This is a genomic window from Dyadobacter sp. CY327, from assembly GCF_021390415.1.
Lineage (GTDB): Bacteria > Bacteroidota > Bacteroidia > Cytophagales > Spirosomataceae > Dyadobacter > Dyadobacter chenhuakuii.
The window spans coordinates 863,986-920,640 of sequence record NZ_JAJUXJ010000007.1 but is presented as its reverse complement, the minus strand read 5'-3'; the positions used below and the strand labels follow the sequence as shown (position 1 = coordinate 920,640).

The following is a 56,655-nucleotide window of genomic DNA, read 5'->3' as shown; positions in this document are numbered from 1 at the left end:
CAGCGAAATCGGGACAAGCGGCTGTTAATGATATACTTATCGGTGAAGTGTGGCTTTTGTCCGGGCAATCGAATATAGAATGGCCTGTGTCTGCTGCAAAGGATTTTGAGATTGAAAAACAGAACGCCGATTTCCCGCAAATCCGTCATTTCCGGGTCGAACACAACGTAACATTGCAACCTGAAACCGATCTGACTTCCGGTGAATGGAAAATCTCATCTTCTGAAACCGTCGGTGGATTTTCGGCGATCGGATTTTTCTTTGCGAGGGAAATATATCAAAAACTCAACATTCCTATTGGTCTGCTGCATTCTTCCTGGGGCGGCTCGCAAGTGGAGGGCTGGATCAGTAAGGAAGGCATGCTCGGCGAAGATGAGCTGAAAACTTACGCGCAGAATCTGCCCAAAACATGGCAGGAAGCAGACCTGATGATGGATGCCAAGCTCAGAAAAACGCTTTTCAAAAGTGATTCATTTACGCCGAGTGCAGCAGATGAGCAAAAATACACCAGCGGAAATGCAGACTTTTCAATCTGGATGAAAACGGCCGATCCGGTGGGACAATGGGACTGGAAAGGCGTGATGGGTTATCGTGGAAAGGCCTACATGGGCAAAGAAGTAACGATGACCGCTGATATGATTGGGAAAGAAACCACATTATCCCTGGCGGAGAACGACAGTCCGAACAAGATCTATATCAATGGAAAATTGGTGGGTCAAACCCAATCCAAAGGTGTACGCAAAATCAATGTCCCTGCCAATACATGGAAAGAAGGCAAAAATCAGCTCGTTATTGCCCATGGAAGCATGGTGGGAACGCCCTGGTTCGGGCCGGGTATGATGGGCAAAGCGACGGATATTTTTGTCGAAGACGGGACGAACAAGATACCGCTAGCCAAAGATTGGTTTTTAATGCCTTCTTTCGCTGAAAAACACGAGTATGCGCATTTGATGAACAATGTCGGCACGAGCATCTACAATGCAATGATCGTCCCGCTGATCCCTTTTGCCATCCGCGGCTCGCTTTGGTATCAGGGCGAGGCAAACACAATGCGCGCTTACCAATATCGTAAATCGTTCCCTTTGCTGATCAACGACTGGCGTAAACTTTGGAATGATGATTTTTCATTTTACTGGGTGCAGCTTTCAAGCTTTGGAAAGGATGAAGACAGCAATAAGGGAAGTTACTGGGCCGAATTGCGCGAGGCACAAAATATGACATTAAGCCTGCCAAAAACAGGAATGGCCGTGAGTACCGACGTTGGAAATCCAAACGACATTCACCCTACTAATAAGCAGGATGTCGCACACAGGCTTGCAACACAAGCATTGAAAAACGATTATGGACAAAACATCCCCTACGCTTCCCCGCTTTACGACAAAGTACAATTCTCTGATGGTAAAGCAGTTGTAACATTCAAGCATGCGGAAAACGGGCTGATGGTTAAAGACCGGTATGGTTATCTCAAAGGATTCGAAATCGCTGGAGACGACAAGGTTTTCTATTATGCCAAAGCGGAGATCAAAGGAAATACAGTGGAAATTTCCCATCCAAAAGTCCCCCGGCCGGCTTCTGTGAGATATGCCTGGTCGGACGCCCCCGAAGAAGCAAACTTATTCAGCACCGATGGATTTCCAGCCAGCAGTTTCCGGACAGATGACTGGACGGGCCGCTCGGTAAATGGCAAATTTCAATAGTCAGCACCTCATTAAGCCCTTATATGTTAAAGCCACTTTCAATTTGCATCGCTGCGTCGGCACTGTTCCTGGTTGCCACGCAGCAGCAAAAATTTGAAACAAAACCCGCGCAAAGCACCGAATGGCCCGAATACCTGGGCGGCCCGGACCGTAACCATTACTCGCCGCTCACGCAGATCAACCGCCAGAATGTTTCAAAATTGAAAGTAGCCTGGACTTACGCCATGCCCGATTCGGGACAAACGCAGGTGAATCCGATCATTGTCGACGGCGTTTTATACGGGGTTACCAACATGGTCCAGGCGTTTGCTCTGGACGCAGCTACCGGGAAGCAGATCTGGATTTTTGGGGATAAATCAAAAAATGGCTCCAACACAAGCCGCGGGCTTACTTATTGGAGCGACGGTGAGGACAAGCGCATAATGCACGCCATGGGCCCGTTCCTGTACGCGCTGGATGCGAAAACGGGAAAGCCGGTCGAAAGTTTTGGCGACAAAGGAAAAATAGACCTGCGCGCAGGCTTACCCGACATTGCAAAAGACAAATACATGGTTTCCAACACCCCTGGGACTATTTTTGAAGACCTGATCGTCATGCCGGTCCGTCTTTCCGAGGATTCGGATGCAGCACCTGGCGACTTGCGAGCATTCAATGTGCGGACGGGCAAGCTTGTGTGGACGTTTCACACGATCCCTTACCCGGGAGAATTCGGCTACGAAACATTCCCGCCGGATGCTTACAAAAATACATTCACAGGAGCCGCCAACAACTGGGCCGGAACGGCCATTGACCGGGATCGCGGGATATTGTATGTGCCCACCGGTTCAGCGGGATACGATTTTTATGGTGGTAAAAGAAAAGGTGCAAACCTGTTCGCAAACTGCCTTATCGCACTCGACGCAAGGACCGGGAAGCGCTTATGGCACTACCAGACCATGCACCACGATATTTGGGACCGCGACCTGCCTGCGCCTCCTAACCTGATCACCGTCACAAAGAAAGGCCCGGACGGACAACCCATGAAAATCGACGCCGTCGCACAGGTCAGCAAGCAAGGATATGTTTTCATTTTTGACCGTGTGACAGGAAAACCATTGTTTCCGATACGCGAAGTAACCGCACCCAAAGACGCATTACCGGGCGAATTCCCATGGCCGACCCAGCCCGTTCCTACCAAACCAGCCTCCTATGCAAGGCAAGCTTACACATTGACAGAGAAGGACATAAGCCCCTACGCGCCGGATCGGGATTCTTTGGTTATCAAATTTAAAAGTTATAAAAAAGCATTGTTTGCCGCACCCAGCAAGGAAGGGACCATCATTCTCCCAGGCTTTGACGGCGGCGCGGAATGGGGCGGTGCGGCAGCTGATCCCGAAGATGGCATCATGTATGTCAACAGCAACGAAATGGCCTGGATACTCACCATGAAAGATACGCCGAAAGCGAGCGAAATGACCAATCTGAGTCCCGGAGAGAAAGTTTACACCACCAATTGTGTAACCTGCCACGGGCCGCAGCGCAAAGGCAACGCCAAAAGCGGTTACCCCTCGCTGGTCAACATCGGCGCCCGCCGCGACCGAGGATTCGTAAGCCAGATCATTACATCCGGGAAGGGAATGATGCCGGGTTTTACAACGCTTTCTGCTGATGAAAAACAGGCACTTGTTGCCTTTTTATTCGACGAAGAGAAAGTGGAAGCCACTTCTGTTACGACAGCTTCCAATAAAGTGTATCTGCCTTACCAAAGCACGGGTTATAACAAATTCCTCGATGCCAACGGCCTTCCTGCGATTTCGCCGCCCTGGGGAACATTGAATGCCATTAATCTCAACACCGGGGAATTCCTGTGGCGCATTCCTTTCGGCGAAGTGGAATCGCTGAAAAAGCAGGGATATCCCACAACCGGAACAGAAAATTACGGCGGACCGGTCGTGACAGCGAGCGGCTTATTGTTCATAGCAGCGACAAAAGACGGGAAATTTAGGGTGTTTGATAAGAAAAACGGCAAGCTGCTTTGGGAAACACTCCTTCCGGCAGCCGGCTTCGCAACGCCTTCCACTTACGCAGTCAATGGCAGGCAGTTCGTAGTAATCGCCTGCGGCGGAACCAAGCTGGGAACCAGGAAGGGCAATCAATATGTAGCTTTTGCATTGGAATGATAAAAATTTCCACTTCCGGTTTCGGAAGCTTAATGTTTGAAATTATCCGGTTCACCGCATTGCCTGTCCGCGTTTTGACCTAAAATTGAAACCTTAGTGCTTGTTAACAACACCTTTCTATTAAACTGAATGTATACCGCCCGAGAAATTAAACTGGGGATCGTTATGTCCTTCGCATGGAGGCCGATCCTGATCTTTTTTGCTTACGCCACATTACTCTGCACGTTGAGTTATATTTCCGGCATTACGCTCGGCATCTCCTTCGTTCCGATCGGGTTGATTGGTACGGCTGTGGCATTTTATGTGGGTTTTAAAAACAACTCTTCTTATGAAAGGCTTTGGGAAGCGAGGCGCATCTGGGGTGCCATTGTCAACGCCAGCCGGAGCTGGGGAACATTTTCAGCCACTTACATTCAGCCCTTACCCGATGATCCTGAGCATAATGTGAAGGAAATAAGCACTACGCTCATTCACAGGCACATTGCTTATATCAATGCAGTACGGTTGCAGTTGCGCGCAAAAAGTGTTTGGGATGATAAACATTCCATCGCGCACCACGTGGTGGCCGACCAGCGCGATCCGGATGAATTTCCACTTTTGCATACATTAAACGGCCTTTTGCCCGGCGATGAAGTAGCGTATTATTTATCCAAAAAAAATCCCGCAACGCATATCCTTAAAGCACAGGCGAAGCAGCTTGATGCTGTTTTCCGTAAAGGCGCGATCAATGAGCTGTTTTACTTTCATATGATGAATGTGATTCAGGAATTTTACAACCAGCAGGGCGCTGCCGAAAGGATCAAAAACTTCCCTTTTCCACGCCAGTATGCCTTTTTCTCCAAAGTTTTTGTCTGGCTTTTTCTCGCCATTTTACCTTTCGGACTCATCGGCGAATTCGCTAAACTGGGCGAAAATCTGGTATGGCTTGCGATCCCGAGCTATATCATCATCGGCTGGGTGTTTTACACCATGGAAGTCGTGGGTGACACGAGCGAAAACCCATTCGAGAATGCGATCAACGATGTTCCAATGACAGCGATTTGCCGCACCATTGAAATTGATCTCCGCGAAATGCTGAATGAGGAAAACATTCCGGCGCCCATCAAGGCTGTTAATAACATATTAATGTAGAAGGAATGAGCTGGAAACGCGCCTGGCTATTGCCTACGCGCTGTTTCGTTCATCTACCTGATGCTTCACGCCTTCAAGATCCATCACTGGCTTTTCATTCCCCATCAGGAAAGCCAGTGATTTGGTATGAGGCAAATATTGAAATGCGACCCGCAAAATCCCTGTGATCGGAATGGCGATTATAGCTCCCGCAACGCCCCATAGCACACCGAAAGCAACAACCGAAGTAATGGTCATGAACGGATTAAGATCCACTTCTTTACCTACGACATAAGGCTGGGTGATGTAATTATCGATCATCTGGGCAGCAAACATGACTATGACCACAACCAAAACGCTCGACGGACCGCCTGAAACCAAGGCTAACAAAGCTGCCAATCCACCGCCTATCGCATTTCCCACGTAAGGAATAAATGAGAAAACCGCCGCAATCAGCGCCAGCAAAAATGCATACTTAACGCCTCCGATCATAAAACCGGTTCCGTAAAGGATGGCGAGGATGATCATTGCCTTTAACATTCCGTAGAAATAGCCGCCGGATGTTTTGCGAATATCTTTCAAGGCTTTACGCACGCGCACATGGTCCTGTTTAGGGAAATTAATCAAGATAAATTCCTTAAAACGCTCCCGCTGCGAAAGCAACAGCACTACATATACGATAATGAGGATAACATTGGCAATGGCCCCTCCTACCGAACCAATGGCCGCCGGACTGCCGCTTCCCAGCTTGGATACCATTGTTTTCGCCTGAGCAAGCTGCTCGTCGGGATCCAGCCCGGTTTTGTCTTCTATAAATTTTTGTCCGTCTTCCAGATACTGCACTGACTTTTTCTCAATTTCCGGCCAGTCTTTGGATATCATTTTAACCTGAATGGTAATCAGCGATCCCAGAAAAACCAGGAACAGCAGCAATGTTACCGTGCTTCCGGCAACTGCCCAGCCCTTGGCAAGGCCTTTTGACATCAGCCAGTCCATTATCGGAATGAGCATCATGGAAAGAACTGCGCCGATAGCAAGTGGCGCGAGAAAGGTTTTGCCGAAATACAAACCGGCTGGAATGGCAATCAGTAATAATACCCAAACGAGGATCTTGGAGACGTTTTCCTTCATAGAGAATAAGTTTTCACGGAAACCTAAAAAATCATTCCAAGCCTCCGATCCACATTATACGTCTCAAAAATCGCTCAAATTCAAGGTTATTCGAGACTGCTGGCAAATTCCAGCACTTTTTTCAGATCCGCTTCTTTCTCGAAACTGGTCTCGTTCTCACGGAGATATTCGTTAAGCTTCCTTTTGTTTTTGGGATAAATTTTGAGAAGATTGGGCCGCGTGGCAAACACAACGCGCTCATTTTTATCTATTAAAAAGAAAATGGATCTTCGCTTTAAGATCACTTTGACATTACTCTCTAAATTTTGCAAGTTGCCATTTTGATTTACAAATGAGGAATAACTGGAAATTGCAGAAGTAGCCGAATATTGCTCATAGGAAGCATATTTCTCATTGCCCATCCGCACCAGAAACTGCTTTTTACCCAATCTCACACCACTATAATCCCGGATTGCATGCACGTGGCCATGGCCTTTGGCGTAAAAATAAAGATTATCCCCTACGAAGATTTTGTTGATAAATGAATTATCGTTGAACATCAGCGTATCTTTTTTGGCGTCTACAAACAACACCTCGCCATGAACCAGACTGTAATTCATTTGCGCTTTGGAGGTTTTTCCATTGCGAAACAGCACGTGTCCGTCCTGAAACTTTTCAAACTGGTAACGTTCTGTGAAAGGGATAACCTTCGTGACGTCAGAGCCGTTCTTGACCCGATAAATATCGTTGATCTGCCCGTGTACTAGATTTCCAGAAAACAGCAGTACGAAAAGCAGAGACCAGGTTTTCATGAAGATCCGGGGAAAGGTTTTATTTCAATATTTCATTATAAATTTAGACAATTCCGACAAATTTTTCTTTGTTTGTTCAATTTAAACCTACTCTTCCCAGCCGGAGAGATATGAACCTTCCTCTGTTTTCACAGAATTCTCCACAGCAGCGTTAATCGTCTGCAATTCCTCAGCCGTCAGGTTTCGCCATTTCCCGGTGGGCAAATCATCCAGTGTAACATTCATGATCCTGACCCGTTTCAGTTTCGTCACGCGATAGCCCAGATATTCGCACATGCGCCGGATCTGTCGGTTCAGGCCCTGGGTCAGGATAATGGTGAAAACATGACTGCCTTCCTTTTTGACGTAACACTTTTTGGTAATCGTGCCGAGGACGGGAACGCCGGCCGACATTTTAGCGACAAATTCTGGCGTGATCTGTTTATCGACGGTTACTACATATTCCTTTTCGTGGTTGTTTCCGGCCCTTAATATCTTGTTCACAATGTCGCCATCGCTGGTCAGGAAAATGAGGCCTTCGGAAGGTTTGTCCAGTCTGCCGATCGGGAAAATGCGTTCGGGGTGCCGGATGTAATCAATGATGTTTCCCTTCACATCGCGCTCCGTTGTGCAGGTTATGCCCACAGGTTTGTTAAATGCAATATAAACCGATGCTTTCCTGACTTTCAGCGGCTTACCATCAATTTTTACTTCATCCTCGGCCGAAGCCTTATCACCCAGAACAGCCGTTCTGCCGTTCAGCGAAACGCGGCCTTGTTCCACCAGCTTATCCGCTTCCCGCCTTGAACAAAAACCTGTTTCGCTGATGTATTTATTAATCCTGATCAAAATCTGCTTTTTAAAATATTACTGATCCAGCCCCGAAGGCCGTAATTAAAGAGAAGCAAATTACTGCAATTCGCAAAAATTATCCTGTTTTTATTAAAGATTCCGGCAGCGTGTCACTTTTACGTTACAAGCTGAAATCATTTTAACTTAATTGACGAAATCTGTCCACTTATGAAAAATCGTTTTTTACCATTGGCCGCGCTTTTCTGGCTCTCATTATTAACCGCTATCGCACAGCCCGCAAGGCGCCCTGTGGAAGTGATCGTTACCATGGACCGAGATGACTGGACTTACAGAACCGGCGACAAAGTGCAATTCCTGGTGACTGTGATGAGAAATGGAAATATGGTAAAAAATGCTTCTGTCCGCTACGAGATCGGTTTGGAAAAATTGGATCCAACCATTAAGGAAACCAAAACAGCCGCTGACGGCAAACTGACCATTGACGGCGGAACACTCAAGACGCCTGGCTTCCTGAGATGCATTGCATGGGTTACCGTGGACGGAAACGAATATCGCGGCCTGGCCACAGCTGGTTTTGACCCTCAAAAAATTGAACCTACCGTTGCCAACCCACAGGATTTCGACACATTCTGGGCGACGGCTAAACAAGAACTTGCCGCTGTTCCTATGGACGCAAAAATGACGCTCCTGCCCGAACGTTGCACTGAAAAGGTGAATGTGTATCACCTTAACCTGCAAAACAACCGGAAAGGCGTCCGCGTTTATGGTATTCTGAGCATTCCAAAAAAAGAAGGAAAATATCCTGCATTACTGAGGGTTCCCGGCGCAGGCGTGAGAGCTTACTATGGCGATGTAGCCACTGCCGAGAACAACATTATTACACTGGAAATCGGCATTCACGGCATTCCCGTGACAATGGATCCTTCGGTGTATTTGGATATGGGCCAGGGACTTTTGAATGGTTATCCTGCTTATAATATGGATGACCGCGATAAGTTTTATTATAAAAGGGTTTACCTCGGCTGCGTGCGTGCCAACGATTTCCTGACCAGCCTGCCGCAATATGACGGTACCAACCTGGCAGTAACCGGCGGAAGCCAGGGAGGTGCATTATCCATCATCACAGCCGGGCTCGATCCGCGCGTGAAATGGCTGGGCGCATTTTACCCTGCATTGAGCGATGTAACAGGTTACCTGCACGGACGCGCGGGCGGATGGCCGCATTATTTTGATAAGAACGGCGTGAAATGGAATAATACGAAAGAAAAAGTGGCGACGGTGGCTTACTATGATGTGGTGAATTTCGCCAGAAGGGTTAAAGTGCCGGGATTTTATATCTGGGGATATAATGATGAAACCTGCCCTCCTACTTCCATGTACGCGGCCTATAATGTTACCACTGCGCCAAAAGAGCTGAAACTTTTCCTGGACACCGGGCACTGGACCTACCAGGAAGAAAAGGATATCATGAACAACTGGCTGATTGAAAGACTCACAAAGAAATAGTTTAAGAACATTAAAATGGATCGTAGAAACTTTATAGAGAAGTCGGCCCTTGCGGGTGCAGCACTATCCAGTGTGGCACTATCCAGTGCGGCCTTTTCATCGCTGCCACTCCTGAGCGCCATTAGCCGCGCCGCGCCTTACCGCACGGCGCTGATCGGAACGGGATGGTGGGGAACCAATATCCTGCGCTGCGCGCTGCAATCGGGAGAAAACAAACTGGTTGCGCTTTGTGATGTGGATGATAACCAGCTCAAAGTCTGCGCTGCGGAAATGTCCAAGCTAACGCCGGACAAACCAAAAATATATAAGGATTACCGCGAACTGCTGGCGAACGAAAAGCCGGAAGTGGTGATCGTTGCGACGCCGGATCACTGGCATGCGTTGTGCTGTATTGCAGCCATCGAGTCGGGTGCGCACGTGTATGTGGAGAAGCCCATTTCGCATACGATCAAGGAAGGACGGGCAATGGTGAATGCGACGCGTAAGCATGGGAAAATCGTCCAGGTAGGAACGCACAGGCGTGTTTCGCCTCACAATGTTTCCGGCATGGAGTTCCTGAAATCAGGTAAAGCAGGAAAAATAGGCATGGCGCGGGCGTTTGTACATTATGGCGGCGGCCCGGGACAGAAAACGCCTGATTCGGAACCGCCGCAGGGACTCGACTGGGATTTTTACTGCGGTCCGGCGCAATTACAGCCCTATAACAAAACCATGCACCCGCGCGGGTTCCGGAACTATCTCAATTTTGCCAACGGAACATTAGGCGACTGGGGCATTCACTGGCTCGACCAGGTTTTGTGGTGGTCCGAACAAAAATATCCGAAGAAAATCTATTCAACTGGCGGGCGGGCCATCCGCCAGGACAGTACGGATGCACCCGACCATCAGGTGGCGGTTTATGATTTTGATGGTTTTACGCTGGAATGGGAACACCGGAATTTTGCCGCAAACAATGCTGAGAAAACACATCCGCAGCAAGCCGTAGGCGTTTATTTCTACGGAACGGAAGGCACATTTCATATGGGTTGGCTGGATGGGTGGACATTTTACCCGACAGATCCAAAGAAACCTATCATTCACGAGGATGCCAGGCTTAACAAACCGGACGACCAGAATATTAAGGAACTTTGGGCCAATTTCATCGAATCCATCAAGACGAATAAGCCGCCAATTTGTGAAATTGAGATCGGGCAGCGTTCAACCAATGTGGCGCTGCTGGGCATGCTCTCGCTAAAACTAGGCAGAAGCATCGTCTGGGACGGAGAAAAAGAGACGATTGAAGGTGATCCCGAAGCGAATAAGCTTTTGAGCAGGGAATACCGGGGAGAATGGAAATATCCGCAGGCATAGAAACGAAAAAGGGATTGTTGAAGCTAACAATCCCTTTTTTATTTTAATCGATCTTCACAACTTCCGCCGGAATGTTGTACTGATCTATGATTTCGCGTGTGAACCTGACATGCCCTCTTGGCGCCATCAGATATAATTTAGCACCTTTCATGCCTGCAAGCTCGCTGAGCAGTTTCCATTTCGAGATACTTCCCCGAAGCTGGTCTGTTTTCATTGAGACTTCCAGATAGTGCCTGTTGAACATATTTACGCCTGTAACATCCGGGGTAAATTTGGCATTATCGGCGGCCCGTTCGTAGGACTTCGGTGTTTCAAATCCTTCCATATTGGCCTGGATATCCTTGAACCCATGCGCCTGTGCCCACTTTACCACAAGTGGAATAAATAATTCCTTTTCCATAATATTAAATGAATAATTTTTTCTATCCCGTAAATCAAGGGAACTCCTTAAAAATCAAACTAAACTGAGCAGAGGAAGTAATTACCGAAAGCAGTCTGGATTGTAGTACTCTTACTAATCATGAAAGGTACGGCATTTTACGTCAATGAGCAAATTTTTGCTGCAATCAGTTAGTCGTCCATTTCGTCCAGAAAGTTGTTATAAGCCCTTACAAGCTCCTGGTGTGCCTTGGTATTTTTTTGTAAAAGCGCCAGGGCCACCCCTTTGCGATAAATTTCCTCAGCCTTTTCCACATCTTCATTATCAGCAAAAAATGAACCAGCGTGATAGTATGTGGCCAGGTAATCGGGATGCTCATTTAGAAGGATATCAAAGAAATGCGCAGCTTTCGCCGGATCAAACTTGGCATACTCGATGGCAAGTGCATAAACATTGAACGGATCGGCGGGATCCTCCTCATAAAAGCTGATCAGATTGTTGAGTAAAGCGGTGTTCATTATGGATTATTATGCTTGCATACTATTTAAGATTTCCCTTTATTTGCCCGGACAAAGTTATATTCATACCAGGCAATAATTCTAAATAAAAGCTCATGAAAATACTCGTTTGTATATCCAATGTGCCCGATACAACCGCTAAGATAACATTTACGGACAACGACACCAGACTTAATAAAAACGGGATCCAATACATTATCGGCCCGTACGACGATTACGCGCTGGCCAGGGGCGTTGAATTAAAAGAACAATCCGGAGGAACATTAACCGTGCTGCACGTAGGCGAAGCCGACGCCGACCCACAGATCCGCAAAGCACTCGCAATCGGCGCCGACGATGCGATCCGGGTGAATGCCGATCCCCTCGACTCTTACTTCGTGGCCGTTCAGATTGCCGATGTTGCTAAGCAAAACAACTATGACCTGATCCTGATGGGTCGTGAATCGATTGACTATAACAGTGGTGTAGTGCATGGCTTGGTGGGCGAAATGCTGGGAATCGCTTCCTACTCCCCCGTTATGAAACTGGACATTGCAGACGGTTCGGCTACGATAAGCCGCGAAATCGATGGTGGAAAAGAAATCCTGAAAGCGCCTCTGCCGCTCGTCCTCGGCTGTCAGGAACCGATTGCAGAATGGAAAATCCCGAATATGCGTGGCATTATGACGGCGCGTACCAAGCCGCTAACCGTGGTTGAACCTGTGTCCGTGGACGAAATGACCGTGCCGGAAAAATACTTCCTGCCTGCCCCGAAAGGTGCATGCAAAATGATCCCGGCCAGCGAGGCCGGAACATTGATCCGCCTATTGCAGACAGAAGCAAAGGTGTTGTGATCTTTTGAAACAATCATTAATTAAAACAGAAAGAAATGTCAGTCCTTATATATGTAGAACTGGACAATGGTTCTATCAAAAAAACATCGCTGGAAGCTGTGGCTTACGGCGCAAAAGTGGCGAAAAAAACGGGTGATAAGGCGGTAGTGCTGGCCATTGGCAAAGCGGATGCGTCTGCACTGGAAATTGCTGGAAACTATGGCGCCGTCAAAGTCCTGCATGCCTCGGATCAAAAACTATCGCACGAAAACAGCCTTGCCTATGCCGATGCATTGGCGCAGGCGGCCGGGCAGGAAGGCAGCAAAATTATCATTCTTTCCAAATCCGGCTTAGGTGATGCCATGGCGGCCCGTGCTGCGGCCAAGTTGAAAGCGGGAGTCGTCTCCGGCGTTACAGCTTTGCCTGAAATTAATGCTTCATTTAAAGTAACACGCGGGATTTTTACCGGAAAAGCCTTTGCTACAACCGAATTGAAATCAGATGTAAAAATCCTCGTAATCAAGAAGAATGTCATCGAGATCAATGAGGATGATGTTGCTTCCGCAAATGCGGTTGTGGAGACATTCTCCCCGCAATTGCGTGATGCTGACTTCAAGGCGTCCGTTGTGAATGTTGAGAAAGCGAATTCTGAACTATCTCTTACCGAAGCGCAGATTATCGTTTCCGGCGGTCGCGGTATGAAAGGGCCTGAGCATTGGCAGCCGCTGGTTGATCTCGCTCATGCACTGGGTGCAGCAACGGGGTGTTCAAAGCCCGTTTCGGACCTCGACTGGCGTCCGCATCATGAGCACATAGGCCAAACGGGGATTAAAGTTGCGCCGAACCTTTACATTGCCTGCGGGATTTCCGGTGCCATCCAGCATCTGGCCGGCGTGAACGGTTCCAAATGCATTGTGGTCATTAATAAGGATCCCGAAGCGCCCTTCTTCAAGGCAGCTGACTATGGAATCGTCGGCGATGTTTTCGAAATTCTGCCAAAACTGACAGAAGCTGCGAAAAATCTCTAAAAATGCGATTTCTGCGCATATTGAAATTAATTGTAATAAATACTGACTGGCCGCATTTGAAAAAATAGCTTAAAAATCAGATAATTAAGCCGCTTTATTTCCATCCGGCTGTCAATGAGCACATTCTTAACCCGTACTTCATTTTTTTATGCAGTACGGGTTAATTATTTTTGCAACTTCGAATACATTTTCAGGCATATTCACCACAACTGTTAACCAAACTTGCGCATTTAGTTTAAACGTGAAAAAAATCAAGTTAGAAATACTCGGGCTGTCTCCAAGCCAATCACAGGCAGGTTCCTTCGCACTGGTTCTGGGCGAAGAGCTGGGTAACCGTCGCCTGCCCATCATTATTGGTGTGTTCGAAGCACAGGCCATTGCCGTTCAGATAGAAAATATTGTCCCAAACCGTCCGATGACGCACGATCTCTTTAAATCGTTTGCGGATGGAATGAATTATACATTAAAGGAAATCGTCATTTCGGACCTGAAAGAGGGCATTTTCTATGCCAAGATCGTCTGCACGGATAATCTTCGGGAAGTGGAAATCGACGCGCGTCCTTCCGACGCGATCGCCATCGGCTTACGGTTCGACATTCCTATTTTCACTTACGAGGCCATTCTTTCCGAAGCAGGCATTGTGTCGAGCTCGTTAACAGAGGATGAAGAAGATGAGGAAGATGGTGTGAAAGAAACGTTGGGAACAACGGGATCATCCAAAGACCAGCTGCGTGACCTTACATTCGACGAGTTACAACGCATGCTCGACGACGCACTTTCCAAAGAGGATTACGAAAAAGCTGCCAGCATCCGCGACGAAATGGGCCGGAGAAACTAGCCTGCGCCGTTTTGTTAAAGTTAAAAATAGTTAACAAACCGGCTGTTTCTGTCCATATGCCATTATAATGCTTATTTTTGCCATCGTTCATTCCTGAGTCTGAACCAACTGCTAAGCGAAACCTTACGCTCTTATGCCTAAAAAAAAGAAGATTGGAAGTTACCCCAATGCAATGATTGTAATGAGCCTCACGGCTGCATTGTTCCTGATCGGTTTTTGCGGGCTGCTGGTGATCCAATCCAAAAAACTGGTTTCCATTATCCGTGAAAACATTGAGGTCCGCGTATTCCTGAATAAAGAAGAAACCCAGGCGGGCCAGGATTCCATATTAAAAGTAATTCAGGCGAAACCATTTGTCCTTGCGTCATCGGAAGTAAAGCCGATCACCTTTGTTTCCAAAGAAGAAGCTGCCAAAGAATTTATTGAAGGGACGAAGGAAGATTTTGTTACTTTCTTGGGCGAAAACCCTTTGCGTGACAGTTACCGTGTAAAAATCCAGGAAGATTATTTCGAAGAAGCCAAATTGCAGGCGATCAAGAAAGAGCTGGAAAAGATCAAAGGCGTTTACGAGGTCGTTTATCAGGAAGATCTGGCAGATAACATTAACCGTAACGTCACCAAAATTTACGTGGTCCTGGCCAGCTTTGCATTGATCATGCTGATTATCATCGTGTTGCTCGTCAACAACACCATCCGCCTTGCCATCTATTCCCAGCGTTTCCTGATCCGTAGTATGCAGCTTGTAGGAGCCACCAATGGCTTTATCCAGCGTCCTTACGTAATGCGTGGCGCCATTCAGGGACTGATCGGCGGCGTTCTGGCCGGTGCATTGCTGGTTGGTTTGCAACAGCTTGCAGTTCGGAATGTGGAAGGTTTGGGCATGTTGCAGGAGTATGACAAGATCATTATCCTGGTTGGAACAGTCCTTATTCTTGGCATTTTAATCGGCATAGCCAGCACTTACCAATCGCTTACGCGCTATCTGAGAATGGCCCTGGATGACCTTTACTGAGGCATTCTTTTCAAAAAACATTACCGTTCAGATCATAGTAAATCGCAAACTGATGAACAACACAAAAAACGAACTTCCATTTTCGACATCGAACTACACGACGATGTTAATCGGCATTGCATTGATCCTTGCCGGATTCCTGATCATGACATTCGACAGCACGGAATTCGGTTTCGGCTTTCTGGGATTGACATTGGGCCCGCTGGTGACCATTAGCGGCTTTATCATCGAGTTTTGGGCGATTCTACGTAAACCTCGTAATTCATGAGCATTTGGCAAGCCATTATTTTAGCAATTGTTGAAGGGATTACCGAATTTTTGCCCGTTTCCTCTACCGGCCATATGATCATCGCCTCTTCTTTCATGGGGATCAGTCATTTGGAATTCACTAAAATGTTCACGGTTAATATCCAGTTTGGTGCGATATTATCCGTTCTGGTGCTTTACTGGAAGCGATTTTTCCAGACCACAGATTTCTATTTCAAATTATTTGTAGCGTTTCTTCCGGCCGCTGTCATCGGGTTTTTGCTCAATGATTTTATTGATGCGATGCTGGAAAACGTTGTGGTGGTTGCCGTTTCACTGCTTGTAGGCGGTATCATTTTGATCTTCATCGACCGCATTGCCAACGATAACACCCGCGAAAGAGAGATTTCTTACTTTGATGCGCTCAAAATCGGTTTTTTTCAATGCATAGCCATGATTCCGGGCGTTTCGAGATCAGCTTCCACCATTATCGGCGGAATGTTGCAGGGGCTTTCGCGCAAGCAGGCAGCAGAATTCAGCTTTTTTCTGGCAGTGCCAACCATGGCAGCAGCAGGCGGCTATAAGTTGCTGAAAACCTACGATACCATTCAAGCGGAAGACATTAAAGTGCTTTTGATCGGGAATGCAGTTGCATTTGTGGTGGCTATGCTGGCTATCAAGTTCTTTATCAGCTTTCTGACCAAATATGGTTTTAAAGTTTTCGGTTATTACCGCATCATTCTCGGGCTGATCCTTTTAGGGCTGCTTGCCTCAGGCTACAAGCTGGACGTTGTCTAAGCGCTTCATTTAATACGCATTCCAAAATTTGAATAACGAAAATAACATACCGGACGAAGGCGAAGTCATTCTCATTGACAAGCCTTTGACCTGGACTTCATTTGACGTGGCCAATAAGCTCAAAAGAGCTTGCAAATTCAAGAAAATCGGTCATGCCGGCACATTGGATCCGCTGGCTACGGGCTTGCTTATATTGTGCACCGGCAAGAAAACAAAGCAGATCGACACCTATCAGGCGCAGGAAAAGGAATACACAGGGACATTGGTTCTGGGCAAAACAACGCCTTCGATCGACCTGGAAACCGAATTCGATGCCGAATATCCAACAGATCACATTACCGCAGAAATTCTGGAAAGTGCCCGGCTGGCATTAACAGGCAGCATTGCGCAAACACCCCCGATTTACTCTGCATTGCGTGTCGATGGCGAACGGCTTTACAAGAAGGCGCGGCGCGGCGAAGAAATCGAGATTAAGAAACGCAATGTTGAAATTTCGCTTTTTGAAATTGATTCCACGCATTTTCCCTCGGTTGATTTTAGGATCATTTGTTCAAAAGGTACTTATATTCGCAGTATGGTTCGCGATTTCGGTCAGCTGGCGGGCAGTGGCGCTTATATGAGCGCTTTATGCAGGACCCGGATCGGAGCGTTTGAATTGAAGGATGCGTGGAATCTTACCGATTTCATTCAGCAAAAAAGACTTGAATTGAAGTTAGAAGTGGACGAATGAATATTTATCACAGCCTGGATTCCTTTGAAAAACTGGAATATGGCGTCGTAACAAGTGGCACATTCGACGGTGTGCATCTTGGACATAAAAAAATACTTTCCCGGCTTCGGGAAATCAGTGAACAGTCTGGCGGAGAAACCGTTGTGCTTACTTTCTGGCCGCACCCGCGTATGGTTGTTTCAGATGACAGCCAGGGTTTGCAACTCCTTTCGACCATTGATGAAAAAATTGAGCTGTTCTCTGAATTGGGCATTCACCATTTGCTGATCGTCCCTTTTACCCGGGCTTTCTCAGAGCTGTCATGCCACGAGTATATTAAGGAAATCCTTGTTGAAAAGATCGGGACCAAAAAATTGGTAATTGGCTACGACCATCGTTTCGGACGCAACCGCGAGGGAAGCTTTGAGTTTTTGCAGGAAAATTGTGCTTCCTATGGTTTCGAGGTGGAAGAGATTCCGCGCGAAGACATTGAGGATCTTGCCATCAGTTCTTCCAGGATTCGTAAAGCCTTGGTTACCGGGCATATAGGCGAAGCGAATGGCTTATTAGGCAGACCCTACACGCTTTCGGGCACTGTGGTCAAAGGCAAGCAACTGGGCCGCACCATCGGCTTCCCGACAGCGAATGTGCATTTGCACGAGTCGTATAAGCTGATCCCGATGAACGGCGTTTACGTCATTCAAGCAACTTACGACGGCGAAAAATTCAAGGGCATGCTGAACATTGGCGTACGGCCGACCGTGGACGGAACCATGCGGACGATCGAAGCGAACTTATTCGAATTTGATAAAGAAATTTACGGCGAAGATCTAAAACTGGAACTGCTGCATTACCTGCGTCCGGAGCAAAAATTCGAAAGCCTGGATATGCTGGTTCGACAGATCAATATTGACAAGGAAAATTCCCGGGCTTACTTTTCTTAAAATCTGACGGAATATATTGCAAAAGGCGTGTCCCGACGGCACGCTTTTGTTGTTATTTGGTGTAATTGCATTTTTCAAATCTTACATCCCATTAACACACCGCCTCTATGCAACATTACGATGCCATAGTAATCGGTTCCGGACAAGCCGGAACGCCCCTTTCCAGAAAATTAGCCGAGTCTGGCTTAAAAACAGCATTAATAGAAAAAAGATGGGTCGGCGGGACTTGCGTGAACGATGGGTGCTCCCCTACCAAAGCAATGATCGCTTCTGCAAAAGCAGCCTGGTCTGTCTATCACAATAAAAGCTTAGGCGTAATTACCGATCATTTTTATGTCGATTTTTCAGCTATCATAAAGCGTAAGGACGACATTGTGCACCGCATGCGCAGCAGTTCCGAGAAAAGCATTCAGGAAACAAAAAACCTGGACCTGTTTTATGGAACCGCAACATTTTCAGGCAATAAGGAGATCACTGTCACATTGAATGATGGCGGAACAGCTGTTTTTACTGCGGATGAATTCTTCATCAATACAGGAGAAAAACCTTCTGTTCCAAAGATCGATGGCATTGAAAGTGTTGATTACCTGACTTCCACCAGCATCATGGAACTCGACAGCATTCCCGAACATTTACTCGTGCTCGGCAGCGGCTATATCGGACTGGAATTCGGACAAATGTTCAAGCTATTCGGAAGCAAAGTGACCATCATAGAGCCATCAGGGCGGATCCTTAAAAAGGAAGATGCAGACATTGCGGAGGAAGTTACCAAGGTTTTGAAAGAGGAAGACATTCAGGTTCTTACAAACACCAAAGCGAAATCAATTACTAAAAATGGAGATCATATTGCCGTGACGGTGGATGAAAACGGCAAGGAAACCGTGATGGAATCCTCGCATATCCTTGTTGCAACGGGCAGAAGGCCGCAAACAAAAGAGCTTGGCCTCGACAAAACCGGTGTGGACGTCGACGAAAAGGGTTATATAAAAGTGAATGATAAGCTGGAAACGTCTGCGGCAGGCATTTATGCATTGGGAGACGTGAAAGGTGGCCCGGCATTTACGCACATTTCATACGACGACTACCGCATTATCAGCGAGAATGTTATCAGCAATGGAAATGCATCCACAAAAGACAGGCTCGTCCCCTACTGCATGTTTATTGATCCGCAGTTAGGCCGCGTGGGTATTACCGAACAGGAAGCGCGCGAGCAAGGGCTCGACATACTTGTAGCCACGATGAAAAATGACAGCGTTGCACGCTCCATTGAAACCGGCGACGAACGCGGGATGATGAAAGCGGTGATCGACGCCAAAACGAAACAGATCCTGGGCGCCTCAGTCCTGGCCGAACAAGGCGGAGAGATCGTTACCATTCTGCAAATGGCCATGATGGGAAATGTTACGTACGACCGCCTGATGAACGGCGTTTTTGCGCACCCGACATACGCGGAATCGCTGAACAATCTTTTCATGACGCTGGAACAGTAAACTCATGATCATTGCCGAACGCATTAGCAAAGTTTTTAATGATATCCGGGCAGTTGATGACATTTCTTTTGAAGTAAAAGAAGGTGAAACCATGGTTTTGCTGGGCACCAGCGGATGTGGAAAGACCACAACATTGAAGATGCTTAACCGCCTGATCGATGCGTCGGGCGGTTTTATTTCCATCAATGGCCAGAATATTTTTGATCAGCAACCGGAATTGCTCAGACGTACAATCGGTTACGTTTCCCAGAGCAATGGTCTTTTCCCGCATTATTCTGTTGAGGAAAATGTATCGGTTGTTCCTAAATTATTGAAATGGGATAAGGCCAAAACCCGCAAAAGAGCGCAGGAGTTACTGAACCAGTTGAAGCTTCCGCTGGAAACGTTCGGCCACAAATATCCGGATGAACTGAGCGGCGGCCAGCAGCAGCGTGTCGCCATTGCGCGTGCGCTCATTTCTGACCCGCCCGTTTTATTAATGGACGAACCTTTCGGCGCGCTGGACCCGATTACGCGCGCTGGGGTGCGGAAGGAGTTTCTGGAATTGCCTGAATTGAAACAAAAAACCATTGTGCTCGTAACGCACGATGTACAGGAAGCATTTGAGCTCGGAGACAGCATTTGTTTAATGGACAAAGGCAAAATCGTCCAGACCGGAACCGCAAAAGAGCTGATCCTGAAACCCGCGAATACATTTGCCCGAACATTCTTTGATCACCAGCGCTTGTTTCTCGAACTGAGCGCGATCACCTTTGAGGACATTTGGGATGTGGTTACTACTACCGATTTTGCTTCGCATAACAGCGTGCATAATACGCCTAATGCCGAGGTGAATGCTGGCATGAGCTTATGGTCGGGGATGGAGCTCCTTTCAAAATCCGGAAATGAAGCATTGGCTGTTCGTAATCAGGCTGCCAATACATTAAAGTTGTTCACGACTTCCAACATTCAGGAAGCTTACCAAAAGTTAAAACAGCAGATTTAATGGAAGTGCAGCAAAGTTTGTGGGAATTCATGGCGCAGCAATCCGATAAACTTTGGAGCCAGACGCTTGCGCACGTTGGGTTGACATGTATTTCCTTGCTGATCGCCGTCGTGATAGGACTCCCGCTGGGAATCTGGATCGCGCAGCGAAATAAGGCGGCATGGCTCGTCCTGGGCATTGCGGGCGTGTTGCAGACCATTCCAAGCATCGCATTGCTTGGCTTTATGATCCCGCTGCTGGGCATCGGCGCGCTTCCGGCGATTACTGCGTTGTTTTTGTATGCGTTGCTCCCCATCATCAGGAACACTTATACGGGAATTCGCGGCGTGAATCCGGCCGTAACGGAAGCCGCCCGTGGGATGGGCATGAGCAGCTGGCAGGTTTTGTTTAATGTGGAACTTCCGCTTGCTATGCCAGTGATCCTCGCTGGGATTCGCACGGCGACGGTCATTAATGTGGGCGTTGCGACACTTGCAGCATACATTGCAGCGGGCGGTTTGGGCGAATTTATTTTCGGAGGCATTGCATTGAACAATTCCAACATGATCCTGGCCGGCGCCATCCCGGCCGCGTTGCTCGCCATATTTTTTGATCTGCTGCTGTCTTTGGTTCAAAGAGCGAATGTCAGGAAGATGCGTAAAGTGTCCGTTATTCTGCCTGTTTTACTGCTTTTACTTTCCTCATTTTACATATTTCCTTATGCCGATGCGAAAATTCTGGGTGGCTTTACACCGGAGTTCATGGGGCGTGAAGATGGTTATCTGGGTTTAAAATCAAAATACAAATTGAATATGCCGACCGTTGTAATCAGCGATGCGGTAATGTACAAGGCGGCATATGAGAAGAAAATCGATGTCATCAGCGGTTATAGCACGGACGGAAGGCTTAAAGCATACAACCTTATTACACTCGAAGACGATAAACGCATTTTTCCGCCCTATTACGCCTCTCCACTGGTTAGAAAAGAGGTTTTGCTTCAATATCCTGAATTGGAAAGTGCATTGAATCTCTTGTCCGGAAAGATCAACGATTCGATTATGACCGATCTGAATTACCGGGTTGATTATCTGAAACAAAGTCCCGAAAAAGTGGCTCACGACTTTATTTTGGCCAATAACCTATACAAGAAGCCCCGAAACGGAAACAAAGGTACGATCCGGCTGGGCTCCAAAATCTTTGCCGAACAATACATTCTGATCAACATATACAAAGCGCTCATTGAAGGGAATACGGATTTAAAAGTTGAAACAAAAACGGGACTTGGCGGAACGAAGATCTGTTTTGATGCATTAACCAATAACGAGATCGATATATATCCTGAATACACAGGAACGGGGCTTTTGGTAATCCTGAAACCTTCGAAAAACGACTTGGCAGCACTTGCAGGCAGTCGTGAGAAGGTTTTTAGTTACGTTCAAAAAGGCTTTGACGAGCAGTATAACCTGCAATGGCTCAAACCGATCGGTTTCAATAATGCCTATGCTTTGATGATGCGCAAAGAACAGGCACAATCATTGAATATAAGAACTATTACAGATTTAAAAGAATATGTATCCGCTGACAACCACCGCCATAAGTGAAGCATACAATCGTGTTAGGCAACATTCGGAAACGATTTGTGAGCCTCTTGAAACCGAAGACTATGTCCCGCAGCCTGTTCCGTTTGTAAGTCCGCCGAAGTGGCACCTGGCGCATTCAACATGGTTTTTTGAAACATTCATTCTCAAACCTTTCCATCCAGGATACCAGGTTTTTGATAACGACTACAACTATCTTTTCAACAGTTATTATAACAATGTAGGCGAACGCACCCTGCGCACCGACAGGGGAAATGTTACACGCCCGACGACCAAAAATGTGTATGCTTACCGGCAACATGTGGATCGCCATATGTCGGAGCTGCTTGAAACATTAACAGATCCCGAAGCATTAACGCTGGTAGAACTCGGCCTGCACCACGAGCAGCAACATCAGGAACTGCTCGTTACCGACATTAAATATATCCTTGGTCATAATCCCTTGTTTCCGGTTTACAAATCGGGCCACAATCTGGTGAATGACGCTAATGAAGAATCCGGATTTGCACAGATTTCGGAAGGCGTTTACGAGATAGGGTTCAATGGTTCCGGCTTTTGCTTTGATAATGAACTGGGCAGGCATAAAGTGTATCTGCACGATTTTGACATTTCCAAAGCACTGGTTACCAATGCTGAATACATTGAATTTATGGAAGCGGGCGGTTATCAGGATTTTAATTTGTGGCTGGATGCAGGCTGGTCGTGGGTCAACGACCATGCGATCAATGCTCCCATGTATTGGCACAAAATAAAAGGAGCCTGGCATTACTATACGCTGGACGGATTACAGCCAGTGAACCCGGAAGCGATCCTGAGCCACATTAACCTATACGAGGCTTCGGCCTACGCGCAATGGAGAGGCATGCGGTTACCAACAGAAGCAGAGTGGGAAATTGCATCGGATCAGTTCCAATGGGGCAAGCGCTGGGAATGGACAAATAGCGCCTACTTGCCTTATCCTGGCTTTTCGAAGGCTCCGGGTGCCGTGGGCGAATACAACGGAAAATTTATGATTAACCAAATGGTGCTCCGTGGAGCATCTGTTGCTACCTCACCTGAGCATAGCCGCAAAACTTACCGAAACTTTTTTCAAGCACACGAACGCTGGCAATACACGGGCATCAGGCTGGTGAAGTAATTGAATCAACACAACATTATGTCGGACAATACATTCGCAAAAGATATACACAAAGGCCTTTCGGCGCCATTGAAGCACATTTCTTCCAAATATTTTTATGATGATATAGGCAGCGTCATTTTTCAGGATATCATGAAAATGCCTGAATACTACCCTACGGCCTGTGAATTTGAAATCTTGTCTTTGCAGGGAAATCAGATCATCGAAAAGCTAAACTTTGATCAGCCTTTTAACATTGTGGAGTTCGGGGCTGGTGATGGCATCAAGACGCGCCAATTGCTTAAAACGCTAGTTGAGAACGGGGTGCAATTTTCTTATGTGCCAATTGATATTTCCGCAAAAGCCATAGAAGAGCTCGAAGCCAATATGCTCGAGCATCTGCCTGATTTACAGATCAAACCGATGATCGGGAATTACTTTTCAATGATTGAGGAGCTGGCTTCTTCCGAAACGCCCAGCTTGTTTCTTTTTCTGGGAGGCAACATCGGGAATTATGAAAAAGATGAGGTGAACGATCTGCTCACCAGCTTCAACCAAAGCATGAAGCCAGGAGACAAATTGCTGACAGGCTTCGATTTACAGAAGAACCCGGCTACAATCCGCAACGCTTATGATGATCCGCAAGGCATTACCAAAGCATTCAATATGAATCTCCTCACGCGGATCAATCGCGAACTGGGCGGGAACATCAAAACCAACCAATTTGACTTCTATTCCCATTATAACCCTATCAACGGCGAAGTGAGGAGTTATCTGGTAAGTCTGGCAGCGCAGAAAATACATTTGCAACGCATCGACAAATGTTACGACTTCGCGCAGAACGAGCTGATTCGTACAGAATTGTCTAAAAAATATACATTAAAAGAAATCGAAGAAACCGCAGAAAATAATGGCTTCAAAGTGATCGAACACTTCCTGGATTGCAAACACTATTTCACGGACAGCCTTTGGGTGACATAGTGCCCTGGCATTGAATGCTGCTTGCGCTATACGTAATTATTCGGGTGCAGGCAGCTTTGCCAATATTCGAAAATGATCCTGATCCGTTTTTTCAGATCTTCAAAACTATTCTCTTTTTTGAAAAATCCCTGGATTGTGGCTTCGTAGGCTACGGATATAATGTGGGGATTGTCGGCGGTGCTCAAAAACACGAATGGGATCGACTTTTTCTTTAAATACTCATTCTGCTCAATGCGCTGGCGGAGTTCCAGCCCGTTCATAACCGGCATGTTAATATCACAGAAAATGATGAACGGCTGCTCTGTGGTCGTTTCCAGGAAAAGCAATGCTTCCAGACCATTTGAAAAGAAAATAATCGGGTTTGGTATCTGCAATTCCTCCACGATGCTTTTAAGCAGAAACTGGTCATCGGAATCGTCTTCAATCAATATTATAGGCCCTTTTACTGACATTACAGGGGATTTAGTTCTGGTTCCTCCCTGTAAATATCACATTTATTCAAACGAATACCTATTCCAAGATCAATTACGGATAATTCGTCTTGCGTAGGTTTTACTCCGTTTTGCGTAGGCGCTTCCCTGCGTGCACGCCTTAGTTTTGCATCATAAATCAAAGCCATGATCAAGCAAGCAAAACAAAAACAACAATGAAAAAGCAACTTTTTAGTCTATTAGCCTCAATTTCAATTGCATTCGGTTGCGCAGATCACGATGTGCAATCCACAAACTTCAAACTCGATGAATCCGTCTCCGTTGCAGAATGGAAGGGATATCTCAGAAATGAGTATTTCAATGAAGGTTCCATTGCCATCAAAAGTGAAAGCCTGGTCATTCGTGAAGGACAGGTCAAGAGCGGTTCTTTCACCATTCCGATAGCCTCTATCGTCAACTTTAACCTGCCGACAGAGGAATTAAAGCATGCGCTGGTGCACCATTTACAAAGCCCGGACTTCTTTAATATGGCGCTTCACCCGGAAGTAAAGTTCAACATTACGGGCGTCGCGTCTTACAACGGAAGTGGTGAGAATGTAATTGCAGGCGCGAATCACCTGGTGACCGGAAATTTAACGATGCTGGGAATCACGCATTCCATCTCATTTCCTGCGAAAATTGACTTGAACGGAGATAATCTCAAAGTAGAAGCTAAATTAAAAATAGACAGGACCAAATGGGGTATCACTTACGCCACCGATCCTGCCTTGCCAGACGATGCAGTCATCAAGAATGATATTGACCTGCATTTGAAACTAGCCGGTAAGAAGATTTAACATCAAAGGTTCATCCCACCCGAGGCCTCGATCCGCTGGGCATTGATCCAGCGGGCGCCTTCGGTGCAAAGGAACGCAACCACCGCGCCAATGTCCTGCGGCTCTCCTACCCGGCCCAATGCAGTGATGGAATTAATCTGCGCTTCCAATCCCTCGTGCGCCTTGAATGCTCGTTCAGTGAAGTCGGTGTGAATGATCCCGGGTGCCACGATATTCACGGTAATGCCTCTGTGGCCCAGTTCTTTCGCCAAATATTTGGTCAACACTTCAATAGCGCCTTTCATAGATGCATATGCTGCATAACCCGGTGTTGCAAAACGGGTTAGCCCAGTGGAAAGGTTGATAATACGGCCATTGTCTGCAATGTAAGGCAATGCTTTCTGGGTCAGAAAGTAAACGCCTTTGAAATGCACGTTCATTAAAGCGTCGAAATCCTCCTCTGTTGTATCAGTGAATTTAGAATTGGCATCGATGCCGGCATTATTGATCAGAAAATCGAAAGTTTTCCGGTTCCAGGTAGTTTCCAGAACGGATTGAAGATCCGTAAAAAATGTATCAAAACGCTTTGTGTTCGCCGTATCAAGCGGCATAGCGACGGCTTTTCTGCCCATAGCCTCGATCGTCTTCACAACTTCAAGCGCTTCCTGTTCCTTGCTGCGATATATGACAATAATGTCGGTTCCTTGCTGAGCGAGATTGAGCGCCATATTTTTCCCCAATCCTCTGCTGGCGCCTGTTACCAGCGCTATTTTATTTCCTTGTTCCATCTTTTTGTTAGTTTGATTTTTTGATGGAACAAAGTTATGCCATGCAGCAAAGGGAAGCTTGCCGGTTTCAAATCAAAACTTACAAAAATCAAATCTCACATGCGAAATGCACGCGGACTTAATGTTGTGTGTTTTTTGAAGAGGTTATTAAAGTGTGAAGGTTCCTCGAATCCGAGGCTGTACGCGATCTCGGAAATGTTCCAGTCTGTGTGTTTCAGCAAGATCTTGGATTCTTTGATAATGCGCTCAATGATGAGTTCCGTCGTGGTTTTGCCCGTTACCAGCTTTAAAACCTTATTGAGATAATTGACATGGATCGCCAGCTGATCCGCATAATCCTTTGCCGAACGGAACATGAGTTTCTGGTGCGGGGGCTCGATGGGAAACTGGCGTTCGAGCAGCTCAATAAAAAGGGAAGAAACGCGCTTATGCGCATTGGTTTCATTAAACAGACCTGTTGCCGGCTGCAACTTCTGCCCGCTATGGATCAGTTCAAGCACATAATTACGCAGCAGATCATATTTGAATGCATAATCGGAAGAAACCTCTTTGAACATTTTAATGAAAATGTGCTTAACGTCCGCAAGCTGCTCATCATTGAGAAAGAAAATGGGCACATTACCCGGCTTGAAAACAGGCAGATCCTTTAACAAGATCCCGCTGTTGTTTTGGGTAAGAAAATCTTCCGAGAAAATACAGAACATTCCTGACTGCTTATCGTCCAGGGGCTGCCAGTTATAAGGAATTTGCGGCGTAGCAAAAAATAATGCATTATGCTCAATATCAATGACTTTATCCGCGTACTCAGCCCGGTTCCTGCCCAGGATGAGGCTGATCTTATAGTAAGCCCGCCGGTTGTAAGGAACTGCTTTGGGCTTGGAATCTCTGAAAAGATCCTCCGTCCGGAAAATGTTAAAATGGCCGATCTCCTTCTGGACTGGCTCCGGGATCAGCTGTGAAGTGTCTTTATAAAACTCCGGGATTGAAGTCGGTTTTTCCATAAATGAAGTTACAAAATTCAATCCCGAAATTTCAATGCTTAATTGTATTCGACAAATGATTCATCCTTGTAACACCAAAGCCATTGTTCGCCGGGCTCCGCCGAGCTGGCAACTGGGTGGCCGGTTTGGTGATAATGCTGCGTCATGTGTTTGGCCGGCGAGCTGTCACAGCATAATGTTGCGCCGCAGGTCTGGCAGGTCCGCAGGTGCAGCCATCTGCCGTCCACTTTCACGCATTCCTCGCATACGTGAGCAGCCTCTTTTTTGATTTCGGTGATTTCCTTAATGTGTTGACAAACCTGATCCATTATACTTCACTTAAATATTGGTGAACAAAACTAATCGACATAGAACCTTCTCCGACTGCCGAGGTGACACGGTTCATGGCACCGGCACGTACGTCGCCTGCGGCAAAAATGCCGGGAGAGCTGGTTTCGAGCAAATAAGGGTCGCGCTGCATTTTCCAGACCTGCCTGAAATTCTCGTGACTCTTCATATCGCGGCCGGTCTCTATAAATCCTTTGTTGTTTTTAATGATTTGTAAACCAACCCAATCCGTATAAGGTCTCGCCCCGATGAAGATGAACAGCGCATCGGCCGGAACCTCACGCTCTTCCGAGGAATTGAGGTCAACCAATCTTAAAGCTTCCAAATGCTCGTCCCCTTTTGCTTCCACAATTTCAGTACAACCAAGGATCGAGACATTATCTGTGTTTTTGATCTGGTCGATAAGATAGGACGACATTGAAGAAGTGAGATCGTTCTTACGGACGATAATGTAAACGTTTTTGGCGAATTTGGATAAATACATGGCTGCCTGGCCCGCCGAGTTACCTCCGCCGAGGACGTAAACATCCTTGTTACCGCAGGAACTGGCTTCTGTGCTGGCAGCGCCATAGTATATGCCCTTGCCCGTAAACTCCGCTATTCCTTTGGTTTCCAGCTTGCGATAATCAACACCGGTTGTAATTACGACTGCTCTCGCATTGATTTCTGTATCGTCTTCCAGCACAATGGTTTTGTACTGATCCTTCAATTTGATCTCCTTCACCGACTGTGGCGAAAGGAATTCTGTTCCAAAACGTGTGGCTTGCGTAATGGCCCTCCTGGTCAATTCCGACCCGCTCAAACCGGCTGGAAAACCAAGGTAATTTTCAATCCTTGAACTTGTACCAGCCTGGCCACCAGGCGCTTTGCGCTCGATCAATAAAGTACTTAAACCTTCCGATGCGCCGTATACGGATGCCGCCAACCCTGCCGGGCCCGCACCGATAATGACCACATCATAAACTTGCAGCTTCACCTTTGCATTCAATCCGATATGCGAAGCAACATCCAGCAAAGACGGCGTTCTCAGAAGTGTCCCATCTTCGAAAATTACTGTTGGAAAGTCCGTTGGGCAAAGTCCGTTGGTTTTGATGATCTGCTTGCCTATATCACTTGAACTGGCATCCATCCATTGATACGGAACAAGATTACCTGCAAGAAAGTCCTTGATTTCATGTGACTTAGGAGAAAACTGATAACCTATCACTTTAATGCCTGTAAAGTCAGGACGGTAATTAGCCTGCCAGTCGTGCAGTAATTCGTCGATAGCGGGATACAGCTTTTCTTCGGGCGGATCCCAGGGTTTCATCAGGTAATAATCCAGCTGTACGTCATTGATCGCCTTAATGGCCGCATCTGTATCTGAGTAAGCGGTCAGTAAAACCCTTTTGGCGAACGGAAAAATAGCCATTGCTTTTTCCAGAAAATCAACGCCCTGCATCTCCGGCATGCGCTGATCTGAAACAAATATGGCCACTTCCTCGCCTTTATTCTGAAGTTCGACCAGGCTTTCCATGGCTTCGCTAACGGAAGAAGTGCTCAGTACGCGGTATTTGTCCCTATATTGGGCTTTCAGGTCGCGGCTGATGGCCCGCAAAACCTGTGGATCGTCGTCAATTGAAAATATAATGGGCAAACCCATAGTAGACTGCTGTTAAAGGGTAAAAAGAAATCTAAATTAATTATTGATAGGAAAACAAACTAAAAATTCCGTCTTACCCGGCGCACTGTGCAATGTTACCGAGCCGTGGTGCTGCTTTATAATGCGGATGACCACGTCCAGCCCCAATCCCGTCCCTTTTCCAACTGATTTTGTTGTAAAAAACGGATCGAAGATTTTGTTCTTAATCTCAGCCGGAACGCCGGGACCATTGTCACAAATGGAGACTTTTACAAACTCCTTATCGCGGTGTGTAATGATCCGCAGTTCGGGATTAGGCTGGTTTTCCAGCGCATCTATTGCATTGTCAATCAGGTTTGTCCAGACCTGATTGAGCTCGCCTACCATCACCTTAACATGCGGCAGGCTGAGATCAAACTCTTCTGTAACTTTAATATTAGCTTTTTTCAACTTATAATTCAGCATCGTGAGCGTATTTTTGATGCCGACGTGAATGTCAATCACTTCTTTTTCCCCGCCCCTGTCCATGTGCGTGAATGTCTTCACCGATCCCACGAGATCAGCGATCCTTTTGGAGGCTTCCTGAATGTCGGCCACCATCCGCTCGGTGGTCAGGTTGTTGTTGATCCAAAGCAGGATCGGGGAAAAATCATCTTTGTTGATTTTGCTTTTGAGCTCTTCCAGATCATCCTCGGTGATGCCAAATTCTACAATATTTTCGGCAATGTCGTCGCATTCCCCAATACTGTTCATGTCAAGCCAATCCAGGATCTGGTCCTCACGCTCGGAACGCTGCATCATGCTCATCACCGGCCTGTCCTTCGTCGCCATGATTTGAAGCATTTTCTCATTGATGAGCTCAATTTCTTCGGGAGAAAGGTGGATAGAGATCAGCTTTTTAAATGCTCCCGGCTGCAACAAAAGGTGTTTTTTCAAAGAAACAGAACCTCTTACAATCGCCGCAGCGGGATTATTAAGCTCATGGGCGAGGCCAGCTGACAATTTCCCAAGCGCCATCATTTTCTCATTCTGCTGCTCCAACTCCGTGAATTCGCGCACGCGTGACGTCATGACGATCACCAGCGCCTGGGTAAGCTCATAATGCGAAATGATCAATTCGCGCATCAGCTCAACCGGGAATGTCATGATCTGCGTCAATTCTGTACATTGCCCATAAGCCACGCCTACTTTTCCTCTCGAAAACGGAAGGGACCCGGTTATAGTGCCGGGAAGCAGCTCTGCAATGAATAGTTTTGCATTGTTTTGAATGCGGTATAACTCAATCCGGCCGGAAAAAATTACATGGGTGCCGGTCAGCGGTTCGCCTGGCGATGTCATAAATTCGCCTTCCGGCAATTCGTAATGCTTGCTTCTGTCGATCATCCATTGCAGCTGATCGTCAGGCACATCCTGAAAAACCTTGATGGCTTTCAGATCTCCAACGGTGATATCCTTCATAAAATAACGGCTTGGCGTAACTCAATGTCCCAATTTCGAAATAATTGAGGATTTGACGGACATTTTTTTACGCAAACCTGCCGAATTCGGCTGTGAAGCTATGCTGCCCCTCCTGAAACAACGCGGTTATAAAGTTTGTATTCAGGAAACCCGCTTATATGCTCAGCAAGACTGATCTCAACCCAATCGCGGTTTGCCTGATGCACAAAAACACCATTGCAAGCGGGGAATAACGCTTTCAGAATCTCCATTGACGCTTCTTCCATATTTACTTCCTCATGGCCCAACTCACCGGAATGGTAATAACCCCTGCACAGTCCCATGGAAGTTTCAAATTCTATTTTAACCAAACTCCCTGAAAGCTCCTCTTGCAAACTTTCGACAATGATCTCTTCACGAAGGTCTTCCGCAGTTCCCAATGTTTCCTCCTGTTCGCCCAGAATATCAATAACGCTCATCATAAATTGATTTGGTAAGCAACCAACAACGAAAAAACCATTCCTGCCAGCGCTCAGGGTCAAGTCGGTATGATTATTTTATTCAATCGTTCCCACATCATCACGTTATGAAAGCAACGGATCGCATACATATTGGGACTTCCGGGTGGAGCTATAAGCATTGGAAAGGGATCTTTTATCCAAATGAAATGAAGCCGACCGATTACATTTCTTTTTATGCAAACCACTTTTCCGTTTCCGAGCTGAATGGTAGCTTTTACAAACTGCCTACCCAGGAAACAGTCCTGAAATGGATCACAATGGTGCCTGATGATTTTGTGTTTTGTCCTAAAATGAGCCGTTATCTGAGTCATATGAAGAAGCTCCATGACCCGGAAGAACCCTTGCAGCGCTTTTTCAATATTTTTGAACCCGTCAAACAACACCTGGGCCCTGTGCTCATCCAGCTGCCTGATAATGTAAAGTTTAACGACGTGGTTGTCAGGCCATTTTATGAATTACTTCAAAGCGGTTACAGCGATTACCGCTTTGCTATGGAAGTAAGGGACGAATCGTGGTTCTCCGATGAGAGCCTCAAACTGATGAAAAAACATAAGGTAACCCTCGTTTTCGCGCAATCGGAGAAGTTTCCTTATTATGAAGAAATCACTGCCAAAGACATATTTATCCGCTTTCACGGCCCGGAATCGCTATATAGCTCTTCTTATTCCGATGAGACCTTGCAAGAATATGCACTGAAATTCAGCGAGTGGGTTAAGCAGGGCCACGAGGTTTGGGCCTTTTTTAACAACGACGTCGGCGGTCATGCACTCCGAAACGGTGCGAAACTAAAAGAGCTTGTCGCCGAGCTGACAGACTAACGTTCCATTAAACCATTAAAATCATGAGCCTGACCAAATACAACGAGAAACGTTCATTTGAGAAAACACCTGAACCAAAAGGCGGTAAAGCTGATTCGGAAGAACTCATTTTTGTCATCCAGAAACATCATGCGTCCAGGCTCCATTATGATTTCAGGCTGGAAATGGATGGTGTGCTGAAAAGCTGGGCGGTCCCCAAAGGCCCTTCGCTGGACCCCGCAACGAAGCGGCTGGCGATGATGGTGGAGGATCATCCTTATGATTATAAAGATTTTGAAGGCATAATCCCGAAAGGCAACTACGGCGCAGGAACTGTAATGGTTTGGGATGAAGGCACTTATGAGCCATTGGAAGAGGCAAAGACAAAGAAAGAGAAAGAAAAAATACTACTCAAAGAACTTGCCTCCGGCTCCGTGAAGATCAGAATGAAAGGCAAGAAACTGAAAGGTGAATTTGCATTGGTCAAAACAAAAGGCATGTCAGAGAACTCCTGGCTGCTCATTAAGCACAGGGATAAATTTGCCTCAGACGCGGACATTACGAAAAAAGACAAATCGGTTATCTCAAACAAAACACTGGAAGGAATAAAAGCGACCACAGACAACGTTTACGGAGAATCGAAAGCGGACAAAAAGAAGGCTGACAAAGCCGAAAAAAAGAAAGATAAGGAAGACGAAGCCGCTCCGATAGACGAATATATAGCAAATGAAAAGGATGATAAATCTGACGAAAAAAGTGCCGCAGCGCTTCTGAAGAAAGGTAAAAAAGCGGCATTCCCTGAAGACATTGTGCCCATGCTCGCTACGCTAGTGGATGGGCCTTTCGATGATCCCGGTTGGGAATACGAGGTCAAATGGGATGGTTACCGTGCCATTGCCTACATGAATAAAGGCGTTACAGAGCTGAAATCACGCAATAAAAAATCTTTCAATGACAAGTTCTATCCTATCCATGAAGGCCTTTGCGATTGGAAAATCAATGCTGTGCTGGATGGTGAGGTTGTTGTGATCAATGAAAAAGGCCATTCGGATTTTGGCGCTCTGCAAAACTGGCGGAGCGAGGCGGACGGAGAATTGATTTACTATGTGTTCGATATTCTTTGGTATGAAGGCAAAAGCCTGATGCATTTGCCTCTGACCGAGCGGAAAGCCATTCTGCAAAGCATTGTTACAGAGGACAGTCCGGTCCGGATTGGTTACAGCATTGCTTCGGAGGGAACTGGTTTTTTTGAGGCAGCACGGGAAATGGGCCTGGAAGGCATTATCGCTAAACGATCCGACAGCCCTTATCTTGCCGGGCTGCGGACGAATGACTGGCTTAAAATCAAGGTTAACAAACGGCAGGAAGTGATCATTGCGGGCTATACCCGTAATGCAGGCACGTCGAAGCATTTCAGTGCGCTGCTTCTTGCTGCGTATGACCAGGGCGTTCTGCAGTATGTGGGAAAGGTGGGGACTGGTTTTAAGGATAAGCAGCAAAAGGAAATGCTGGAACTCTTCAAACCGCTGGAAACAGAGAACAGCCCATTCAAGGAAACGCCGGATTATAACAAACCTTCCCGTTTCCGGCCCAATCCGCCGAAGGCAAATGCAACCTGGCTTAAACCGGAGCTTGTTTGTGAAGTAAGTTTTACAGAAGTGACTTCGGACGGCGTATTCAGGCATCCGTCATTTGAGGGAATGCGGGAAGATAAAAAGGCGAAAGACGTGGTCCGTGAGATCGAGCAGCCTACCGAGCAAGTGGTTGACGAGGAGAAGAAACCGGAAGCTAAGTCTGCCAAAAAGTCGGAGAAAAAAGATGAAATTATTCCAAAGCCTGCAAAATCGAAACGTAAAACGCTGCTTAATCCAACCGACGAGACGCAGGTTAGGAAAATCAATGGTAATGAGGTGAAGTTTTCAAACCTGAGCAAGATTTTCTGGCATCAGGAAAAAATCACCAAGCGGGATCTCATCAACTACTACTATCAGATAGCCCCTTTCATATTGCCCTACCTGGAAAAAAGACCGTTGTCTTTGAACCGCTATCCGAACGGGATCGACGGCAAAAGTTTTTATCAAAAGGATGTTACAGGTAAAGTGCCGGCCTGGGTAGAAACATTTCCTTACACCTCCAATGACGAAGAACAGGAAAAGAATTTCATGATATGCAATGATGAAGCTGCATTGCTCTATATGGCTAATTTGGGTTGCATTGATATGAACCCCTGGAACAGCCGCACCAACAAACCCGACAACCCCGACTGGTGCCTGCTCGACCTCGATCCCGACACAACCAACACATTCGAACAAGTGATAGAAACGGCACTCGTTATCAAGCAGTTGCTGGACTCGCTGGATATCAAAAGTTATTGCAAAACCTCCGGCTCCACAGGCCTGCACATTTATATTCCGCTGGGCGCAAAATATTCGTACGATCAATGCCAGCTCTTTGCGCAATGGGTCGCCAGCCAGGTGCAACAGGAATTGCCAAGTTTCACCAGCATCGAGCGGATGACTAAAAACCGGAAGGGGAAATTATACATCGATTATCTCCAGAACAGGCCCAAGGCAACACTTGCCGCTCCCTATTCCGTGCGGCCCAAGCCAGGCGCAACGGTGTCGATGCCGCTGCATTGGGAAGAGGTAAAAATTGGTTTGCAACTGCGCCATTTTACGATTCTGAATGCCATGGACCGGTTGGAAAATGAAGGAGATCTGTTTAAACCCGTGCTCGGCGAAGGCATTGACCTGGAAGCGGCGATAGGAAAAATTGAGGCGGAAAAATAAAAATTGACACGGGTATTTTTTGCCCGTGTTAACGATCACACCTCCCGAACCGGAGATATCTGTTAAAAATCAGTTCACCGAAAGCATGATTTATTGATTTTTTGAATATATATTGTGATTATACTCTGCTTTTACCTCCACGATGTGCCCGAATAACAAAATTCAGAAATATGGATTTGAGCTTGGTTAATGGAAAGGTCCTTGACAAGACCTGGAATGCTACGAAACCTGCTGCACGTGTTGGAAATTGGGAGGACCGGTTCGAGTCCCTGGTGCAGACCGTCGATGGAATTGTTTGGGAAGCCGATGTAGCAACATTGGAATTCTCCTTTGTAAGCGACCAGGCAGTCCGCATTCTTGGCTACGCACCGGAAGTTTGGATAAACACGAAAAATTTCTGGCAGGACCGCATTCATCCCGACGACCGTGAGCAGGCGATCGGCTATTGCCACCGCCAGCTCCGGGAGGGGAAAAATCATATTTTTGATTACCGGATGATTTCCGCAACCGGCGACATTGTGTGGCTGAAAGACATTGTCTCAGTCATCAAAACCAATGGTGTGCCTACCCTTTTGCGCGGTGTAATGGTGGACGTTACGGAAAACAAGCGCTTTGAAATCCTTGAACAATTAGAAAAAAAGATCCTCGATTTAAATTCCGATAGAGAAATTTCGCTTCAAAAAGTGCTTTCTGAGTATCTCTTGGGCATTGAGCAGATTTATCCGCGGATGAAGTGCTCCATAACGGGCATTGTGGATGGTAAACTGGACAACTGGTCATCCCCAAGTTTGCCGGTCGCTTATATTCAAGCATTGAACGGGCTTGATATCGGGAATAATCACGGGTCATGCGGGACTGCGGCTTACCTGAAAGAAAAGGTGATTTCCAGTGATATCGCGAATGACGCGCGCTGGGAAAATTACAGGCAGCTAGCCCTTCCCCATCAACTGCTTTCGTGCTGGTCGCACCCTATTCTGGATTCTGAGGGCAATGTTGCCGCAACTTTTGCCATTTATTACGACCACATTAAAACACCGGATGAAGATGAGCTGAATGTGATAGACCGGGCCGTTGCGATTTTAAAAATGATCCTTGAAAACAGGAAGAATTCCGAAATAATCACGTCAAGCAAGTCGCGGCTCAGGAATTATGTGGAAGAAATCGCCTTCCTGCAATCGCACGTGGTGCGCGCTCCGCTGGCTCGGCTCATGGGCATTGTGGACCTCATCAAAAACTATGAGCATACCGACATTGAAAAACAGGAACTTCTGGACCATCTGCTGATGTCGGCCAAGGAACTGGATGATGTGATCCGCGACATTGCCCGAAAAGCAGATGAGAAAAGTGTTTAAAAACCAAATCTCACGCCAAGTGCCAGGTTCACAATGTCCGACGGACGCAGGTAACCCGTGTTCTGGACATAACTGATCAGTAACAAGTCGTAGGTCCCCAGCTCATAATACACTTCCACTGACCGCTGGCGATTCTTGATCGACACATCCTTTCCTATTTTTCCGCCGATATATGCGCCCGGCCGGAATGATGTTGCCCACCAGTAATAACCAACGGGATAATGTTCCGGAAGTTTCGTATTAAACTGTGTCCCGAAGGTGTAGCTCAGATAAAAACCAAGTGAAAACGGTTTGATATAATAGTCGCTTTTCAGTGGAATACTCCATGGCGAGTAAGTGGTTTTGAGCGTAGTGCTTACCAGACCGTCGCCCCCAAACTTCTGGGGCAGAAAACCAAACAGCAAGTCGGTTTCCAATGTTTTGTTCCTGGAAATATAACCTGGGCCGCCGGATAAAAAACCAATGTTCCCGGCGAATTGCAATTTGATATGGTCCGGCATAAACCACTTCCGTTTCGCATCCACATCATCACGGATTTGTGCAGAGCTTGTTAGTGGCGTAAGGAAGATAAGTAGTAAAATTATTTTTTTCATGGCATTCAGTATTCAATTCTTTCTGCCTTATAACCACCTTTCCAGGTTGTCAAAAGCCAATATCCACGTTCTCCCATGGCGGTTGTGAGGTAATAATGCACACCGTCGTTGTAAAACGTTCCGTCCTTGAAAGTGTGCTGGTGACCGTAGAGTGTAAACTTTACATTCTTGTCATTCGCAAGCAGGCCGGAGTAATCATCCGCCAATGCCGGGTCAAAATCTCCGTCGAAAGGTGGGATATGCGCCACGACGATCGCATTCTTATTGTCCGGATTATCGGCCAGTTGGGATTGCAGCCAGTTAATGTCGGGAACCGAGCCGTTGAAAATGTATTCCCTTGAATTTGTGTTAATAAAAATAAACTTGTTGTGCCCGTACTCGAACGAGTAATTCATAGGGCCGTAGATTTTCTTGTAGGCCGCGGGACCATTGGCAACAAGATCGTGATTACCGATAACGGTCAGGTAAGGGCAATTAAGCTTGACCAAAATTTTATTCACCCATTTGAATTCCTGCGAAAGCCCGAAGTCCGAAATGTCACCGGCATGCACGACAAAGGCAACGTCCTTTTGACTGTTGGCACTTTTCACAAAATCATCTGTCTCATCATACCAGCGTTGTGTGTCACCCATTAGGATAAACCGCAGCGTGTCCTTTACAGGAATGGCCTGGATGCGGTCAATGTTTTTTTGATTTAAATTGGTCTCGTTTTCCTTAAAAATGACCTGATTGGGATTGTACTGAAATACGCCTTCGCAAGCTGTTAAAGTCATTCCCCAAATGAGCAGCAGAGCTTTTGGAAAATTTTTCAAAGTATGGCTAGTAATAATAGAGTTGAAAAAACAGGCCGTTAAGCCTGTTAGGTAACCGAGAACAACCGCTTATAATTCCACAAAAAGCCGCTATTCCAATCCTGTCAGGCATTTATTTGCGGCACGATTATTGCAATTCTGTTTTGACCTTACAATATACCAATATGAAAATCAAGACCATCCAGACACTAGCGCTGCTAGGACTCCTCTCTGTTGCCATGCCCCTGACCGCACAAGTTGTGTCACGGGATTCCCTCAATACATTAAAAGAACAAAAAGAGAGTATTGAGCTGAATAAAAAATTGAATGAGCGCAAAACCGAGCTCGCAAAACTTGAAAATGAACTGGACGGCGCCACCCGGGATGTTGAAAAAACAGCGGAACAAGCGCAGCGATCGGCCGATGATAATCAGAAAAATGCCGAGCGACTGGGCGGTGACCCACAGGACAAGAAGCTGGCACGCCGTGCAGGAAACAGTGCAAGCGGCGCCAGAAAAGATGCTAAGCGCGCCAGAAAAGCGTCGGATCATCTGGATGATCTAAGAAAAGACATTGAATCATTGAAGAGAAAGATAGCTGATGACGAAGCTAAATTAGCCAACATGCCTGGCGGATCTTCTTCAAGGTAATCACATGATCCTCTTCTTTTTAGCGGGTGCATCCAATATTTTGGATGCACCCTTTTTTGTTAAGTCTGCGGCATGCTTTTTTAATAAGACGCGTATATCAACAAACAATAATCATGGCTACTACAACAGCAAAATCTGATACTAAAAAGGCGGCAACAAAAACCGCAACAAAGGCAGCTCCAAAAGCTGCCGCCAAATCAGAACCGAAAAAATCGACGACTTCGGCTGCCAAGTCCACAGCAGATAATGCGACAACGAAAACGGCTGCTAAGAGCGATTCAAAAAAGTCGGCAACTTCGGCCTCTAAAAGTTCCGCAGACAAAGGTGAAACAAAGGCCGCATCCAAGACGGGCTCAAAAACAGCGTCTAAAACGGCTTCCAAGAGCAGCGCGAAGAAGGACAGCGACTCAGATTCCAAGTCCAACACCACAACCGATCATGAAGAGATTCGTGCCTGGGTGGAACAGCGGGGCGGAAAACCAGCAATGGTGAAAGGTACGAATAAGAAAAAATCAGAAGCAGGCATACTGAGAATTGACTTCCCTGGCTACACCGGAAAAGACACGCTTGAAGAAATTGGCTGGGACGAATTCTTTGAAAAGTTCGACGAGGGAGATCTGCAGTTCCTATATCAGAGCGAAACTGCCGATGGAAAAGAGAGCAGATTCAATAAGTTTATTTCAAAGTAAGGTTATATTACTTTGAAAGAGGGAATTATATTACAATTGTCCGCTATACGAAGCAATGAGGCTATGAATATTCATGGCCTCTTTTTTTGTTCTTACTATTAATACTATTTGTAATTAGCATACATTATATTAATATTAAAAGTAATTTACATTAGCTATAATCGGCTGTAAAAAGATGGTTATCTGAATGCCATTAATTCGGTGGAAACATTATTTTTGATGCGACAACTTTGCCAACCGTTATTTTTGAATGACTTCGGAATTTCTTCAAAAGCACAAACCAACCATTCTTTACGGGATATCGCTGGCTATGCTGCTGTTCCTTTTGAAGTGGCTTGAACTGCGGTTTATCATCATCAATCATATCTTCGAAATCTATGCAGGCGCCATCGCCTTGCTTTTCACAGGCCTGGGCATCTGGATCGCGATGAAACTGACTAAGCCCAAAGTTGAGACGGTTGTGATAGAGAAGGAGGTTTTTATTGAAAGCAAAAGTTTTCAGTTCAATGAGCAGCAACAGGCATTACTGGGACTGAGCAAAAGAGAGCTCGAAGTGCTTAATCTCATCGCTGAAGGACTGAGTAATCAGGAAATTGCCGGGCAGCTTTTTGTTTCCCTTAACACTGTTAAAACGCATTCCTCTAAATTATTCGAAAAAATGGAAGTCAAGAGCCGCACCCAGGCTGTAGAAAAAGCCAAACGCCTGAATCTCATCCCCTAGGAGCCAATCATACTTTGGTATGAAAAAGTCCCTTCAAAGGTAAAATCACCCAAAAGTATGAGTTAATTTAGCGATCGACTTGCCATTTTTGCTGCCTAACCAAACCAAACAATCGCGTTATGAGAAAAATAATCGTTGTCTGCGGCATCATTGCCGGGATCATTGTGTCGGTGTTCATGGTGTCGTCCATCGCCGTCTGTTATTCCAGCAATAATTTTGAGGGGAACATGCTGCTGGGCTATGCGGCCATGCTCCTCTCCTTTTCATTAATTTTCGTAGGTGTCCGGAATTTCAGGGATAAATACAATGGCGGTTTTGTTTCATTCGGCAAGGCATTTCAGATAGGTCTTTATATTTCTTTAATTGCCTCGACCATTTACGTGATTGTCTGGCTGGTAGATTACTATTTGTTCGTTCCGGAATTTATGGAACGTTACGCCACGCACGTTATGCGGGAATTACAGCAGGAAGGAGCAAGCGCGCAGGAGTTGCAAGCCGAATCTGTCAAAATGGATGGATACCGCGAAATGTATAAAAATCCTTTGATGGTCATTTTATTTACCTACTTTGAAATATTGCCCGTAGGCCTTATCGTATCCTTGATTTGTGCACTGATACTGAAAAGAAAACCCACGCAATCGCTTCCCACTGCCTAATTTCAAATTCTAAACCTTAAAAATTCACGCAAATGAAAATCATTGTAACCAGCGTAATGGTCAACGACCAGGAAAAAGCAAAACAATTTTATACCGAAAAACTGGGGTTTGTTGTAAAAAATGAGATTCCCATTGGAGAGCATAAATGGCTGACCGTTGTATCACCGGAAGACGATCACCAGGTGGAACTGCTGCTGGAACCGATTGCTTTCGGGCCTGCGAAGGTGTATCAGAAAGAATTGTTTGATGCGCATATCCCAGCCACCATGTTTGGTGTCGATGATATCAGAGAAAGTTACGAAAAGCTGGTGAAACTGGGGGTAATGTTCACCGGAGAGCCCAAAACGATGGGTAATGTTACGATTGCAGTGTTCGATGACACTTGCGGAAACCTGATCCAGATTGCTGAGCAACATTAGATCAATTGCTTCCGGCGTTGCGACTGATTGGGATAGCCTGTATGTTTTTGTATCCCAAAATAAAATATAGTGTGCGTATAGGTTAAAGCATAGTGTGTGTATCAGAACTTTATTAAGCCGTCACAAATAAACGTTAATAGCGTTTTGTTCTCAAAGCCGTTGATTGACTGGTGAGGTTGAGTTAGTAATCGGTAAATTGAGGGTCAAATGTCCAGCACTGGTGTTTGGAACAGATAGTAAAACTTCGGCAGCAACGCCTTTACAGAAGAAGTTAGGAAACTCACTTAACGTTTAAACTTTCCTCTTTTTTGTAAAACAATCATTACTATGAAAATTATTATTATCGGGGCTACCGGTACTATTGGTAAGCACGTCGTAAAAGCATTGGAAAACGGCAATGAGATTATTCAGGTCGGTTCAAAAAGCGGCGATTTCCAGGTGGACATCGCGGATGCAGCTTCTATCAAAGCCCTGTTCGAAAAAGTAGGCCCGTTCGACGCGGTGGTAAGCACTGCCGGATACGGCCATTTCGGCCCGCTCGCCGACATGACTGAAAACGAGTTCCGCGCCGGAGTCGACAGCAAGCTAATGGGTCAGGTGAACCTCGTGCTGATCGGCCAGAAGTACATTAATCCAAACGGCTCTTTCACATTAACATCGGGAACCATGGGAGACGACCCGATTATTCTGGGCGCTGCTGTGAGTGCAATAAATGGTGCAATTGACGCTTTTGTGAGGGCCGCTGCTATCGAGCTCAAAAATGGTGTTCGGATCAATGCAGTCGGACCGGATGTGGTGGAAGAATCGCCTGGATATTTCCCATTTTTCCCTGGCCACGTGCCTGTTTCAATGCATCGCGTGGCGCAAGCTTATGTCAAAAGCGTGGCAGGCGGTCAAACCGGGCAAAATTATAAGGTTTTGTAAAACAACTTGGTCAAAGAAATGGCCGTAGGTTATGAATAAGAAAAGAGGTTGCGTGTTCGCAACCTCTTTTTGCTAGTATGCCTTTATCTGCTTAAAACCCAGTTGAAGGGCCGCCTTGATTTCATCAAGCCGCAGCGGTTTAGACAAATAATGATCCATTCCTGCCTGCAAACAAGCTTCCTTGTCCTCACGCATGAAAAATGTCAAAGTTGGTCGAAATGGCTTCCTGATAAGCCTCAGCTCCATTGCGGCTGATGGTAGTACTGTAAAGTACAGCCAAATTATAACATTGCGGTAGGAATCATGAATTGAGCTCAGACCAACTACATACTATGCCGCTTTCTTAGCCAGTTGCCCATAAGGATCCAGCACCTGGGGAAGGTTAGTATCTATTTGATTGCTGTAAACTCCATCGATGACCCGATATGCTGAGAGTTTATCTTCCGGATACTGAAAATAAGTTAGATCCATAATCTCGTTTTCAATCAGGCTGGGTATCATCCAGGACAGTGCGGCGTCTCCCTTCAATATCAGCGGCTGTCGCTTACCATCATTATGTATCGCACCGATCATGGGACTCGCCTCCTGGGTGACAATGGAAAACGTGTTCGTTCCCTTCCATGTAGAATAGATCGCGCCCATTGCGAAAAACTTTTTTTCCCGAGGCTTAATGTACCAGGATTCATAATTCTTTTTGTTATTCAGATCCGGGTAATGATGCTCAAAAAATCCCGAGCATAGCACCAGGCATCGGTTATGCTTCGCATACTTCGACCACATTTTGTCCCGGTTAAACAAGTCATAGTTGGTTGCATTCAATGTATTGAACCTGAAAGTTGTTTCATCGTCAATATTAGGCGGAACCAGCCGCCACCTGAACAAGTCGAGCGATTTCGGAGAAGTCATTACGGGCAAAAACGGCTTTTCAAAACCATTGAAGTCGTATCGTTTTTTGAATTGTTCAAGTTTGTCAACAGGGAGTTTGAATTCTGCTTTCAAAGTTTCAACATCACTTTCATTCGACACATGATAGCACATAACCTCAATATTTAAATCAGAAACGTTGGTTGAGTCACTTTACAAGATAAAGATTTCCCAGAGATAACAAAAATGGAATAAATCCACAACAATGGAATATTTCCATTAAACCGCTTGTTTTCTTCCTTTGCCTTTGTAATCTTTGCAAAGAGCAAAAGGAGATGGAGGAGATTTTTGGCGGTCAGTCATTAAGCATTTATTGGCAGCTGTCCAGCAATATCTGGCTTACGGCAGTAATCCCTTCCATTAGTGCCGGTTTTTCATCTCCTGCCGCCGACTTCGTTGACCTGGAAATTGATTTGCAAAAAGAGATTGTAAAAAATCCGGCAAGTACATTTTATGGGCGGGTGAAAGGCACGAGTATGAGCAATGTCACGCAAACACTTTCCGCCCTGCCCAGCCGCAATATAATAAATCGATTACCATAGACCTTCCTTTCCCTACCCATTCGGCTGTCGAACTTGCCCAATTTGCACTAAATGCATTGAAAAAAGTATTTAAGGAAGGTTATAGATACAAAAAAGCAGGCATAATTGTAATGGATCTGACTCCGGCAGATGCCAGGTAGCAGCAGATTTTTGACAACACCGATCCTCGTCATGGAAATTTAATGGTGATCATGGACAAGCTTAATAAAACCATGGGGCAAAACAAGGTGCTGCTAGCAAGTCATGATTTGAATGTGCACTGGAAAATGAAACAGGACAAACTGTCGCCGCCCTACAGCGCCCGGATGCAAGAGATCATAACAGTTCATGCAAAATAAACCCGAAGAACAACATTTCGGAGAGTTTTTCGGCAAATCGTAAGTGTCACCTAGTCCAGCGCATCATTGGGGCGGGTCTTGTCGGATTGACAATGGCCCGCCTTTCGCTTGGTGAACCCGCGAACTAAGCCAGAATTACCGTTTAATAAGTTGTAAAGAAACCCTAACAATATTGTTCTAATTTAGACGGACACTTCTAATACTAAACTGAAATCTCAGCGTATTCAGTTTTACTACTCAACGCGACATAATATCCCGAAAATTCTCAGGTGATATAGTCATTTTATTGCAATCAATTATTCGTTCATATAACTCAACACATGATGAAAATAGTCAAGATCTGTAAATCAAAAATATGCTTTTCAATTCAATTCACTTTGCTCTGTTTTTACCCATTGTATTCTTCGTACATTGGTTTCTAGCGAAACAAAATCTCAAACTCCAAAACATTGTATTGCTATTTTCCAGCTACTTTTTCTACTCATGTTGGGACTGGCGATTCATGCTGCTACTGGTATTCTCTACCCTGCTGGATTATATTACCGGAATTAAGATACATGAAAGCGCTAACCATAGAAGTAAAAAGTTCTGGCTATGGTTAAGCATTGGTATCAATCTCGGGTTTCTTGGTATTTTTAAATATTACAACTTCTTTGCCGATTCGTTTGCCAGTGGATTAGCGTTATTGGGATTTCAAGCCAATCTTCAAACATTGCAGGTTATATTACCAATAGGCATATCCTTCTACACCTTTCACGGACTGTCCTATGTTATTGATATTTACAAGGGAAGACTTCAACCGGAACGAGACTTCATTTCCTACTCGCTGTTTGTTAGCTTTTTCCCTTTGCTCGTAGCTGGGCCTATTGAGAGAGGAACGCATCTGCTACCTCAGTTGGTTAAGGTAAGGACATTCAATTCGTCAAAAGCCATTGACGGGCTTCGGCAAATTTTATGGGGTTTGTTCAAGAAAATAGTTATAGCCGACAATTCTGCTGAATATGCAAATACGATTTTCAATAATTCTGACGCAAATTCAGGAAGCACGCTTGTAATAGGCGCCCTATTCTTTACGTTTCAGATTTACTGCGACTTTTCAGGATACTCGGATATCGCACTAGGCACAGCCAGATTGTTTGGTATTGAGCTTCTGAGAAATTTCGCCTACCCTTACTTCTCACGGGATATCGCCGAATTCTGGCGACGTTGGCACATTTCACTCTCATCCTGGTTTAAGGATTATCTATACATTCCTTTGGGAGGCAGCAAAGGAGGTGTATGGATGAAAATACGCAATACATTTATCATCTTTATAGTAAGTGGCTTTTGGCATGGGGCAAATTGGACATTTATAATTTGGGGAGTCTTAAATGCCGTATATATACTACCGTCAATTATTTCCAATACGAACAGAAACAATCTTGAAATTGTAGCAAAAGGAAGGTTGTTTCCAACAGTAAGCGATTTTTTTGCAATTATATCGACATTCGGATTAACGGTATTCGCCTGGATCTTCTTTCGAGCCAACAATGTATCGCATGCCTTTAATTTTATAGCTGAAATATTTTCAGCTTCATTATTCACAATTCCCAGTTTCGAAGGAGATACAAAATCTTTGGTGACGGCTATTCTTATCGGGCTGTTTGTTTTAATCGAGTGGCTTGGGAGGGAAGATAAATATGCCATCGAGAAATTGGGAATGAGCTGGAACAAGCCTGTTCGCTGGGGTTTTTACTATTCGGTGGTTATATTAATCTTCTTATTTACAGGCGAAAATCAAACATTTATTTATTTTCAGTTTTAATATAAATGAAAAATTTTCTAAATAACATCACTGGTTTTACTACATTGTTGGTAATTCTATTCTCCATTTTTATTGTTGGCAGCATCGTCAGTAATGAATCACTTAGAGCGAAAACCCAATATAAAGTAAGTGCCAATATTGATAAAATTCTTATTGGTCATTCGCACCCGGAATGCGCATATAATGATACAATAATAAAAAATTGCAAAAATATGGCGTCTTCAGGAACCTCCTATTTTTACAACTATTATACCTTGAAACCTTTATTAAATAGCAATAAAAACATAAAATCTGTTTTTATTGAACTTACAAACAATCAGGTTGATTCGATCATGACAGGCTGGATTTGGGGTAACGAATATTTACCGTTTAAGTATCAACTCTACGGCCCATTTATAGATTCAGATGGGGTAAGTTTATTATTTGACAAAAACCCGATGGGCCTTGTCAACGGCATTAAAAAGAGTTTACGTCAAAACATCAAACTGATAGTTACTTCCAATTGTTCATTTGTAGAAAACAGAGGAGCATACCGGTACTTAGTTAAAAGCAACGTGGAAAATGAAATTAAAAAGTTAGAAACGAATAAAATCAAGGCTACTAACGCAATGCATACATCTGAATACAATTTAGGTTATTTAGAAAAAATAATTAACTATTGTCAATCCAGGAATATAAGTGTGTATTTAATGCGAAGCCCTATTCACAAAAAGCATCCAATGGTATCTAATGAGAAGCTATTTCAAAAAGTAGTTAAAACGAGATTTGCCCATGTCGACTTTTTAGATTTCAAAGACTTTCCGATAGAAAATTCAGAATTTGGTGACCTTGGACACCTAAATTTTCTGGGAGCAAAACGATTTTCTCACTGGTTTAACGGCCTTATAGACAACGGCTTGTTACTTCAACCAAACAAACAGAAATTCATTAATGATAATATGAACATTTAGCTTCTCCCTAAAAAAGTTCTCAACAGCAACTATCACCACCACAATTGCTAAAGTCTGACAAATTCGACGCGGCGGTTATTTGCCTTTGCTATGGTCGTATCATTCGAATCTGCTGGCTGCGATTCTCCTTTGCCTTCTGTTTCAATCCGTGAGGCGTCCACTTTGAAAACTGTAATAAGAGATTCTTTAATAGCAGCGGCACGGCGCTTCGACAAGTCGAGATTTGCATCATCATTTCCATCGGAATCTGTATGCCCAACGATTTGAACGCGCATAGAAGCATTTTCCTGTAAAACCTGCGCAATGTCTTTGAGGCTTCCATAGGATTCGTAGGCTTCCCATTTTTAGAGGAGCTGTGATTTAGACTTGGTTGTTGATTTCAATGGTTAACTCTTCTTTTTTCATGGCGCTTTCTTTTAGCAGTGTGCGCTTTTGATTTGGGGTTAATCCTTTCATTGACCTGTGCGGATGTTTACTGTTGTAATTATCAAGCCATTTGTCTGACAAAATGCGCAGCTGTTCCAAAGAATCAAAGAAGTAAGCATCCAGGACGTCTTCCCTGTAGGTTCTGTTTAATCTTTCATTGTAACCATTCTGCATTGGCTTTCCCGGCTGGATGAATTTTTGCTCAATCTGCTTTTCTTCGCACCAATTTAGCCAGTTTCTTGCTGATGAACTCCGGGCCATTGTCAGTTCTTATTGATAATGGCAACCCTCGTTCCAACTCTAACTGCTGCAAAACATGTATCACTTTACCGGCACAAATGGAATAGTCCGCATGTGCTGCAAGCACCTCTCTGCTGGCATCATCCATGACTATTAATGTTCGCACACGTCTGCCCGAGCTAAGAGCATCACTTACAAAATCCATACTCCAGGTTTCATTCAAAGCCTTTGCCTTGATTAAAGGCTGTTTCGGCCTTTTTAGAATACGTCTTTTTTTCGCTTACGCCTTAATTTGAGATCCATACTTCGATAAATTCGAAGCACCCGTTTGCGATTCCATTGTAGGCCTCTGTTCCTCAAATTACCGTAATACCAATCAAAACCCCTTGTCGGATGTTCTTCTGCCAACTCATTAAGCATATCTATAACAGGCAGGTCGTTCTTGACAGTTTTGTAATAAAAGACACCGGTACTTAAATGCAAAACTCTACACGCCCGCTCAATGCTAAACCCAGTGTCCTGAGAAATATTGGAAACAATTAGCCGTTTCTGAGCAGGCTTTAAAGCTTTTTTTCGATGATCTCTTTTGCAAGTCTGTGATCAAGAGCTAATTCCGCATACATGTGTTTCAGACGGCGGTTCTCCTCCTTGAGTGCCTTCAATTCAGAAAGTTCCGAAGCACCCATACCGCTGTACTTCTTACGCTAATTGTACAATGTCGCCTTAGAGACGCCATTTTCCCGAGCGACGTCAATTGCCTGTTTGCCAGAATCCAGGTCTTTGAGGATTTTGACGATCTGAGTTTCTGCGGACGCCGCGCGGTGAATGTGTTTCGTTTCATAGCAGATTAAAATTAGAAAATTTGTCTAATTCATCACCACTCTGTTCTTAGGGAAGCTTACACGCTCATAATAATATTTTTTTGATGGTTATCACCTTTGTAAATCGGAAATGTAGAAATAAGAGTCGCTAATACTGTAATTATACCGATAGCAATCAAGATATAGTCCAACATTAAAAATATCCCCCAATGCATTATATGGTCTTCAGAAATTAGCTATAACATTTCTATCGGTGTTATTTCTTACTCTGGAAGCTCTGGCACTGTTGGCGGATCAGGAACTAAAAACAGACTCGCTAAATGGGATATCCTAGGCACCGGCTTACTAGATAGCAGAATATACGACGAAAGAAATACGAATATCTAAATAATTACAAGACTAGCTAGGAACTGTGACCAGTCAACGCCACAGTTTTCAACAATTTTCCGCGCATCTTCCACCAAAGCATAGTGTCTGCCTATCATTGCTGGCGTCCTAAGTGCTGAGAGTGCCTCTCTAATAAGGACGAGTGACGCATCATTGTTCATAATTTTGACTTGGTAAAATTTAGCAACGTCAACTGCCATACGCAGAAAATGGCCGGTCTGTTCGCTACTTACGGAAATATAACGTCGTTGGATATCTAAGCCCTCATGGTACCGGATCTGAGCCTGGGGTAAATCTCCAATGAAGGCACGAATGTCTCCCAATCTTAGTAAAGACCTCGCCAGAAGCGGCTCATAGATAGTAGGAGACTTTTTAGCTAATTCACGCCTTATGTGTATACTTTCGAGCACATTTTCTCTGCGTCTAGGTAATTTTCTTCTAGTAAATAAACACCTGCCAAATTATGCTTGATAAGTGCAATAGTATTTTCGAAATGCGGCAGTTTGTCAATATTATAGCCCTCAATTATTGCTAGACATTCAAGATAATTCTCTTTTGCATTGCCAAACAATTCCAAATCCGTTTTGACATTTGCAACGTTAACTAATGATTCAATCAATGATCGCCAATATGCATCCGGATTCACTGCACTTATCTCACGCCTAATTTTTAAGGCCTCTGAGAAGGCTCTTTCTGCGTTTGGCAGATTACCAGAGTTTAAGTAAAGAACTCCAAGATTATTTCGTAAATTGCCTAAGAGTACCCGTGCAGAAACTGTGTGGAAAGAGGGATCCTCAGTTAACTCTAGCGCTAAGTCGTAGAACTTTTTTGAATCGTCAGAGGAACCGAGCCGTCGATATAACACTCCCATCTCGTTATATAGCCCGGCAAGACTAACCAGGTAATGCTTAGATGAACTTACCAGACTTAGATATAACTGCAGTGATTGATCGTACAGGGGTATAGCTTGCTCATATCGATTGTTATCTACATAATGCTTCGCCATTTTTTTCAGTGAGTCAGCCAGCCCAGAAAGATAATTTTGCGGATGCCTACTTACTAAGTCTCGTTGAATTTCAAGCGATTTCATTAATAAATCTTCTGCCTTTTTCTCCTCGTTGTCCGACTTTTCAAGTTCCGCAAATGACGAATATAACTGGCATATTCTATCCAAAGTTTCATCGTCCCTACCAGAAGTAATTTCAATTGCCTTCTCAAGCGTCTCCTTTGCAACACCAAAATGGCTTAATCGTAATGCCAACATACCCTTATAGTATAAAATTTGGCTTAAATCGTTGTTGTCGCTACTGATTAATAATGCTTCCGCAATTAGTTCATTACACTTGTCGAATTTTTCGGCGATATAAGAGAGATTAATCGCATTAATAAAATTAGGCAGCGTAGGACAAACCTTGACAGCTTTCAAAGCATTATCTAAGGCAGCGTCAAAATCATTTTCAATTATTAACAGTTGCGACTTGAAAAATAACGCTTCACAAATTTTCCTTTTCTTGTCGGCCAGTTGAGTTTCACTATCTTCGATCTCGGCAAGTGCGCTATCCATTGTCAAGTCGTTAAGTGCATTAATTGCACCTTTTACGTTTCCTTGAATAAGAAGATTAATAGATTCCTTATGAGCATCGCTTAACTTCGAAAAGTCCTTATTACTCAACGTTCTAAGTAGATCTTCAACCTTTTTAGTCAGCGCCTCTTTTTCGTATCTCTCTTTTGCTAACTCCTCGCCTAGTTCATTGATCTCCCGTTTGTTATAATTATTAATTTCGGTTTTATCAATTATCGCGGACTCAAGGTCAGATATTCGCTTTGTATGCGACTCGGTTAGTCTTTCAATTAACTCAGAAATAGGGTGAACTAATTCTTCCCCTGTTGCACATTGGATCACAAGATTATTTGACCCGTTAATATAGATGTTACTAATTTGATGTTTGTTGAACATTCACTCCTGGGTTAAATCATTATTTTTACCATCAACATCTGACTTGTTTTCGCTAGATATCTCATCAGAATGTGATTTTCCTTGACGGACACGATTACTTTCACCGCGAACAACTGCGTTATTCTTCCTATATCGATTGTCGGTCTTGATCGCCAGACTTCCCGAACTGATGTTTGACCTTACAGTAGCAATTGCGACGGCTGCAAAAACAACTACAATCACAATTACAACCCAATGTTGAATTTCCATAATTTTTTTTAGCTAAATAAGTAAAATTTGTAAGACACCTAGACGTCCGCATCAAGTGTTTATATATATAACATCTAATAACACAGCGATCTGAGCCCGGCCATCCTTAATACCTGCTTGTATGGATTGTTGATAAGAATAACCATTCTCATCTACGAAAGTTAACACAAGTTCAGCAGTAGCGCTAACAGACTTTATTGGATCCAGATCCATAAAGTCGTAATCATATGCAAATGTGACACTCTCGCCGACCGGAGCATGATCTATATACCAATATTTAAACTCCTGATGATTCGGTTTATAAAAGAAAAATTTTTGATTCGGAGCAGGAACCATTTTCAGTTGAGAGGCATCTCGATTTCCTATGCTTAACGCAATTATTCCAGTTACGTTTTCAAAATTTTTATAAGCTTCTGGATCCGGATCTATAATTTGTACTCTTGGGCGCACAGAATTTCGCAAACTCGCAATTTGCTAATCAATGTTTTTATTTGCTTGCTTAAAAGACTGGACTATAAAGTATATACCGAAACAAGCTGCCACTGCTTGCACAATAGACATTGAGGCTTGTACCCAATCAGCTATTGAGGACTCGGCTAAATGAAAGTGAAGATTAAACACAGCTAAATATTTTTATAATGCGTGATATGTAAGTTAAACTCTTCCGGCATACTCGCGTGATTGTTAATAGAATAGCACATATCAAAGTGGTCAAACAGAGTATGAGATGTTTTATATTTGCGAACTAACAAATCCACAGACAATATGAGAAATTTTTGCTTTATTTTTCTTTGCATACTCACTGTGCCCTCAATTGCCCAGAAATTCAAAGTAGAATCTGAGACGCCCATAAAAAAGAACAATGTCGTTCTAGTGAGGACTGGTTTACCCGACCAAGAAGTTTTCTAATTAGCCGGGCGGACAATGCAGGCCGAAGGTTATAGTATTGCTTCCTCGAATGCGAACTTTTTCAATATAACTAGTACGCCAGGAAAGCGGCCTGATTATTCTTTTATTATGATGCTGAAAGTTGCGATCATAGATGGTACTACCGTAATACGCACAATCTACAAGCGGTAGATTCTCGTTTACGCCATCCTATGGAAATGCAAAATACGGCTCAGTTGACGTGCTAACATTCTTAGAAATGGAGAAATACGCAAAAGCACTAGCCGGTAAAATTGAAGGGGCAAAAGTTATTTATGCGACGGAATAGGATCAGAAACCAGTAAAGACAAGAGCCTGTTTAATAGCAGGCTTTTTTTATGCCGCGTCGAATCAATGTTATTTTCAATGTTAGTAAAAGCAAAAAGCACTTAGCAATCATGCTAAGTGCTTGATTTTCGAGAGCCCCCAGTCGGGACCGAACCAACGACCTACTGATTACAAGTCACGTAAAAATAGCATTTTTATTGTCTTTTTATTTTTTGACATTTTGATAACTATCTGAAAAACAAGTTATTGATATCTTTTTCATCATTTATATTTTTTGTTATTTTTGGATGTTTTTTAAATTTGTATTGCAAGTTTATTGTAACCACTATCAAATGACAAAAAATCATGGGTGCTATAACAGTCAATTTATTCCTTGATAAACGTACATTAAATGAGGGTGCAGGTATTGTAAAATGGTTGGTTTACTTCGAGGGGAAACAACGACTTTTTACCACCGGGATCAAAGTGCATGATGAGGATTGGACATTTCTGAAAAACACAAAAATGGAATTCCGGGACAAGTCAAGAATGACTACCGTCGAAAATTGTGGAAGATGTTTTACGGGAGTTACTTTGAAGAAGATCAGACCGGAAAGGAAGTGGAAAGTTACCTGTCCCGAGCTAAGACTATTATCTCGAAGCTTCAAGGGGATTTTAGCTTTGAGTTGTTTGCACATGAGATCAGCATGTACGGCCGTGACCAGAAAATCTTAGAAAACCGCAAGGACGAAAATAACGTTATCGCTGCACTCAAATCAAAAGCCGAATTCATGACACAGCAAGGCAGGATCGGTAATGCAACCAGTTATCTGTCAGCCGCTGCTTCCCTGGGCCGTTTCGTAAGTTCGCTGACGGTTGAGCAGCGGTATGAATACCTAAATTACATTGCGCCCAAAGGAAAGGCTGTTGCAGCTGAGGACCTCGTCATAAAATTTGAACACCTGACACCGCAGATGCTCGCCCTATATGAAAGATGGATGCTCAAATACGGTAAAGCCGCAAAAAGTAAAAAATGAAAAGCTACTGCCACTTCGCTGACGACAGTTGGTATTTATGGCCGCCACATCCGGTCAGTGTTTAATGATGCTATTGAAAATGGCATTGTCAACCGCGATTTGTACCCATTCTCCAAAAATCGTTACACTATTCCAGCTGGAAGCAATACCAAAAAGGCCCTGACGAAAGCCGAAGTATTAAAGATCATGGAATACCAGTGTGCACCTGGCCTGGAGCAACGAAGCCGAGACCTATGGGTATTTTCCTATTTATGCAATGGGATGAATATCAATGATATCTGCCGATTAAAATGTGAGGATATTCAGTCTGATAAGTTGACCTTTGTTAGGCAGAAGACAGCCAGGAGCAGAAAAAGTAACCCAACCCATATTAAGGTTACGCTGTTCCCGGAAACGCTGGCAATCATAGAAAGGTGGGCAGGCAAGGACCGACACCCCAAAAAACACATTTTCCCATTCCTTGAAAACGATATGCTGCTGTTAAGAGAGCGGATCATCATCAGCCAGGTCATTAAGATTACTAACCAATATATGAGAGGTATTGCCAAAGAGCTTGAAATCGAAAGTGACGTTAATACATACAGCGCCAGGCACTCCTTCACGACGATCCTGCTGCAATCAGAAGCACCACTCGCATTCATCAGCCAGTCGCTTGGCCATACCTCGATTTCGACCACAGAAAGTTATTTAGGTAGTTTTGATGATGAAAAAACAAAAAAATATCTTAGCGCGCTGTTGTAGTTTTTGACCGTAAGCATCGTTTGAAAGCCATTACTAGATTCTTTTAAGCATGGAGCATTTCAAGGAATATTTCACCTTCTTACAAAAATTTGACCTTGACAATCTGAAATTAGGGACAAACGTGAACCTGCGGAACTCGGCCCAGTCTTCAAATCGGGATATGATATTACCCATCAGACCTCACATTTTTCATTGCAGTTTGCAAAGCATCTGCAGATCTTAAAGAACTTGGCTGTCATCGACATTATTGGCGCAGATCCTGGGAGACGAAAAGCATATTTGGATCAGGCGAAGAAGCTTTTATCCCTATTCAACAGGTTTTGGGAAAATTACTTCCGTCATTACCCTGTAAATGGAGAAAACATGCAGGACAACTTTCTGCTTGTGATTGAATTTGCAGAAATTTTCTAAACTGATCTTTTAGAGCCCAATAATACGGGAGCAATCGTCACGCCAGAATTTGTGGAAGACCTTTGCGACTCAATCCGGGAAAGGGAGGAGAGTTTGGCGGGTTTTATTGCAGAAGTCATTGCGCTCGAAAAAGCAGGGGATCAAGCTTCCGAGATTGAAAAGGCAATTGATGCCGGACAAAGGCTAATACGAATTCGCCGCTACCCGGTATTTATTGAAGGCATAGCCGATCAATTTTTTAAAATCTTCAAGGAGTATTTTGAAGAAAGAGACCAGTAGCCATTGTTGTCGCTTCTGACCGATAACATTTCACCCAGGCAGAAACTGCTTTTTAATAGCAATGGCAATCAGCTTGCTGATGCATTTAAGCAGTTGATCGAAGCCAATCTGATCGTTTCTTGCAGTAAGGCTGAGCTTGAAAGTTGGATCATTACGCATTTTCAATATGTGTCAAATGCCCGGGCCAAGCCGTTCACAACTGGATATCTGAATGGAATCATTTCGTCGGACACCAAAATTTGCAAGTCGCCAATTCTTGATGTCATTAGTAGCAGCCCGGGCAGTTTTTCCCTGGCTGCTGTGGCCAGAAGCAAGAAAGGGCGCGACAACTAAATAATAATCAAAAAATATCGGTAGCCAATTGTAGGGTAACACGGCTTCCTCCTTGTAACCCACCAAAACAAGCACATAACATTGCGGTATCAAACCAAAAAACGCAATCTTATGGAGCAATACTCATTTGACCAGCTGCCCCGCGCAGTTTCAGAGCTTCACCAGAAGCTTGACAGTATCCAAGACCTTCTTTTGGAATCCCGCCAGCTCATTCCGCCTGCCATCGAACTGATGACAATTGCACAGGCTGCTGAATTTCTGAACCTGTCCGTGCAGACGCTTTATGGAAAAGTCTGCCACCGTGAGATACCTGTCAGCAAGAAGGGCAAACGGCTTTACTTCTATAAGTCTGAGCTGGAAGAGTGGATCAAATCTGGCAAGAAGAAAACAATGGCTGAACTCCGAGAGCAACTTCCTTCTCTGGTGATTGGGCGCAAAGCAAGACGTCACTAAGCGGTTTACTTGATGATGTCAGCCAATAATTATCCGTTGAACCTGCCAGGCAGCTATATACGGGTGCAGACCGGCTATTACAAAAAGTGTATGCAGCCCACTGTCAGCAAGGAATTTATGGAGATGTGGATACCGTGGTCAGCCGAGATGCTCAGGCAAGACCTGGAACCCAGTCAGATAAAGAAGATCAGAAAGTTTGATGTCTTCTGCTGCGTTCCCGACCATCTGGATTACAAAGAGATTGTCGGACACTTTTACAACCTCTACCACCGGTTGGAAGCGAACCCTGAGCCAGGAGATCCGTCTATCACTCTCGGGTTTATACGCCACATTTTCGGCGAACAGTTTGAGCTTGGTCTGGACTATCTAAGCCTTCTTTACCAAAGACCGACTCAAAAGCTTCCGGTGCTGTGCCTGGTTTCCAAAGAGCGCAAAACAGGAAAGACCACTTTTCTGAACTTTCTGAAAATGATCTTTGGAAAGAACATGACCTTCAATGGCAACAGCGATTTCCGCTCGCAGTTCAATTCCGACTGGATGAACACTTTGATCATTGCCGTCGATGAAGTGCTGCTCGACCGCAGGGAAGATTCTGAAAAGATCGAGAACCTGAGCACCGCCCGAAATTCCAAGGTCGAAGCCAAAGGCAAGGACCGGAAGGAAACAGAGTTTTTTGGCAAATTTGTATTGTGCTCCAATAATGAAGAAAACTTCATTGTCATTGACCCGGCCGAAACCCGTTACTGGATACGGAAAGTACCAGTGCTTCCATCCGAAAACATCCATCTGTTGGACTTAATGGCTAGCGAGCTTCCAGCCTTTCTAAATTACCCGCTCTCTCTGAACCTCTCAGTCCCCATACCTCAAACCAGGATGTGGTTTTCGGAAAGGCAGATCCGTACCGAAGCACTCATGCGCGTCATCCGCAATAACCGCAATCGGCTGGAAATGGAAATGTTATTTATCCTGAGGGAGATATTTGAGAATATGGGCAACAACAAGCTTGAATTCACCAACAAGGACATGCTTGACCATTTGAAACGGAATATGCCAAGGCTGACTCGCCAGCAAGTATCCAATGTGCTGCAAAATGATTGGGGATTGAAGCCCGTAGCCAACAGTTTAAACTACCAGACCTATTTGTACAACAGCTGCAATGACCTTGCTGCTGTGCATTCGACTGGCAGATATTACACAATTTCGAAGGATTCGATTAGCCAAAAGTTTGATAAGGGGCTGTAAAATAGGCTGCAACTTGCTAATTATCAGCATATAACATGCTCATCAAAGTATCTCAATTCATGATGAGGTTTGATGAGTACGATGAGAAAACTCATCATGGCGAATATGCTTGATGAGGCTTTGATGAGCCTATAACTTATATCATTATCAATTATTTATATCCATTTCTCATCATCCCATCATAAAAACGGCTTCTACCAGCCTGCTTAAATCAGGTGTTTGCTTATCAAAAAGTAAAGCTATGAATATCAAGCAATTAAACAAGCTACCGATCACTGATTTTCTAAGTAAAATCGGTATCCAGCCCAGCTATAAAAGAAGCGAAAGTCAATGGTAAGTCTCGCCTATCCGTAAGCCCGAGCATTCCCCATCGTTTAAAGTCAATACAATTATTAATCGATGGTATGACTACGCCCTTATGCAAGGCGGAAAGTTATTTGACCTGGCAGAAAAACTGTATCCTACTCAGGATGTAAGTAGCCTAATTGAAAAGTTAAACGGCCTTTTTCTCTTTGAACAGCAAATGCTTAATCCCGCATTGTCTGCTAAACATATACGGCCAAGCGTTACCCAGAGACTAGTCTCTGCTGCTGCTATCACTATCAACGAGGTGAAGCCCCTAGGAAACAATCCGGCAATAACCAGCTACCTGGAAAGCCGCGGCATTTCGTTTGAGATTGCAAAGCCCTATTGCCGTGAAGTGTACTACCAGCTGGAAGACAAACAGTACTTCGCCGCAGGATTTGAAAACAGGTCCGGCGGTTATGAGCTTAGAAATGCTTACTTCAAAGGATCAACTTCTCCCAAGGATATTACCCACATCGAAAAAGGGGCAAAGTCCATTTGCGTCGTTGAAGGGTTCATGGATTTTCTTTCCTTGCTCACCCTGCAAAAAAACATCCATCCGATCCAAAGCGATTTTCTGGTGCTCAACTCGGTGGGCCTGGTAGACAGGAGCCTGGATATTTTAGAAGTTTATCGCAGTATTTTCCTCTATCTGGACCATGACAATGCTGGAAGAAAGACGCAGGAAAA

The 56,655-nt window shown here is 44.9% G+C and carries 63 protein-coding genes and 1 pseudogene (2 of these 64 cut by a window edge); 40 read left to right on the top strand and 24 right to left on the bottom strand.

What is annotated here, in order from left to right:
• The 3 genes from LZG74_RS20295 to LZG74_RS20285 all read left to right on the top strand — a co-directional run.
• Positions 1 to 1,697 carry the 3' portion of a sialate O-acetylesterase gene (locus tag LZG74_RS20295; protein WP_233798329.1) on the top strand. 259 nt of this gene lie to the left of the window's left edge, so only the last 1,697 of its 1,956 coding nucleotides appear in the window; the start codon falls outside the window, past its left edge; its stop codon occupies positions 1,695 to 1,697.
• A 23-nt stretch (positions 1,698 to 1,720) separates the two neighbouring features.
• Positions 1,721 to 3,856, top strand: a complete 2,136-nt coding sequence (locus LZG74_RS20290) for a PQQ-binding-like beta-propeller repeat protein (RefSeq protein ID WP_233798328.1) — start codon at positions 1,721 to 1,723, stop codon at positions 3,854 to 3,856.
• A gap of 129 nt (positions 3,857 to 3,985) precedes the next feature.
• The gene (locus LZG74_RS20285; protein ID WP_233798327.1) at positions 3,986 to 4,987 is read left to right on the top strand and encodes a bestrophin family protein; all 1,002 of its coding nucleotides are present in this window, start codon (positions 3,986 to 3,988) and stop codon (positions 4,985 to 4,987) included.
• A gap of 33 nt (positions 4,988 to 5,020) precedes the next feature.
• On the opposite strand, the gene LZG74_RS20280 is transcribed toward LZG74_RS20285, so the two are convergent.
• The 3 genes from LZG74_RS20280 to rluF form a co-directional block, all read right to left on the bottom strand.
• Positions 5,021 to 6,097 carry an AI-2E family transporter gene (locus LZG74_RS20280; protein ID WP_233798326.1) on the bottom strand — a complete coding sequence of 359 codons (1,077 nt, stop codon included), beginning with the start codon at positions 6,095 to 6,097 and terminating at the stop codon, positions 5,021 to 5,023.
• Positions 6,098 to 6,183: 86 nt separating this feature from the next.
• Positions 6,184 to 6,888, bottom strand: a complete 705-nt coding sequence (locus LZG74_RS20275) for a hypothetical protein (RefSeq protein WP_233798325.1) — start codon at positions 6,886 to 6,888, stop codon at positions 6,184 to 6,186.
• Between the two features lie 87 nt (positions 6,889 to 6,975).
• Positions 6,976 to 7,716, bottom strand: coding sequence for a 23S rRNA pseudouridine(2604) synthase RluF (rluF, locus tag LZG74_RS20270; RefSeq protein WP_233798324.1), 741 nt, complete (start codon positions 7,714 to 7,716; stop codon positions 6,976 to 6,978).
• Between the two features lie 171 nt (positions 7,717 to 7,887).
• On the opposite strand from rluF, the gene LZG74_RS20265 reads away from it, so the two are divergent.
• Together LZG74_RS20265 and LZG74_RS20260 are read left to right on the top strand one after the other, a co-directional pair.
• Complete coding sequence (locus tag LZG74_RS20265; protein ID WP_233798323.1) at positions 7,888 to 9,186, top strand: acetylxylan esterase; 1,299 nt, start codon at positions 7,888 to 7,890, stop codon at positions 9,184 to 9,186.
• 15 nt (positions 9,187 to 9,201) lie between these two features.
• The gene (locus tag LZG74_RS20260; RefSeq protein ID WP_233798322.1) at positions 9,202 to 10,536 is read left to right on the top strand and encodes a Gfo/Idh/MocA family protein; all 1,335 of its coding nucleotides are present in this window, start codon (positions 9,202 to 9,204) and stop codon (positions 10,534 to 10,536) included.
• 43 nt (positions 10,537 to 10,579) lie between these two features.
• On the opposite strand, the gene LZG74_RS20255 is transcribed toward LZG74_RS20260, so the two are convergent.
• Together LZG74_RS20255 and LZG74_RS20250 are read right to left on the bottom strand one after the other, a co-directional pair.
• Positions 10,580 to 10,936, bottom strand: a complete 357-nt coding sequence (locus LZG74_RS20255; protein WP_026632110.1) for a hypothetical protein — start codon at positions 10,934 to 10,936, stop codon at positions 10,580 to 10,582.
• Positions 10,937 to 11,106: 170 nt separating this feature from the next.
• Entirely contained in the window at positions 11,107 to 11,433 is a 327-nt protein-coding gene (locus LZG74_RS20250) for a tetratricopeptide repeat protein (RefSeq protein WP_233798321.1), read from the bottom strand.
• Positions 11,434 to 11,528: 95 nt separating this feature from the next.
• Here LZG74_RS20250 and LZG74_RS20245 point away from each other — a divergent pair, with 95 nt between their 5' ends.
• From LZG74_RS20245 to LZG74_RS20185, 13 genes are all read left to right on the top strand, one after another.
• Positions 11,529 to 12,266 (top strand): electron transfer flavoprotein subunit beta/FixA family protein, encoded by a 738-nt coding sequence (locus tag LZG74_RS20245; protein WP_233798320.1) that lies wholly within the window; start codon positions 11,529 to 11,531, stop codon positions 12,264 to 12,266.
• 35 nt (positions 12,267 to 12,301) lie between these two features.
• The gene (locus LZG74_RS20240) at positions 12,302 to 13,273 is read left to right on the top strand and encodes an electron transfer flavoprotein subunit alpha/FixB family protein (protein ID WP_233798319.1); all 972 of its coding nucleotides are present in this window, start codon (positions 12,302 to 12,304) and stop codon (positions 13,271 to 13,273) included.
• A gap of 241 nt (positions 13,274 to 13,514) precedes the next feature.
• Positions 13,515 to 14,111 carry a bifunctional nuclease family protein gene (locus LZG74_RS20235; RefSeq protein ID WP_026632114.1) on the top strand — a complete coding sequence of 199 codons (597 nt, stop codon included), beginning with the start codon at positions 13,515 to 13,517 and terminating at the stop codon, positions 14,109 to 14,111.
• A 133-nt stretch (positions 14,112 to 14,244) separates the two neighbouring features.
• Positions 14,245 to 15,123, top strand: a complete 879-nt coding sequence (locus tag LZG74_RS20230) for an ABC transporter permease (RefSeq protein ID WP_233798318.1) — start codon at positions 14,245 to 14,247, stop codon at positions 15,121 to 15,123.
• Between the two features lie 52 nt (positions 15,124 to 15,175).
• Complete coding sequence (locus tag LZG74_RS20225) at positions 15,176 to 15,391, top strand: DUF3098 domain-containing protein (protein WP_026632116.1); 216 nt, start codon at positions 15,176 to 15,178, stop codon at positions 15,389 to 15,391.
• Positions 15,388 to 16,167, top strand: a complete 780-nt coding sequence (locus LZG74_RS20220; protein ID WP_233798317.1) for an undecaprenyl-diphosphate phosphatase — start codon at positions 15,388 to 15,390, stop codon at positions 16,165 to 16,167. The genes LZG74_RS20225 and LZG74_RS20220 overlap by 4 nt, the downstream gene beginning before the upstream one ends.
• A 28-nt stretch (positions 16,168 to 16,195) precedes the next feature.
• On the top strand, positions 16,196 to 16,897 hold the full coding sequence (gene truB / locus LZG74_RS20215; protein WP_233798316.1) for a tRNA pseudouridine(55) synthase TruB: 702 nt from the start codon (positions 16,196 to 16,198) through the stop codon (positions 16,895 to 16,897).
• Positions 16,894 to 17,820, top strand: coding sequence for a bifunctional riboflavin kinase/FAD synthetase (locus tag LZG74_RS20210; RefSeq protein WP_233798315.1), 927 nt, complete (start codon positions 16,894 to 16,896; stop codon positions 17,818 to 17,820). Before truB ends, LZG74_RS20210 begins: the two co-directional genes overlap by 4 nt.
• A 107-nt stretch (positions 17,821 to 17,927) precedes the next feature.
• Positions 17,928 to 19,310: a mercuric reductase gene (locus LZG74_RS20205; protein WP_233798314.1), complete on the top strand. Its 1,383-nt coding sequence runs from the start codon at positions 17,928 to 17,930 to the stop codon at positions 19,308 to 19,310.
• 4 nt (positions 19,311 to 19,314) lie between these two features.
• Positions 19,315 to 20,295, top strand: coding sequence for an ABC transporter ATP-binding protein (locus LZG74_RS20200; protein WP_233798313.1), 981 nt, complete (start codon positions 19,315 to 19,317; stop codon positions 20,293 to 20,295).
• On the top strand, positions 20,295 to 21,875 hold the full coding sequence (locus tag LZG74_RS20195) for an ABC transporter permease/substrate-binding protein (protein ID WP_233798312.1): 1,581 nt from the start codon (positions 20,295 to 20,297) through the stop codon (positions 21,873 to 21,875). Before LZG74_RS20200 ends, LZG74_RS20195 begins: the two co-directional genes overlap by 1 nt.
• On the top strand, positions 21,844 to 23,010 hold the full coding sequence (gene egtB / locus LZG74_RS20190; RefSeq protein WP_233798311.1) for an ergothioneine biosynthesis protein EgtB: 1,167 nt from the start codon (positions 21,844 to 21,846) through the stop codon (positions 23,008 to 23,010). Before LZG74_RS20195 ends, egtB begins: the two co-directional genes overlap by 32 nt.
• A gap of 18 nt (positions 23,011 to 23,028) precedes the next feature.
• A complete protein-coding gene (locus LZG74_RS20185) occupies positions 23,029 to 23,970 on the top strand; it encodes an L-histidine N(alpha)-methyltransferase (RefSeq protein WP_233798310.1) in 942 nt (313 codons plus the stop codon).
• A 26-nt stretch (positions 23,971 to 23,996) separates the two neighbouring features.
• On the opposite strand, the gene LZG74_RS20180 is transcribed toward LZG74_RS20185, so the two are convergent.
• The gene (locus tag LZG74_RS20180) at positions 23,997 to 24,422 is read right to left on the bottom strand and encodes a response regulator (RefSeq protein WP_233798309.1); all 426 of its coding nucleotides are present in this window, start codon (positions 24,420 to 24,422) and stop codon (positions 23,997 to 23,999) included.
• Between the two features lie 194 nt (positions 24,423 to 24,616).
• Here LZG74_RS20180 and LZG74_RS20175 point away from each other — a divergent pair, with 194 nt between their 5' ends.
• Complete coding sequence (locus tag LZG74_RS20175) at positions 24,617 to 25,237, top strand: YceI family protein (protein WP_233798308.1); 621 nt, start codon at positions 24,617 to 24,619, stop codon at positions 25,235 to 25,237.
• A gap of 2 nt (positions 25,238 to 25,239) precedes the next feature.
• Here the strand turns inward: LZG74_RS20175 and LZG74_RS20170 are convergent, their stop codons facing one another.
• From LZG74_RS20170 to LZG74_RS20145, 6 genes are all read right to left on the bottom strand, one after another.
• Entirely contained in the window at positions 25,240 to 26,004 is a 765-nt protein-coding gene (locus LZG74_RS20170) for an SDR family NAD(P)-dependent oxidoreductase (protein WP_233798307.1), read from the bottom strand.
• Between the two features lie 95 nt (positions 26,005 to 26,099).
• Positions 26,100 to 27,005, bottom strand: a complete 906-nt coding sequence (locus LZG74_RS20165; RefSeq protein WP_233798306.1) for an AraC family transcriptional regulator — start codon at positions 27,003 to 27,005, stop codon at positions 26,100 to 26,102.
• 38 nt (positions 27,006 to 27,043) lie between these two features.
• A complete protein-coding gene (locus LZG74_RS20160) occupies positions 27,044 to 27,313 on the bottom strand; it encodes a UBP-type zinc finger domain-containing protein (RefSeq protein ID WP_233798305.1) in 270 nt (89 codons plus the stop codon).
• A complete protein-coding gene (locus tag LZG74_RS20155; RefSeq protein ID WP_233798304.1) occupies positions 27,313 to 28,974 on the bottom strand; it encodes a response regulator in 1,662 nt (553 codons plus the stop codon). Before LZG74_RS20155 ends, LZG74_RS20160 begins: the two co-directional genes overlap by 1 nt.
• A gap of 36 nt (positions 28,975 to 29,010) precedes the next feature.
• Positions 29,011 to 30,411 carry an ATP-binding protein gene (locus LZG74_RS20150; RefSeq protein WP_233798303.1) on the bottom strand — a complete coding sequence of 467 codons (1,401 nt, stop codon included), beginning with the start codon at positions 30,409 to 30,411 and terminating at the stop codon, positions 29,011 to 29,013.
• 98 nt (positions 30,412 to 30,509) lie between these two features.
• Positions 30,510 to 30,872 (bottom strand): hypothetical protein, encoded by a 363-nt coding sequence (locus tag LZG74_RS20145; RefSeq protein ID WP_233798302.1) that lies wholly within the window; start codon positions 30,870 to 30,872, stop codon positions 30,510 to 30,512.
• Between the two features lie 104 nt (positions 30,873 to 30,976).
• Between LZG74_RS20145 and LZG74_RS20140 the strand changes: the two genes are divergently transcribed.
• From LZG74_RS20140 to LZG74_RS20130, 3 genes are all read left to right on the top strand, one after another.
• Positions 30,977 to 31,729, top strand: a complete 753-nt coding sequence (locus LZG74_RS20140; protein WP_233798301.1) for a DUF72 domain-containing protein — start codon at positions 30,977 to 30,979, stop codon at positions 31,727 to 31,729.
• Between the two features lie 23 nt (positions 31,730 to 31,752).
• Positions 31,753 to 34,497 (top strand): DNA ligase D, encoded by a 2,745-nt coding sequence (gene ligD / locus LZG74_RS20135; RefSeq protein WP_233798300.1) that lies wholly within the window; start codon positions 31,753 to 31,755, stop codon positions 34,495 to 34,497.
• 170 nt (positions 34,498 to 34,667) lie between these two features.
• The gene (locus LZG74_RS20130; protein ID WP_233798299.1) at positions 34,668 to 35,849 is read left to right on the top strand and encodes a PAS domain-containing protein; all 1,182 of its coding nucleotides are present in this window, start codon (positions 34,668 to 34,670) and stop codon (positions 35,847 to 35,849) included.
• Here the strand turns inward: LZG74_RS20130 and LZG74_RS20125 are convergent.
• A complete protein-coding gene (locus LZG74_RS20125) occupies positions 35,846 to 36,442 on the bottom strand; it encodes a hypothetical protein (RefSeq protein WP_233798298.1) in 597 nt (198 codons plus the stop codon). The two genes, LZG74_RS20130 and LZG74_RS20125, sit on opposite strands and share 4 nt — an antisense overlap.
• 5 nt (positions 36,443 to 36,447) lie before the next feature.
• Complete coding sequence (locus LZG74_RS20120) at positions 36,448 to 37,215, bottom strand: metallophosphoesterase (RefSeq protein ID WP_233798297.1); 768 nt, start codon at positions 37,213 to 37,215, stop codon at positions 36,448 to 36,450.
• A 203-nt stretch (positions 37,216 to 37,418) separates the two neighbouring features.
• Here LZG74_RS20120 and LZG74_RS20115 point away from each other — a divergent pair, with 203 nt between their 5' ends.
• The 6 genes from LZG74_RS20115 (at position 37,419) to LZG74_RS20090 (ending at position 41,292) form a co-directional block, all read left to right on the top strand.
• Positions 37,419 to 37,883: a hypothetical protein gene (locus LZG74_RS20115; protein ID WP_233798296.1), complete on the top strand. Its 465-nt coding sequence runs from the start codon at positions 37,419 to 37,421 to the stop codon at positions 37,881 to 37,883.
• Between the two features lie 113 nt (positions 37,884 to 37,996).
• Positions 37,997 to 38,572, top strand: a complete 576-nt coding sequence (locus LZG74_RS20110; RefSeq protein WP_233798295.1) for a hypothetical protein — start codon at positions 37,997 to 37,999, stop codon at positions 38,570 to 38,572.
• Between the two features lie 250 nt (positions 38,573 to 38,822).
• The gene (locus tag LZG74_RS20105) at positions 38,823 to 39,293 is read left to right on the top strand and encodes a LuxR C-terminal-related transcriptional regulator (RefSeq protein ID WP_233798294.1); all 471 of its coding nucleotides are present in this window, start codon (positions 38,823 to 38,825) and stop codon (positions 39,291 to 39,293) included.
• A 119-nt stretch (positions 39,294 to 39,412) separates the two neighbouring features.
• Positions 39,413 to 39,949: a DUF4199 domain-containing protein gene (locus LZG74_RS20100; protein ID WP_233798293.1), complete on the top strand. Its 537-nt coding sequence runs from the start codon at positions 39,413 to 39,415 to the stop codon at positions 39,947 to 39,949.
• Between the two features lie 32 nt (positions 39,950 to 39,981).
• Positions 39,982 to 40,368, top strand: a complete 387-nt coding sequence (locus tag LZG74_RS20095) for a VOC family protein (protein ID WP_233798292.1) — start codon at positions 39,982 to 39,984, stop codon at positions 40,366 to 40,368.
• A gap of 327 nt (positions 40,369 to 40,695) precedes the next feature.
• A complete protein-coding gene (locus LZG74_RS20090) occupies positions 40,696 to 41,292 on the top strand; it encodes a short chain dehydrogenase (RefSeq protein ID WP_026632143.1) in 597 nt (198 codons plus the stop codon).
• 72 nt (positions 41,293 to 41,364) lie between these two features.
• On the opposite strand, the gene LZG74_RS20085 is transcribed toward LZG74_RS20090, so the two are convergent.
• Both LZG74_RS20085 and LZG74_RS20080 read right to left on the bottom strand, forming a co-directional pair.
• A complete protein-coding gene (locus LZG74_RS20085; protein ID WP_233798291.1) occupies positions 41,365 to 41,538 on the bottom strand; it encodes a hypothetical protein in 174 nt (57 codons plus the stop codon).
• Between the two features lie 84 nt (positions 41,539 to 41,622).
• A complete protein-coding gene (locus tag LZG74_RS20080) occupies positions 41,623 to 42,330 on the bottom strand; it encodes an SOS response-associated peptidase (RefSeq protein WP_233798290.1) in 708 nt (235 codons plus the stop codon).
• A 161-nt stretch (positions 42,331 to 42,491) separates the two neighbouring features.
• Here LZG74_RS20080 and LZG74_RS20075 point away from each other — a divergent pair, with 161 nt between their 5' ends.
• The 5 genes from LZG74_RS20075 to LZG74_RS20060 all read left to right on the top strand — a co-directional run bounded on the left by LZG74_RS20075 (position 42,492) and on the right by LZG74_RS20060 (position 45,850).
• Positions 42,492 to 42,758 (top strand): LexA family transcriptional regulator, encoded by a 267-nt coding sequence (locus LZG74_RS20075; protein WP_233798289.1) that lies wholly within the window; start codon positions 42,492 to 42,494, stop codon positions 42,756 to 42,758.
• Positions 42,665 to 42,898 carry a hypothetical protein gene (locus LZG74_RS26605; protein WP_409014520.1) on the top strand — a complete coding sequence of 78 codons (234 nt, stop codon included), beginning with the start codon at positions 42,665 to 42,667 and terminating at the stop codon, positions 42,896 to 42,898. Before LZG74_RS20075 ends, LZG74_RS26605 begins: the two co-directional genes overlap by 94 nt.
• A gap of 42 nt (positions 42,899 to 42,940) precedes the next feature.
• The gene (locus LZG74_RS20070; RefSeq protein ID WP_255699442.1) at positions 42,941 to 43,096 is read left to right on the top strand and encodes a DUF4113 domain-containing protein; all 156 of its coding nucleotides are present in this window, start codon (positions 42,941 to 42,943) and stop codon (positions 43,094 to 43,096) included.
• 502 nt (positions 43,097 to 43,598) lie between these two features.
• Positions 43,599 to 44,900, top strand: a complete 1,302-nt coding sequence (locus LZG74_RS20065) for an MBOAT family O-acyltransferase (protein WP_310589355.1) — start codon at positions 43,599 to 43,601, stop codon at positions 44,898 to 44,900.
• Positions 44,901 to 44,905: 5 nt separating this feature from the next.
• Complete coding sequence (locus LZG74_RS20060; RefSeq protein WP_233798286.1) at positions 44,906 to 45,850, top strand: hypothetical protein; 945 nt, start codon at positions 44,906 to 44,908, stop codon at positions 45,848 to 45,850.
• 47 nt (positions 45,851 to 45,897) lie between these two features.
• Here LZG74_RS20060 and LZG74_RS20055 read toward each other — a convergent pair.
• The 8 genes and pseudogenes from LZG74_RS20055 to LZG74_RS20035 all read right to left on the bottom strand — a co-directional run.
• Positions 45,898 to 46,164 (bottom strand): annotated as a pseudogene (locus tag LZG74_RS20055) (OmpA family protein); the annotation flags it as partial.
• A 46-nt stretch (positions 46,165 to 46,210) separates the two neighbouring features.
• On the bottom strand, positions 46,211 to 46,537 hold the full coding sequence (locus LZG74_RS20050; protein ID WP_233798284.1) for a transposase: 327 nt from the start codon (positions 46,535 to 46,537) through the stop codon (positions 46,211 to 46,213).
• Entirely contained in the window at positions 46,479 to 46,721 is a 243-nt protein-coding gene (locus LZG74_RS26600; RefSeq protein ID WP_409014511.1) for a DDE-type integrase/transposase/recombinase, read from the bottom strand. Before LZG74_RS26600 ends, LZG74_RS20050 begins: the two co-directional genes overlap by 59 nt.
• A gap of 53 nt (positions 46,722 to 46,774) precedes the next feature.
• Positions 46,775 to 46,936: an IS3 family transposase gene (locus LZG74_RS26595; RefSeq protein ID WP_409014510.1), complete on the bottom strand. Its 162-nt coding sequence runs from the start codon at positions 46,934 to 46,936 to the stop codon at positions 46,775 to 46,777.
• Between the two features lie 140 nt (positions 46,937 to 47,076).
• Positions 47,077 to 47,202 (bottom strand): hypothetical protein, encoded by a 126-nt coding sequence (locus LZG74_RS26270; RefSeq protein ID WP_255699441.1) that lies wholly within the window; start codon positions 47,200 to 47,202, stop codon positions 47,077 to 47,079.
• A 910-nt stretch (positions 47,203 to 48,112) separates the two neighbouring features.
• Complete coding sequence (locus LZG74_RS20045) at positions 48,113 to 49,681, bottom strand: tetratricopeptide repeat protein (RefSeq protein WP_233798283.1); 1,569 nt, start codon at positions 49,679 to 49,681, stop codon at positions 48,113 to 48,115.
• On the bottom strand, positions 49,682 to 49,930 hold the full coding sequence (locus LZG74_RS20040) for a hypothetical protein (protein ID WP_233798282.1): 249 nt from the start codon (positions 49,928 to 49,930) through the stop codon (positions 49,682 to 49,684).
• Positions 49,931 to 49,981: 51 nt separating this feature from the next.
• Positions 49,982 to 50,380, bottom strand: a complete 399-nt coding sequence (locus LZG74_RS20035; RefSeq protein ID WP_233798281.1) for a hypothetical protein — start codon at positions 50,378 to 50,380, stop codon at positions 49,982 to 49,984.
• A gap of 1,319 nt (positions 50,381 to 51,699) precedes the next feature.
• Between LZG74_RS20035 and LZG74_RS20030 the strand changes: the two genes are divergently transcribed.
• From LZG74_RS20030 to LZG74_RS20000, 7 genes are all read left to right on the top strand, one after another.
• A complete protein-coding gene (locus LZG74_RS20030; protein ID WP_233798280.1) occupies positions 51,700 to 52,161 on the top strand; it encodes a hypothetical protein in 462 nt (153 codons plus the stop codon).
• Positions 52,162 to 52,218: 57 nt separating this feature from the next.
• The gene (locus LZG74_RS20025) at positions 52,219 to 52,902 is read left to right on the top strand and encodes a tyrosine-type recombinase/integrase (RefSeq protein ID WP_233798279.1); all 684 of its coding nucleotides are present in this window, start codon (positions 52,219 to 52,221) and stop codon (positions 52,900 to 52,902) included.
• A gap of 462 nt (positions 52,903 to 53,364) precedes the next feature.
• Positions 53,365 to 53,592: a hypothetical protein gene (locus tag LZG74_RS20020; protein ID WP_233798278.1), complete on the top strand. Its 228-nt coding sequence runs from the start codon at positions 53,365 to 53,367 to the stop codon at positions 53,590 to 53,592.
• Positions 53,593 to 53,595: 3 nt separating this feature from the next.
• A complete protein-coding gene (locus LZG74_RS20015) occupies positions 53,596 to 53,925 on the top strand; it encodes a hypothetical protein (RefSeq protein WP_233798277.1) in 330 nt (109 codons plus the stop codon).
• Positions 53,926 to 54,036: 111 nt separating this feature from the next.
• Positions 54,037 to 54,378 (top strand): helix-turn-helix domain-containing protein, encoded by a 342-nt coding sequence (locus tag LZG74_RS20010; protein ID WP_233798276.1) that lies wholly within the window; start codon positions 54,037 to 54,039, stop codon positions 54,376 to 54,378.
• A 12-nt stretch (positions 54,379 to 54,390) separates the two neighbouring features.
• Positions 54,391 to 55,620 (top strand): primase-helicase family protein, encoded by a 1,230-nt coding sequence (locus LZG74_RS20005; protein WP_233798275.1) that lies wholly within the window; start codon positions 54,391 to 54,393, stop codon positions 55,618 to 55,620.
• Positions 55,621 to 56,038: 418 nt separating this feature from the next.
• On the top strand, positions 56,039 to 56,655 hold the 5' portion of the coding sequence (locus LZG74_RS20000) for a toprim domain-containing protein (RefSeq protein WP_233798274.1). It continues 151 nt past the right edge of the window; 617 of the gene's 768 nt are visible here — the first part of the coding sequence; the start codon lies at positions 56,039 to 56,041; its stop codon lies beyond the right edge, outside the window.

Coding starts and splice junctions, on each gene's coding strand:
- LZG74_RS20290 (WP_233798328.1), top strand. CDS start 1,721: ATGTTAAAGCCACTTTCAATTTGCATCGCTGCGTCGGCACTGTTCCTG.
- LZG74_RS20285 (WP_233798327.1), top strand. CDS start 3,986: ATGTATACCGCCCGAGAAATTAAACTGGGGATCGTTATGTCCTTCGCA.
- LZG74_RS20280 (WP_233798326.1), bottom strand. CDS start 6,097: ATGAAGGAAAACGTCTCCAAGATCCTCGTTTGGGTATTATTACTGATT.
- LZG74_RS20275 (WP_233798325.1), bottom strand. CDS start 6,888: ATGAAAACCTGGTCTCTGCTTTTCGTACTGCTGTTTTCTGGAAATCTA.
- LZG74_RS20265 (WP_233798323.1), top strand. CDS start 7,888: ATGAAAAATCGTTTTTTACCATTGGCCGCGCTTTTCTGGCTCTCATTA.
- LZG74_RS20260 (WP_233798322.1), top strand. CDS start 9,202: ATGGATCGTAGAAACTTTATAGAGAAGTCGGCCCTTGCGGGTGCAGCA.
- LZG74_RS20255 (WP_026632110.1), bottom strand. CDS start 10,936: ATGGAAAAGGAATTATTTATTCCACTTGTGGTAAAGTGGGCACAGGCG.
- LZG74_RS20250 (WP_233798321.1), bottom strand. CDS start 11,433: ATGAACACCGCTTTACTCAACAATCTGATCAGCTTTTATGAGGAGGAT.
- LZG74_RS20245 (WP_233798320.1), top strand. CDS start 11,529: ATGAAAATACTCGTTTGTATATCCAATGTGCCCGATACAACCGCTAAG.
- LZG74_RS20240 (WP_233798319.1), top strand. CDS start 12,302: ATGTCAGTCCTTATATATGTAGAACTGGACAATGGTTCTATCAAAAAA.
- LZG74_RS20230 (WP_233798318.1), top strand. CDS start 14,245: ATGCCTAAAAAAAAGAAGATTGGAAGTTACCCCAATGCAATGATTGTA.
- LZG74_RS20225 (WP_026632116.1), top strand. CDS start 15,176: ATGAACAACACAAAAAACGAACTTCCATTTTCGACATCGAACTACACG.
- LZG74_RS20220 (WP_233798317.1), top strand. CDS start 15,388: ATGAGCATTTGGCAAGCCATTATTTTAGCAATTGTTGAAGGGATTACC.
- LZG74_RS20210 (WP_233798315.1), top strand. CDS start 16,894: ATGAATATTTATCACAGCCTGGATTCCTTTGAAAAACTGGAATATGGC.
- LZG74_RS20205 (WP_233798314.1), top strand. CDS start 17,928: ATGCAACATTACGATGCCATAGTAATCGGTTCCGGACAAGCCGGAACG.
- LZG74_RS20200 (WP_233798313.1), top strand. CDS start 19,315: ATGATCATTGCCGAACGCATTAGCAAAGTTTTTAATGATATCCGGGCA.
- LZG74_RS20195 (WP_233798312.1), top strand. CDS start 20,295: ATGGAAGTGCAGCAAAGTTTGTGGGAATTCATGGCGCAGCAATCCGAT.
- egtB (WP_233798311.1), top strand. CDS start 21,844: ATGTATCCGCTGACAACCACCGCCATAAGTGAAGCATACAATCGTGTT.
- LZG74_RS20185 (WP_233798310.1), top strand. CDS start 23,029: ATGTCGGACAATACATTCGCAAAAGATATACACAAAGGCCTTTCGGCG.
- LZG74_RS20180 (WP_233798309.1), bottom strand. CDS start 24,422: ATGTCAGTAAAAGGGCCTATAATATTGATTGAAGACGATTCCGATGAC.
- LZG74_RS20175 (WP_233798308.1), top strand. CDS start 24,617: ATGAAAAAGCAACTTTTTAGTCTATTAGCCTCAATTTCAATTGCATTC.
- LZG74_RS20170 (WP_233798307.1), bottom strand. CDS start 26,004: ATGGAACAAGGAAATAAAATAGCGCTGGTAACAGGCGCCAGCAGAGGA.
- LZG74_RS20165 (WP_233798306.1), bottom strand. CDS start 27,005: ATGGAAAAACCGACTTCAATCCCGGAGTTTTATAAAGACACTTCACAG.
- LZG74_RS20160 (WP_233798305.1), bottom strand. CDS start 27,313: ATGGATCAGGTTTGTCAACACATTAAGGAAATCACCGAAATCAAAAAA.
- LZG74_RS20155 (WP_233798304.1), bottom strand. CDS start 28,974: ATGGGTTTGCCCATTATATTTTCAATTGACGACGATCCACAGGTTTTG.
- LZG74_RS20150 (WP_233798303.1), bottom strand. CDS start 30,411: ATGAAGGATATCACCGTTGGAGATCTGAAAGCCATCAAGGTTTTTCAG.
- LZG74_RS20145 (WP_233798302.1), bottom strand. CDS start 30,872: ATGATGAGCGTTATTGATATTCTGGGCGAACAGGAGGAAACATTGGGA.
- LZG74_RS20140 (WP_233798301.1), top strand. CDS start 30,977: ATGAAAGCAACGGATCGCATACATATTGGGACTTCCGGGTGGAGCTAT.
- ligD (WP_233798300.1), top strand. CDS start 31,753: ATGAGCCTGACCAAATACAACGAGAAACGTTCATTTGAGAAAACACCT.
- LZG74_RS20130 (WP_233798299.1), top strand. CDS start 34,668: ATGGATTTGAGCTTGGTTAATGGAAAGGTCCTTGACAAGACCTGGAAT.
- LZG74_RS20125 (WP_233798298.1), bottom strand. CDS start 36,442: ATGAAAAAAATAATTTTACTACTTATCTTCCTTACGCCACTAACAAGC.
- LZG74_RS20120 (WP_233798297.1), bottom strand. CDS start 37,215: ATGACTTTAACAGCTTGCGAAGGCGTATTTCAGTACAATCCCAATCAG.
- LZG74_RS20115 (WP_233798296.1), top strand. CDS start 37,419: ATGAAAATCAAGACCATCCAGACACTAGCGCTGCTAGGACTCCTCTCT.
- LZG74_RS20110 (WP_233798295.1), top strand. CDS start 37,997: ATGGCTACTACAACAGCAAAATCTGATACTAAAAAGGCGGCAACAAAA.
- LZG74_RS20105 (WP_233798294.1), top strand. CDS start 38,823: ATGACTTCGGAATTTCTTCAAAAGCACAAACCAACCATTCTTTACGGG.
- LZG74_RS20100 (WP_233798293.1), top strand. CDS start 39,413: ATGAGAAAAATAATCGTTGTCTGCGGCATCATTGCCGGGATCATTGTG.
- LZG74_RS20095 (WP_233798292.1), top strand. CDS start 39,982: ATGAAAATCATTGTAACCAGCGTAATGGTCAACGACCAGGAAAAAGCA.
- LZG74_RS20090 (WP_026632143.1), top strand. CDS start 40,696: ATGAAAATTATTATTATCGGGGCTACCGGTACTATTGGTAAGCACGTC.
- LZG74_RS20085 (WP_233798291.1), bottom strand. CDS start 41,538: ATGGAGCTGAGGCTTATCAGGAAGCCATTTCGACCAACTTTGACATTT.
- LZG74_RS20080 (WP_233798290.1), bottom strand. CDS start 42,330: ATGTGCTATCATGTGTCGAATGAAAGTGATGTTGAAACTTTGAAAGCA.
- LZG74_RS20075 (WP_233798289.1), top strand. CDS start 42,492: ATGGAGGAGATTTTTGGCGGTCAGTCATTAAGCATTTATTGGCAGCTG.
- LZG74_RS20070 (WP_255699442.1), top strand. CDS start 42,941: ATGGTGATCATGGACAAGCTTAATAAAACCATGGGGCAAAACAAGGTG.
- LZG74_RS20065 (WP_310589355.1), top strand. CDS start 43,599: ATGCTGCTACTGGTATTCTCTACCCTGCTGGATTATATTACCGGAATT.
- LZG74_RS20060 (WP_233798286.1), top strand. CDS start 44,906: ATGAAAAATTTTCTAAATAACATCACTGGTTTTACTACATTGTTGGTA.
- LZG74_RS20050 (WP_233798284.1), bottom strand. CDS start 46,537: ATGGCCCGGAGTTCATCAGCAAGAAACTGGCTAAATTGGTGCGAAGAA.
- LZG74_RS26600 (WP_409014511.1), bottom strand. CDS start 46,721: ATGGATTTTGTAAGTGATGCTCTTAGCTCGGGCAGACGTGTGCGAACA.
- LZG74_RS26595 (WP_409014510.1), bottom strand. CDS start 46,936: ATGCTTAATGAGTTGGCAGAAGAACATCCGACAAGGGGTTTTGATTGG.
- LZG74_RS26270 (WP_255699441.1), bottom strand. CDS start 47,202: ATGGGTGCTTCGGAACTTTCTGAATTGAAGGCACTCAAGGAGGAGAAC.
- LZG74_RS20045 (WP_233798283.1), bottom strand. CDS start 49,681: ATGTTCAACAAACATCAAATTAGTAACATCTATATTAACGGGTCAAAT.
- LZG74_RS20040 (WP_233798282.1), bottom strand. CDS start 49,930: ATGGAAATTCAACATTGGGTTGTAATTGTGATTGTAGTTGTTTTTGCA.
- LZG74_RS20030 (WP_233798280.1), top strand. CDS start 51,700: ATGTTTTACGGGAGTTACTTTGAAGAAGATCAGACCGGAAAGGAAGTG.
- LZG74_RS20010 (WP_233798276.1), top strand. CDS start 54,037: ATGGAGCAATACTCATTTGACCAGCTGCCCCGCGCAGTTTCAGAGCTT.
- LZG74_RS20005 (WP_233798275.1), top strand. CDS start 54,391: ATGATGTCAGCCAATAATTATCCGTTGAACCTGCCAGGCAGCTATATA.